This is a genomic window from Robertkochia marina, assembly GCF_004799345.1.
GTDB lineage: Bacteria > Bacteroidota > Bacteroidia > Flavobacteriales > Flavobacteriaceae > Robertkochia > Robertkochia marina.
Genome location: NZ_SSMC01000001.1, coordinates 864,885 through 922,555, shown reverse-complemented (window position 1 = coordinate 922,555; position 57,671 = coordinate 864,885). Strand labels below are relative to the sequence as shown.

54 protein-coding genes (2 of these 54 cut by a window edge) are annotated in these 57,671 nt (G+C 43.8%); 30 read left to right on the top strand and 24 right to left on the bottom strand.

Annotated features, from left to right (window positions below):
- The 4 genes from E7Z59_RS03775 to E7Z59_RS03760 all read right to left on the bottom strand — a co-directional run.
- Window positions 1-69: the 5' end (the start) of a YicC/YloC family endoribonuclease gene (locus E7Z59_RS03775; protein ID WP_136334946.1), read on the bottom strand. It extends 804 nt beyond the left edge of the window; only the first 69 of its 873 coding nucleotides appear in the window; it begins with the start codon at window positions 67-69; its stop codon lies off the left edge, out of view.
- Between the two features lie 125 nt (window positions 70-194).
- Window positions 195-548 (bottom strand): toxin-antitoxin system YwqK family antitoxin, encoded by a 354-nt coding sequence (locus tag E7Z59_RS03770; RefSeq protein WP_136334945.1) that lies wholly within the window; start codon window positions 546-548, stop codon window positions 195-197.
- A gap of 258 nt (window positions 549-806) precedes the next feature.
- Complete coding sequence (locus tag E7Z59_RS03765; RefSeq protein ID WP_136334944.1) at window positions 807-2,123, bottom strand: RagB/SusD family nutrient uptake outer membrane protein; 1,317 nt, start codon at window positions 2,121-2,123, stop codon at window positions 807-809.
- Between the two features lie 12 nt (window positions 2,124-2,135).
- On the bottom strand, window positions 2,136-5,063 hold the full coding sequence (locus E7Z59_RS03760; RefSeq protein ID WP_136334943.1) for a SusC/RagA family TonB-linked outer membrane protein: 2,928 nt from the start codon (window positions 5,061-5,063) through the stop codon (window positions 2,136-2,138).
- 233 nt (window positions 5,064-5,296) lie between these two features.
- Between E7Z59_RS03760 and aspS the strand changes: the two genes are divergently transcribed.
- The 4 genes from aspS (at window position 5,297) to E7Z59_RS03740 (ending at window position 9,461) form a co-directional block, all read left to right on the top strand.
- A complete protein-coding gene (gene aspS / locus E7Z59_RS03755; RefSeq protein ID WP_136334942.1) occupies window positions 5,297-7,042 on the top strand; it encodes an aspartate--tRNA ligase in 1,746 nt (581 codons plus the stop codon).
- Window positions 7,043-7,124: 82 nt separating this feature from the next.
- Window positions 7,125-8,924 carry a chloride channel protein gene (locus E7Z59_RS03750; protein WP_136335506.1) on the top strand — a complete coding sequence of 600 codons (1,800 nt, stop codon included), beginning with the start codon at window positions 7,125-7,127 and terminating at the stop codon, window positions 8,922-8,924.
- Between the two features lie 2 nt (window positions 8,925-8,926).
- On the top strand, window positions 8,927-9,181 hold the full coding sequence (locus tag E7Z59_RS03745; protein ID WP_136334941.1) for a cation diffusion facilitator family transporter: 255 nt from the start codon (window positions 8,927-8,929) through the stop codon (window positions 9,179-9,181).
- 85 nt (window positions 9,182-9,266) lie between these two features.
- Complete coding sequence (locus E7Z59_RS03740) at window positions 9,267-9,461, top strand: cold-shock protein (protein ID WP_136334940.1); 195 nt, start codon at window positions 9,267-9,269, stop codon at window positions 9,459-9,461.
- Window positions 9,462-9,514: 53 nt separating this feature from the next.
- Here E7Z59_RS03740 and E7Z59_RS03735 read toward each other — a convergent pair whose 3' ends face one another.
- Complete coding sequence (locus tag E7Z59_RS03735) at window positions 9,515-9,964, bottom strand: nucleoside deaminase (protein WP_136334939.1); 450 nt, start codon at window positions 9,962-9,964, stop codon at window positions 9,515-9,517.
- A gap of 89 nt (window positions 9,965-10,053) precedes the next feature.
- On the opposite strand from E7Z59_RS03735, the gene E7Z59_RS03730 reads away from it, so the two are divergent.
- The gene (locus E7Z59_RS03730) at window positions 10,054-11,841 is read left to right on the top strand and encodes a 1-deoxy-D-xylulose-5-phosphate synthase (protein ID WP_136334938.1); all 1,788 of its coding nucleotides are present in this window, start codon (window positions 10,054-10,056) and stop codon (window positions 11,839-11,841) included.
- A gap of 130 nt (window positions 11,842-11,971) precedes the next feature.
- Window positions 11,972-12,895: a DUF3078 domain-containing protein gene (locus E7Z59_RS03725; protein WP_242015579.1), complete on the top strand. Its 924-nt coding sequence runs from the start codon at window positions 11,972-11,974 to the stop codon at window positions 12,893-12,895.
- On the opposite strand, the gene dgt is transcribed toward E7Z59_RS03725, so the two are convergent.
- A complete protein-coding gene (dgt, locus tag E7Z59_RS03720) occupies window positions 12,892-14,235 on the bottom strand; it encodes a dGTP triphosphohydrolase (RefSeq protein ID WP_136334936.1) in 1,344 nt (447 codons plus the stop codon). The genes E7Z59_RS03725 and dgt overlap by 4 nt on opposite strands.
- 353 nt (window positions 14,236-14,588) lie before the next feature.
- Between dgt and E7Z59_RS03715 the strand changes: the two genes are divergently transcribed.
- From E7Z59_RS03715 to E7Z59_RS03705, 3 genes are all read left to right on the top strand, one after another.
- Window positions 14,589-15,791, top strand: a complete 1,203-nt coding sequence (locus tag E7Z59_RS03715) for a porin (protein WP_168731234.1) — start codon at window positions 14,589-14,591, stop codon at window positions 15,789-15,791.
- 42 nt (window positions 15,792-15,833) lie between these two features.
- Window positions 15,834-18,104 (top strand): inorganic phosphate transporter, encoded by a 2,271-nt coding sequence (locus tag E7Z59_RS03710; protein WP_136334935.1) that lies wholly within the window; start codon window positions 15,834-15,836, stop codon window positions 18,102-18,104.
- A gap of 68 nt (window positions 18,105-18,172) precedes the next feature.
- Window positions 18,173-18,883 (top strand): DUF6503 family protein, encoded by a 711-nt coding sequence (locus tag E7Z59_RS03705; RefSeq protein ID WP_136334934.1) that lies wholly within the window; start codon window positions 18,173-18,175, stop codon window positions 18,881-18,883.
- 57 nt (window positions 18,884-18,940) lie between these two features.
- Here E7Z59_RS03705 and E7Z59_RS03700 read toward each other — a convergent pair whose 3' ends face one another.
- Window positions 18,941-21,370: a ribonucleoside-diphosphate reductase subunit alpha gene (locus E7Z59_RS03700; protein ID WP_136334933.1), complete on the bottom strand. Its 2,430-nt coding sequence runs from the start codon at window positions 21,368-21,370 to the stop codon at window positions 18,941-18,943.
- A gap of 81 nt (window positions 21,371-21,451) precedes the next feature.
- Window positions 21,452-22,432: a ribonucleotide-diphosphate reductase subunit beta gene (locus E7Z59_RS03695; protein WP_136334932.1), complete on the bottom strand. Its 981-nt coding sequence runs from the start codon at window positions 22,430-22,432 to the stop codon at window positions 21,452-21,454.
- A 554-nt stretch (window positions 22,433-22,986) separates the two neighbouring features.
- Between E7Z59_RS03695 and E7Z59_RS03690 the strand changes: the two genes are divergently transcribed.
- Window positions 22,987-23,232 (top strand): hypothetical protein, encoded by a 246-nt coding sequence (locus E7Z59_RS03690; protein WP_136334931.1) that lies wholly within the window; start codon window positions 22,987-22,989, stop codon window positions 23,230-23,232.
- Between the two features lie 119 nt (window positions 23,233-23,351).
- On the opposite strand, the gene E7Z59_RS03685 is transcribed toward E7Z59_RS03690, so the two are convergent.
- A complete protein-coding gene (locus E7Z59_RS03685) occupies window positions 23,352-23,927 on the bottom strand; it encodes a DUF3109 family protein (protein WP_136334930.1) in 576 nt (191 codons plus the stop codon).
- A gap of 131 nt (window positions 23,928-24,058) precedes the next feature.
- Between E7Z59_RS03685 and E7Z59_RS03680 the strand changes: the two genes are divergently transcribed.
- From E7Z59_RS03680 to E7Z59_RS03670, 3 genes are read left to right on the top strand one after another with little or no spacing between them, the layout of a single operon-like run.
- On the top strand, window positions 24,059-24,631 hold the full coding sequence (locus E7Z59_RS03680; protein WP_136334929.1) for a MarC family protein: 573 nt from the start codon (window positions 24,059-24,061) through the stop codon (window positions 24,629-24,631).
- A gap of 9 nt (window positions 24,632-24,640) precedes the next feature.
- Window positions 24,641-24,844 carry a hypothetical protein gene (locus E7Z59_RS03675; RefSeq protein ID WP_136334928.1) on the top strand — a complete coding sequence of 68 codons (204 nt, stop codon included), beginning with the start codon at window positions 24,641-24,643 and terminating at the stop codon, window positions 24,842-24,844.
- The gene (locus E7Z59_RS03670) at window positions 24,841-25,452 is read left to right on the top strand and encodes an FAD-dependent oxidoreductase (protein ID WP_136334927.1); all 612 of its coding nucleotides are present in this window, start codon (window positions 24,841-24,843) and stop codon (window positions 25,450-25,452) included. Before E7Z59_RS03675 ends, E7Z59_RS03670 begins: the two co-directional genes overlap by 4 nt.
- A 10-nt stretch (window positions 25,453-25,462) precedes the next feature.
- Here the strand turns inward: E7Z59_RS03670 and E7Z59_RS03665 are convergent, their stop codons facing one another.
- From E7Z59_RS03665 to E7Z59_RS03650, 4 genes are all read right to left on the bottom strand, one after another.
- The gene (locus E7Z59_RS03665) at window positions 25,463-27,055 is read right to left on the bottom strand and encodes a S41 family peptidase (protein ID WP_136334926.1); all 1,593 of its coding nucleotides are present in this window, start codon (window positions 27,053-27,055) and stop codon (window positions 25,463-25,465) included.
- Window positions 27,056-27,490 carry a deoxycytidylate deaminase gene (locus E7Z59_RS03660; protein WP_136334925.1) on the bottom strand — a complete coding sequence of 145 codons (435 nt, stop codon included), beginning with the start codon at window positions 27,488-27,490 and terminating at the stop codon, window positions 27,056-27,058.
- A 117-nt stretch (window positions 27,491-27,607) separates the two neighbouring features.
- On the bottom strand, window positions 27,608-28,195 hold the full coding sequence (locus E7Z59_RS03655; RefSeq protein WP_136334924.1) for a HupE/UreJ family protein: 588 nt from the start codon (window positions 28,193-28,195) through the stop codon (window positions 27,608-27,610).
- Window positions 28,196-28,372: 177 nt separating this feature from the next.
- Window positions 28,373-29,104: a TerB family tellurite resistance protein gene (locus E7Z59_RS03650; protein ID WP_136334923.1), complete on the bottom strand. Its 732-nt coding sequence runs from the start codon at window positions 29,102-29,104 to the stop codon at window positions 28,373-28,375.
- A gap of 237 nt (window positions 29,105-29,341) precedes the next feature.
- Between E7Z59_RS03650 and E7Z59_RS03645 the strand changes: the two genes are divergently transcribed.
- The 4 genes from E7Z59_RS03645 (at window position 29,342) to E7Z59_RS03630 (ending at window position 31,678) form a co-directional block, all read left to right on the top strand.
- A complete protein-coding gene (locus E7Z59_RS03645) occupies window positions 29,342-29,752 on the top strand; it encodes a BrxA/BrxB family bacilliredoxin (RefSeq protein ID WP_136334922.1) in 411 nt (136 codons plus the stop codon).
- A gap of 76 nt (window positions 29,753-29,828) precedes the next feature.
- The gene (locus tag E7Z59_RS03640) at window positions 29,829-30,284 is read left to right on the top strand and encodes an arsenate-mycothiol transferase ArsC (protein ID WP_136334921.1); all 456 of its coding nucleotides are present in this window, start codon (window positions 29,829-29,831) and stop codon (window positions 30,282-30,284) included.
- A gap of 4 nt (window positions 30,285-30,288) precedes the next feature.
- Complete coding sequence (locus tag E7Z59_RS03635) at window positions 30,289-31,029, top strand: lysophospholipid acyltransferase family protein (RefSeq protein WP_136334920.1); 741 nt, start codon at window positions 30,289-30,291, stop codon at window positions 31,027-31,029.
- Window positions 31,022-31,678, top strand: a complete 657-nt coding sequence (locus E7Z59_RS03630) for an HD domain-containing protein (protein ID WP_136334919.1) — start codon at window positions 31,022-31,024, stop codon at window positions 31,676-31,678. Before E7Z59_RS03635 ends, E7Z59_RS03630 begins: the two co-directional genes overlap by 8 nt.
- On the opposite strand, the gene E7Z59_RS03625 is transcribed toward E7Z59_RS03630, so the two are convergent.
- From E7Z59_RS03625 to E7Z59_RS03585, 9 genes are all read right to left on the bottom strand, one after another.
- Window positions 31,675-32,214, bottom strand: coding sequence for a DUF4269 domain-containing protein (locus tag E7Z59_RS03625; protein WP_168731233.1), 540 nt, complete (start codon window positions 32,212-32,214; stop codon window positions 31,675-31,677). The genes E7Z59_RS03630 and E7Z59_RS03625 overlap by 4 nt on opposite strands.
- 4 nt (window positions 32,215-32,218) lie before the next feature.
- The gene (locus E7Z59_RS03620) at window positions 32,219-32,995 is read right to left on the bottom strand and encodes an enoyl-CoA hydratase/isomerase family protein (protein WP_136334917.1); all 777 of its coding nucleotides are present in this window, start codon (window positions 32,993-32,995) and stop codon (window positions 32,219-32,221) included.
- 58 nt (window positions 32,996-33,053) lie between these two features.
- Window positions 33,054-34,481 carry a sensor histidine kinase gene (locus E7Z59_RS03615; RefSeq protein WP_136335504.1) on the bottom strand — a complete coding sequence of 476 codons (1,428 nt, stop codon included), beginning with the start codon at window positions 34,479-34,481 and terminating at the stop codon, window positions 33,054-33,056.
- 82 nt (window positions 34,482-34,563) lie between these two features.
- On the bottom strand, window positions 34,564-35,115 hold the full coding sequence (locus E7Z59_RS03610) for a CopD family protein (RefSeq protein WP_136334916.1): 552 nt from the start codon (window positions 35,113-35,115) through the stop codon (window positions 34,564-34,566).
- A 3-nt stretch (window positions 35,116-35,118) separates the two neighbouring features.
- The gene (locus E7Z59_RS03605; RefSeq protein ID WP_136334915.1) at window positions 35,119-38,232 is read right to left on the bottom strand and encodes a VPS10 domain-containing protein; all 3,114 of its coding nucleotides are present in this window, start codon (window positions 38,230-38,232) and stop codon (window positions 35,119-35,121) included.
- 41 nt (window positions 38,233-38,273) lie between these two features.
- Complete coding sequence (locus E7Z59_RS03600) at window positions 38,274-39,632, bottom strand: MATE family efflux transporter (protein ID WP_136334914.1); 1,359 nt, start codon at window positions 39,630-39,632, stop codon at window positions 38,274-38,276.
- Window positions 39,633-39,643: 11 nt separating this feature from the next.
- Window positions 39,644-40,678 carry a ferrochelatase gene (hemH, locus tag E7Z59_RS03595; protein WP_136334913.1) on the bottom strand — a complete coding sequence of 345 codons (1,035 nt, stop codon included), beginning with the start codon at window positions 40,676-40,678 and terminating at the stop codon, window positions 39,644-39,646.
- 96 nt (window positions 40,679-40,774) lie between these two features.
- Window positions 40,775-41,527 (bottom strand): ThuA domain-containing protein, encoded by a 753-nt coding sequence (locus tag E7Z59_RS03590; RefSeq protein WP_136334912.1) that lies wholly within the window; start codon window positions 41,525-41,527, stop codon window positions 40,775-40,777.
- 3 nt (window positions 41,528-41,530) lie between these two features.
- The gene (locus E7Z59_RS03585; protein ID WP_136334911.1) at window positions 41,531-42,424 is read right to left on the bottom strand and encodes an AraC family transcriptional regulator; all 894 of its coding nucleotides are present in this window, start codon (window positions 42,422-42,424) and stop codon (window positions 41,531-41,533) included.
- Window positions 42,425-42,628: 204 nt separating this feature from the next.
- Between E7Z59_RS03585 and hemA the strand changes: the two genes are divergently transcribed.
- The 10 genes from hemA to E7Z59_RS03535 are packed head-to-tail and all read left to right on the top strand — an operon-like array spanning window position 42,629 to window position 51,077.
- Window positions 42,629-43,882 carry a glutamyl-tRNA reductase gene (hemA, locus tag E7Z59_RS03580; RefSeq protein WP_136334910.1) on the top strand — a complete coding sequence of 418 codons (1,254 nt, stop codon included), beginning with the start codon at window positions 42,629-42,631 and terminating at the stop codon, window positions 43,880-43,882.
- On the top strand, window positions 43,879-44,799 hold the full coding sequence (gene hemC / locus E7Z59_RS03575) for a hydroxymethylbilane synthase (protein WP_136334909.1): 921 nt from the start codon (window positions 43,879-43,881) through the stop codon (window positions 44,797-44,799). The genes hemA and hemC overlap by 4 nt, the downstream gene beginning before the upstream one ends.
- 20 nt (window positions 44,800-44,819) lie before the next feature.
- Window positions 44,820-45,506, top strand: a complete 687-nt coding sequence (locus E7Z59_RS03570) for a uroporphyrinogen-III synthase (protein WP_136334908.1) — start codon at window positions 44,820-44,822, stop codon at window positions 45,504-45,506.
- Window positions 45,503-46,528, top strand: a complete 1,026-nt coding sequence (hemE, locus tag E7Z59_RS03565; RefSeq protein ID WP_136334907.1) for a uroporphyrinogen decarboxylase — start codon at window positions 45,503-45,505, stop codon at window positions 46,526-46,528. Before E7Z59_RS03570 ends, hemE begins: the two co-directional genes overlap by 4 nt.
- Window positions 46,528-47,031: a DUF6973 domain-containing protein gene (locus E7Z59_RS03560; RefSeq protein WP_136334906.1), complete on the top strand. Its 504-nt coding sequence runs from the start codon at window positions 46,528-46,530 to the stop codon at window positions 47,029-47,031. The genes hemE and E7Z59_RS03560 overlap by 1 nt, the downstream gene beginning before the upstream one ends.
- A gap of 5 nt (window positions 47,032-47,036) precedes the next feature.
- Complete coding sequence (hemF, locus tag E7Z59_RS03555) at window positions 47,037-47,942, top strand: oxygen-dependent coproporphyrinogen oxidase (protein ID WP_136334905.1); 906 nt, start codon at window positions 47,037-47,039, stop codon at window positions 47,940-47,942.
- A gap of 18 nt (window positions 47,943-47,960) precedes the next feature.
- Window positions 47,961-48,932, top strand: a complete 972-nt coding sequence (gene hemB, locus E7Z59_RS03550; RefSeq protein WP_136334904.1) for a porphobilinogen synthase — start codon at window positions 47,961-47,963, stop codon at window positions 48,930-48,932.
- A gap of 10 nt (window positions 48,933-48,942) precedes the next feature.
- Window positions 48,943-49,464 (top strand): DinB family protein, encoded by a 522-nt coding sequence (locus E7Z59_RS03545; protein WP_136334903.1) that lies wholly within the window; start codon window positions 48,943-48,945, stop codon window positions 49,462-49,464.
- 52 nt (window positions 49,465-49,516) lie between these two features.
- The gene (locus tag E7Z59_RS03540; RefSeq protein WP_136334902.1) at window positions 49,517-50,626 is read left to right on the top strand and encodes a CNNM domain-containing protein; all 1,110 of its coding nucleotides are present in this window, start codon (window positions 49,517-49,519) and stop codon (window positions 50,624-50,626) included.
- Window positions 50,607-51,077, top strand: a complete 471-nt coding sequence (locus E7Z59_RS03535; RefSeq protein ID WP_136334901.1) for a methylated-DNA--[protein]-cysteine S-methyltransferase — start codon at window positions 50,607-50,609, stop codon at window positions 51,075-51,077. The genes E7Z59_RS03540 and E7Z59_RS03535 overlap by 20 nt, the downstream gene beginning before the upstream one ends.
- A 61-nt stretch (window positions 51,078-51,138) precedes the next feature.
- Here the strand turns inward: E7Z59_RS03535 and E7Z59_RS03530 are convergent, their stop codons facing one another.
- On the bottom strand, window positions 51,139-52,617 hold the full coding sequence (locus E7Z59_RS03530) for a thrombospondin type 3 repeat-containing protein (protein WP_136334900.1): 1,479 nt from the start codon (window positions 52,615-52,617) through the stop codon (window positions 51,139-51,141).
- Between the two features lie 167 nt (window positions 52,618-52,784).
- On the opposite strand from E7Z59_RS03530, the gene E7Z59_RS03525 reads away from it, so the two are divergent.
- Together E7Z59_RS03525 and E7Z59_RS03520 are read left to right on the top strand one after the other, a co-directional pair.
- On the top strand, window positions 52,785-53,945 hold the full coding sequence (locus E7Z59_RS03525; protein ID WP_136334899.1) for a serine hydrolase domain-containing protein: 1,161 nt from the start codon (window positions 52,785-52,787) through the stop codon (window positions 53,943-53,945).
- The gene (locus E7Z59_RS03520) at window positions 53,935-54,648 is read left to right on the top strand and encodes a 3'-5' exonuclease (protein WP_136334898.1); all 714 of its coding nucleotides are present in this window, start codon (window positions 53,935-53,937) and stop codon (window positions 54,646-54,648) included. Before E7Z59_RS03525 ends, E7Z59_RS03520 begins: the two co-directional genes overlap by 11 nt.
- 4 nt (window positions 54,649-54,652) lie before the next feature.
- On the opposite strand, the gene E7Z59_RS03515 is transcribed toward E7Z59_RS03520, so the two are convergent.
- The gene (locus tag E7Z59_RS03515; RefSeq protein ID WP_168731232.1) at window positions 54,653-56,974 is read right to left on the bottom strand and encodes a S8 family serine peptidase; all 2,322 of its coding nucleotides are present in this window, start codon (window positions 56,972-56,974) and stop codon (window positions 54,653-54,655) included.
- A gap of 490 nt (window positions 56,975-57,464) precedes the next feature.
- Here E7Z59_RS03515 and hflX point away from each other — a divergent pair, with 490 nt between their 5' ends.
- A protein-coding gene (hflX, locus tag E7Z59_RS03510; protein WP_136334896.1) for a GTPase HflX crosses the window boundary here: on the top strand, window positions 57,465-57,671 show its start. The gene runs 1,011 nt beyond the window's last position; the window shows 207 of its 1,218 coding nt (coding positions 1-207); it begins with the start codon at window positions 57,465-57,467; the stop codon falls past the right edge of the window.

Sequence of the window (57,671 nt, the reverse complement as noted above, 5' to 3'; positions counted from 1 at the left end):
TTCAATGGTGATCTTTTTGGCGGGAAGCTGACGAACGCTCTTCCCGAAACCGGTCATAGAATGGATCATGCTGATGTTTTAATTAGGGCAAAAGTACGAAATTGTCGACTACCTTTAATGATAATTGGAAAGAGCCAAAAAACAAAAGGCCCGGAAAACTCCGGGCCTTTTATACAATTAGCATTTTTGGTTTGTTAATTACTTATCACGATAGAATTGGAATTGTTCCATTTGGTAACACTGGCCAAACGACTATCCTCGTAATTAGCCTCGTGCAGTGTATTCTCACTCCAGAAGAACCATTTACCGGTTTTCTCTCCCTGGTTATAGGTACCCATAGCTATTTTTTTACCCTCCTGGTTATAAGCCTTCCATTCGCCGTGTAATTTACCATCAAGATAATACCCTGTCTGGGCAACCTTACCATTATCGTGGTAGTAGGTAGCCTTTACCATGTTTCCTTCTATCTCATATTTTGGCTTGATCTCCTCCTGAGCTAACAGAGTCATTGAGAAAAGCATCGCAAACGTTAACATTATATTTCTCATGGTATTCGGCTTTAGTTTCATTAACACTATGATTACAAATGTATTAAATATTTCATACTAATGAAACGTTTACGTAACATTAAATTAACATTAGAGTGCTTTTGCATTGATTTACAACTCAATACGTGAAAATACCCCTGTTAACGTAAAGCTCATCACTCATGGTAAATACCTGATAATATGCCCAATAGGTCAGGCCGCTATAAAAAGAAAAGCCCCTCGATCGAGGGGCTTTTAATACAATACTATTTAAAGGAACTATTCGTTCTCAGTAAGCGGTACAGGAAGTACATTAAAGATCTGATCTCCTGCTCTGTCTATAGGCAGATCATCTCCTCTGCCATACCTGCGAAGATCAAACATCCTGTGGTTTTCACACCATAAGGAATACCTTCTTTGATTCAGAAGCTCGTCAATCAGTCCGGGCTCCGCTGATGCCGAAGTATTAGGTAATCCCCACTCATTTCTTATCACATTTAAGGCAGTTGCGGCTTCCCCGGTATTTCCGGTAAGAATATTAGCCTCTGCGTATAAAAGGATCAACTCTTCATTTCGCAAAATGTCAACTGGAGATTCGTTGGTCTCATAAAGTGCAGTCTGATACGCTCCGTTCAACCCATCCTGAGAGGTAGGGTTGGCACGAATAACCGTTTTCAGGTCTACCCGCTCATCACCGGCTTCTGCCTCGTTGATCCAGCTATCGTGCACAATGATCTGGTCTCCATTGTTATTCACGATCTTGAACAGAGGGTTGGTGAGGTCACCCCCAGCCTGAGAAAAGACATGTTTTGGACCCATGTTAAAATCTCCGTTAAGATCAAAATACGAATTAGATAATGCGGTCAGGGCTGCTTGTCCGTCACCGTCATAGACAGCGGCAAGAGCGGCTACTGCTCTGTTAAATTCTGCAAATCCGGCCGGTGTATCGTAGCCATCAAAACCTGCAAGCTCGAAGGTAAAAGCATCGCCTGCAGCGTTAATATCGCTTAAAGCCTCATCCAGCATTAACCGAACGTTATCCATAGCTTCCCCGAATTCCAGGATAGGCCCCAGGTTTTCCGGATCTGCCACATCAATTCTTGCACGGTTATAGGATTTCAGGATCTGTATCAGTTCATACGCCTTAATGGTCTTTGCAAAACCGATATAACCTGAAGCCTCTTCGGCACTAATTGACTCCGTATTTAAAGCCGCTTCAATAAGAATGTTAGCATTCTTTATAGAGCGATACCTCGCTGCCCATGGGGCGGTAGAGTAGAAAGAGTTATTATCGAGACTCGTCCCGTTCTTTCCTAAAAGGTCTTCCGTATTACGAGGGTCAGCATCAAAAAGATATAACTCTCTGGCCATGGTACCGGATCCAGTTGTCTGTATACCCATGCTGTTTCTCATTCGTGCCTCTACGCCCACCACCATTTCGTTTAACTGTCGTGATGTTGCGTTGGTCAATACACCCTGCAAACTGGGTCCATTGGGATCAATTTGTTCATCGAAGGTACAGGAGGTAGCAACAAGAGCTGCACCTGCCAATACGATCCTTTGAAGTTTTATTCTAATATGTTTTGTGATTTTCATTCCTTGTTCGGTTTAGAAATTAACTCTTAGATGGAAATAATATTGCTTAGAGCTCGGGAATGGAGTTACCTCGATTCCTGTTGACAATCCGGCACTACCGTTAACTGAGGTTTCCGGATCATAACTACTGTAGTCTGTTATGGTAAACAGGTTACGGGCACTGGCACCAATTCGGATACCTGAAATGGTTTCTCCTAACATACCTCCCAACTGCTCAGAATTAAAAGTATAGTAAAGTGCTAATTCCCGCATTCTTAAATAATCAGCAGGCTCCACAAATCTCACTGCTGTTGTACCTAAGGCAACACGATCCTGCCCGGACTGATCATCAAGGTCGGGTGTGAGCTGCCCAAGGTCAGTAAGGAACTTCGACAGGTTCAGGTTATCTCCCCCGGCTTTCCAATGCAGCAGGAAAGAAAGATCCCAGTGGTTGAAAAAGTTAAACTGGTTATTAAAGGTCATCTGGAAATCTGGCTCCGTATTCCCCACCTGGGTGGGTGTTCCGTCAATGTTTCCTACCAATTGTGTAACCGGCTGTCCTTCCTGAATATAAAAAGTACCAAGTCCTAATCCAAATCCGGCTCCCGGCTGTGGGAATGGCGGCACATCAAGTCGGGTTACCTCAGAAACATTCTTCCAGAATTGCACCCCTGTATTCCAAAACAGGTTGTCACTGTTCAATACTGTTGCTTTTAATGCAAGTTCAACCCCGGTATTTCTAAGGTCAGCCAGGTTGGTGGTTTCTGAACCAAATCCACTGGAAGTTTCCAGTACTCGCTGAAGTAACAGGTCTCGAACCGTACGGTTATAATAGGTAAACTCCATGGTTACAGCATTGCCGAAGGTGGCATCCAGCCCAACCTCGAACTCTGCAGAGGTTTCCGGATCGATCGCACTGTCTCCCTTAGCAGGATCGATAGTAGTACCACCATTTCCACCTATAATAACAGGATTTAAACTGGTAAATACATTTCCGAAAGTTGCTGAAGAACCGGTTTCCCCGTAGGCAGCTCTGAATTTCAATTGGTTTACGGCATCAACATCCCAGAAACCAAAATTATGAAGGTTTACTGCTGCAGAGGCCTTTGGGAATCCGTAAAATTTATTAGGATCTCCGTTAAGGGTCGACTTATCTAAACGATATCCTATCGTACCGATAAATATATCGCGGTAATTAGCTTCTGTTTGCCAGAAATAACCAAATTCCTTTACGTTCTGAATTTTTTGATCAATATCAAAGGCACTACCCTGAGACAGGTTAGTCTGAGCAGAGTTTAGCTGGGTGGTTTGATTAAAGATCAGGTCTGATTGCTGCTCGAGATAAGCAACACCTCCCTGGGTGGTTAAACTTAAATTACCATCCATTAAAAAGGTATCCCAAACAGCAATACCCTGGAAGTTATAGAAGTCAAAGTTATTTCTACCCGCCCCGATAAATCCGTTCTGGGCTCCTGCTTGTGCCTGGTGATCTTCGGGTACATACACAAAGGTTTCATTAGCAAGGAAGTCAGCACCTCCGTTCAGGATCAATCGCACCTTATTGGTATCTCCGTTGAGGATATTGGTAGTGAATTTAAGTCCCTGGATAAAACGATTGTTCGTTTCTTCGTTCTTGGCGCGGTCTCTTACAAACAATGGGTTCCCCGCAAAGTTAGGGTTATTAGGATACACCCCCAGTTCATTGGGGTACAGATTAACCCAAGGCCTTGTAAAAGCCAGGTTGTACCCATAACTTAAACCTCCTTCGTTCTCATTACCGGTAAAACTCCTGCTGGAACTACTTTTTACGAAGTTGGTTGAGGCCGAAATACTAAAGGTTTTAGAAATCTTATGATCGAGGTTAGCTCTTAGAGAGAAACGCTCGAAACCGGTATTCTTAATAATACCTTCCTCATCTCTAAGGCCTGCAGAAAGGAAGAATCTTGTTTTCTCACTTCCTCCACTAGCACTGATACGGGTATCGGTAATTAAACCCTGCTCTCCATATATTTCGTCTTCATAATCGTAAAGACCACCGTTTTCAGCGATCGCCTGGTCATAGATCAAAGCCTCATCTTCTCCAAAAACATCTACTACCCGCTCTCTGGTCCAGTCGCGCATTCCCAGCTTTTTAATGATGGTGTTAAATCCAACATCCTGGCTGTAGCGAATATCAGTTTTCCCTTCGCGACCACGCTTGGTGGTTATGATCACAACCCCCGCATTTGCACGGGTACCATAAATAGCTGCCGCAGAAGCTCCTTTTAACACCTCGATATTTTCGATATCGTTCGGGTCAAGGTCGGCAATACGGTTAGAAGAGTTCTCCTCGTTACCCTGGTTTGCACCCGAGGCAAAACGGAGTCCTGAAGGAATCTCTGCGTTGTTTACATAAACCCCATCTATAATATAAAGTGGCTGGTTATTACCATTGATCGAAGAAATACCCCTCAAACGCATGGCGATACCCCCACCGGGAGCACCGGAAGCCGATACAATGTTAACCCCTGTTAACTTCCCGTAAAGGGCTCCGTCAAGGGTTGGCTGTGCAGTGGTTCCTACCAGTTCTTCAGAAGATACCGTCGAAACTGCGTTGGCCAGGTTGGCCCGCTTTACAGACGATCCTAAACCGGTTACTACCACCTCTTCAAGTCCGGTAGCCTCAATGTTCAAGGCAACGTCCATAGAAATGGGCCCTGCTACTCTTCTCTCTATGGTCTCAAAACCAATATAAGAAAAGATCAGGGTGGCGGGAAATTCGCTGACGGTAATCGAATAATTTCCGTCAAAATCGGAAGAAACTCCCTGGGTAGTCCCCTTAATAATTACACTTACTCCCGGCAACGGGGTTCCGTTTTCAGCATCGGTAACCGTTCCGGTCACTTGCCCCTGAGAAAACCCGAATAATGGAAGCATTAAGAGACCCATGAAAATGATACTCTTCAATGTTTTTTGTTTCATAATTCGTTTGTTTGATTAGACTATTTGTGCGTAAAATAACATATTTTAATTCATATATCGATAAAATCTGTTGATTTGCCGTGTTTAATAGTGTTAATTCTTACTAAAAGATGTCTTTTCTTACAGAAATTATCCTTGTACTTTAACGAAAGTACCTTCAGCAGCTATTCGCCTCCGGGGTGCGTTTTATTTCTGTAACTTCTTACCTTTGCAGCCTAAATGCATTAACATCTATGTACAGAAATCATACCTGCGGTGAATTGAGAGCTGCAGACATCAACAAAGAGGTTACCCTGGCCGGATGGGTACAGAAAGTAAGAGATAAAGGCTTTATGGTATGGGTCGACCTCAGAGATCGCTATGGGATCACCCAATTGATCTTTGATGAAGAACGCACTCCAAAAGAGGTTTTTGAAAAAGCGGGAAGTCTGGGCCGGGAATATGTGATCCGGGTTACAGGAGAGGTCATAGAAAGAGAATCTAAGAACAAGAACATCCCAACCGGGGAGATCGAGATCCTTGTAAAGGAATTGACGATATTAAATGAAGCTGCCACACCGCCTTTTACCATAGAAGACGACACCGATGGGGGTGAAGACCTGAGAATGAAATACCGCTATCTGGATATTCGCCGAAACCCGGTGAAGAACAAACTGATCTTCAGAAGCCAGGTAGCCATGCAGGTTCGAAATTACCTTGCAAACGAAGGGTTTATCGAGGTGGAAACTCCTTACCTTATCAAGTCTACTCCTGAGGGCGCCAGAGATTTCGTGGTGCCATCAAGAATGAATGAAGGGCAGTTCTACGCCCTCCCCCAATCACCTCAAACCTTTAAGCAGCTGCTTATGGTTGGCGGGATGGATAAGTATTTCCAGATCGTGAAATGTTTCCGCGATGAAGACCTGCGAGCCGACCGTCAGCCGGAGTTTACACAAATAGACTGCGAAATGGCCTTTGTTGATCAGGAAGACATTTTAAACACCTTTGAAGGCCTGACCCGACATCTGATCAAGACCCTAAAAGGAATCGACACCGGCGAGTTTCCACGAATGACCTATGACGAGGCCATGAGACGTTATGGTAATGATAAACCAGACATCAGGTTCGGCATGGAGTTCGGAGAGTTAAATGCAGTTGCCCAGCACAAAGAATTTAAAGTGTTCAACGAAGCCGAATTGGTTATCGGTATCGCTGTTCCCGGTGCTGCCTCCTATACCAGAAAAGAAATCGATAAGCTCATTGACTGGGTAAAACGTCCTCAGGTAGGAGCCTTGGGAATGGTATACGTAAAATGTAACGAAGACGGTACCTTTAAATCTTCGGTTGATAAATTCTACGATGAGGAAGATCTGGCTAAATGGGCAGAAGCTACCGGTGCCAAGCCCGGTGACCTGATCTGTATACTATCAGGAGACGCCGGCAAGGTACGCCCTCAACTCAGTGCATTACGTATGGAGATGGCAGAGCGTTTAGGATTAAGAGATCCAAAGGTATTCGCTCCTTTATGGGTGGTTGATTTTCCACTTCTGGAGTGGGATGAGGAAACAGAGCGATATCATGCTATGCACCACCCTTTTACCTCTCCGAAAACTGAAGACATCGCAAAACTGGAAACAGATCCGGGAGCGGTTCGCGCCAATGCCTATGACCTGGTATTGAACGGTAACGAGATCGGTGGTGGTTCGATACGTATATTCGATAAGGCCCTGCAAAGCCTGATGTTTAAACACCTCGGATTTTCTGAAGAAGAAGCCCGGGAGCAGTTCGGATTCCTCATGGACGCCTTTCAGTACGGTGCCCCTCCTCACGGAGGAATTGCCTTCGGGTTTGACCGACTGACCGCCATTTTAGGCGGACAGGAATCCATCAGAGATTACATTGCTTTTCCCAAGAACAATGCAGGAAGAGATGTAATGATCGATGCTCCGGCATCATTAGACGATCAGCAGCTGGAAGAACTACATATTTCTTTACGATAATCCAATGAAAATCAAAAGGCTGCCGGAATATTTGGCCGGCAGCCTTTTTATTTTGCTTAGATTTGGATATAGAAAATCAGAAATGGCGCGTACCAAGTCAAAAAAGAATCTGATCACCCGCTTCCTCATCTGGAAGTACAAGCATATATCCGATAAAAACTTCATCTACATTCTCAGTGTAATAGCAGGGCTCTTATCCGGTCTGGTGGCTGTTGCCTTAAAAAATCTCACCCATTTCATTGACCTGATGCTGCAAAGGGTGTTGGTGCGGGATCTGAACCTGGAGTTTTATTTCATCTTTCCCATCATCGGCTTCTCCATCACCCTGCTGATCATAAAGTACGGGATTCGCAATAAGGTGAGTCACGGTATTCCCTCTACCCTTTTTGCTATTTCCAAACGTAAAGGTCTTATGAGAAGGTACCAGATGTTCGGAAGCTTACTCACTGCTCCTATCACAGTGGGATTTGGTGGATCGGTCGGATTAGAGGGTCCAACAGTTGCCACCGGTGCGGCTATCAGTTCCAATATTTCCAGACTTTTGCACACCAACCAGGCATCGCGCATGCTTCTTATCGGATGTGCCGCTGCAGGGGCCATGTCATCGATCTTTAAAGCTCCGATCGCTGCTATTATTTTTGCGGTGGAGGTTTTTAGTCTCGATCTTACCCTGGCATCTCTTTTGCCATTGTTGCTGGCTTCTCTCTCGGGAGTGATCACTTCTTATTTTTTCTTTGGAAACGATATTATATTGCCCTTCAAGGTTACTGACACTTATGACATTTACGACCTCCCTTACTATATTATACTGGGGGTAGTAGCAGCCATGGTATCTGTATATTTTTCAAATATTTACGAGCGATCGGCTAATTATTTTGAGAAGATCGAACATCCGTTGCGCCGTTTACTGCTGGGAGGACTGGCTCTCGGATTACTATTATTTCTTATTCCGCCCTTATACGGGGAAGGTTTCGAGGTGATCAATAACCTCATCCAGGGCCAACCTGAAAAAACCTTAAGCAACAGCATTCTCACCCTCGACCTCAGCAATGCATGGATCGTTATTGCCCTGCTTGCCGGACTGGTGATCTTCAAGATCTTTGCAGTGACCTTCACTTTTGGGGCAGGAGGTGTTGGAGGTATTTTTGCGCCTACACTTTTCATGGGGAGCATCATGGGATATTGCCTGGCATTATTTATCAATACGCTCAATATCTTACCAAGAATGATCTCCACCAGTAATTTTACTCTGGTAGGTATGGCAGGCTTACTTGCCGGCGTACTTCACGCCCCCCTCACGGCGATATTCCTTATTGCAGAATTAACCGGAGGGTACGGTCTTTTCGTACCCTTAATGATCACTGCCGCCATCTCCTACAGTATTACCCGCTATTTCGTACCGCATTCGGTGTACGCCATGGAGCTGGGTCGTAAAGGAGAACTCATAACACACAATAAGGATCATGCTGTACTTACCTTAATGGATATTGAATCTGTGGTAGAAACCAATTTCATTCCTGTATACCCAGACATGAGCCTGGGTGAGATCGTCAGGGAGGCCATCGTGAAATCAAAAAGAAATATTTTCCCTGTATTGAACCGTGAGACGAATTACCTGGAAGGAATTATATTAATGGATGACCTGCGCCCCATCATGTTCGAACACAAGATGTATGATGAGATCTTTGCACAGGACCTGATGAACAACCCTCCTACCGTGATCAAGATCAAACAGGATAAAATGACCAAGGTGATGAAAAAATTCCAGGACAGTGGAGCCTGGAACCTTCCTGTGATCAAAGACGGTAAGTACTACGGCTTTGTCTCCAAGTCGAAACTATTGACCGCTTACCGAAGAAAATTAATTCATTTAACCAGATAATCATGAAACGTTTGCTTCAGGCTCTTTTCTTTTTAATACTCGCAGCTATTGGGGTGGGGTATTATTTTAAATGGCAGAACGATCATCTTACCGGCGACCGTATTGTGGGCATTGCCGTGCTAACGGCAGCCTTTGTATTAATGCCTTTATTCATCTTCCATCGCTCTAAAGGTAAAAAGCTGAAAGATTATACGTTAACCCCGGAAAACCTTGAGAAGATGAAGGATGAAAAGCACAAAAAAACCAACAATCAATAATTTTTCATATAAATAGCTATTTATTAACAGTTTCCAACAAATATAAACCTACCTTTACGGCATTAATTTTTTATTTTTTATTACAATGACTGGTACAGTTAAATTTTTCAATGAATCTAAAGGATACGGATTCATCACCAATGATCAATCAGGTAAAGACATCTTTGTTCACGTTTCAAATCTGAACGGAGTTGAACTTCGTGATGGTGACAAAGTAGAATATTCAGAAACAGAAGGCAGAAAGGGAATGACCGCTACAGATGTAGAGGTTATTGGCTAAGGATATTTATTTTATTTTGTTTGAAAATGCACCCAAAAGGGTGCATTTTTTCATTAATTGAGATTGCGTTTTTGAATGAAGAAACGTTTCATAAGATCTGCAGCTTCTTCCTGAAGTACCCCACCTTGCATTTTTGTTTTTGGGTGCAGTTTAGTTCCCATCACCCCACAGCCCCTGTGTTCATCTTTAGCCCCATAAACAATTCTGTCTATCTGACTCCAGTAAAGTGCTCCGGCACACATCTGGCATGGCTCCAGGGTAACATAGAGCGTACACCCTTTTAGGTATTTACCTCCTAAAAAATTGGCCGCCGCAGTAATGGCCTGCATCTCCGCGTGGGCTGTAACATCGTTCAGCGTTTCGGTGAGATTATGGGCCCGTGCTATAATACGATTATCTATCACGACAACGGCTCCGACAGGGATCTCGTTTCGTTCAAAGGCCTCTTCTGCTTCCTGCAGGGCCTTACGCATAAAATAGGTGTCGTCAAATACGTCTATCATAACAGCAAAAATACAATTTCACCGTTTTTCTTGAAGCAAATTGAATAATTAGGTAGGTAAAAACCCAATCTCCCCGTAAATTTGCTGTTATGAGCAACTCCCTGTTGAACACGATCAATGATCCTTCTGACCTTCGCAGCTTACCACCTGATCAACTTGAAGATCTGGCCGCAGAATTACGCCGGTTTATCATTGACATCGTTGCCACCAAAGAGGGGCACCTCGGAGCAAGCCTGGGCGTTGTTGAGCTCACCATAGCCCTGCATTACATTTTTAACACCCCCGATGACAAACTGGTGTGGGATGTAGGTCACCAGGCCTACGGACATAAGATCCTTACCGGAAGAAGAGATATTTTTGACACCAACAGACAGCTTGATGGCATTAGCGGATTTCCCAAACGGTCAGAAAGTATTTACGATACCTTTGGCACCGGGCATAGTTCCACCTCTATTTCGGCAGCCCTTGGTATGGCCATGGCATCTAAAATGCAGGGAATAAGTGATCGCAGGCATATTGCAGTGATAGGAGATGCTTCGATTGCTGCCGGAATGGCTTTTGAAGCTTTGAATCATACAGGAGTCAGTGATGCCAACCTCCTGATCATCTTAAATGACAACGCTATTGGCATTGACCCCAGTGTTGGGGCATTAAAAAATTACCTCACCAGAATCAAGGAATACCCCAACCACAGAGCCCCGAATATCATCAAGGCTCTCAATATAGATTACACAGGCCCTATTGACGGTCATGATCTGCCGCTCTTGCTCAAGGAATTAGAGCGTATAAAAAAATTAGAAGGGCCTCATTTTCTTCATCTGATCACCACTAAAGGCAAAGGGCTAAAAAAAGCTGAAGAAGACCAGGTGCGCTATCACGCTCCGGGCAGGTTTGATGCCAGAACAGGAAAATTGATCCCGGAAAACACAGAAGGGCTTCCGCCACGATTCCAGGATGTTTTCGGAAAAACGGTTACCGAACTGGCCGGTTATAATGATAAGATCACTGCCATTACCCCTGCCATGCCAACGGGCAGTTCTTTGAATATCATGATGAAAACCTATCCGGACCGCGCTTTCGACGTGGGTATTGCCGAGCAGCATGCGGTAACCCTTGCCGCGGGTATGGCCGAAAGCGGCATGATCCCGTTTTGTAATATTTATTCCACTTTTTTACAAAGGGCTTATGACCAGGTCATTCATGATGTGGCCCTTCAGGATCTGCCGGTGATCTTTTGTTTAGACCGGGCAGGCCTGGTTGGACATGATGGGGCTACCCATCATGGAATTTTTGATCTTGCATTTCTGAGATGTATCCCAAATCTCATTATTTTTGCACCAAGGAACGTTGTGGAACTGAGAAACATACTCTACACAGCTTCCAAAGGATTGGCCCACCCGATCGCGATTCGCTACCCCCGGGGACGAGGACGGATCACTGAGTGGGAGAAACCCTTTAACACCATTGCTATCGGCAAGGGTGATATCTTAAGAAAAGGCAATAAGATCGCACTGGTTACCATAGGTAATATGGCCTATAATGTACAGGACGCTCTAAGCCAATTAACCAAGGAAGAGCTGCAGGCTGTTTCTCATTATGATCTGCGCTTTCTGAAACCATTAGATACCAAGATGCTTCATGAAGTATTTTTGGAACACCGGGCCGTCATTACCGTGGAAGACGGCGTAGTGCATGGCGGAATGGGAAGTGCCTTACTGGAATTCGCGGCAGAACACGGGTATAAAACCCCGGTTTTTCTTAAGGGAATTCCTGACACTTTTATTGAACACGGCAATGTAAAAGAATTATTTAGGATCGCTGAGATCGATGAAATGAGTTTGGCACAAGAGTTGAAGCAGCTTTTGGCCAAGATGTAGAACCCGAACTAACCTAAACTGACCCATGCGCTACCGGATCTTACTCCTGTTCGTCATATTATGCAATTATTATCAAATTTCCGCACAAAATGACTCCTATGTCCTTGAAGGAAAACCTTTTCAAGACACTTTGTTGATCATAAAAAATGATACTCTTCAAATTGAACAACTCCTGTCGAGTTACCAGCCCACGCCTCCAAAATGGTCGAAAGTAAACAGACTGGGGTTTGATCTAAGCGAGATCGCATTCCTGAACTGGAATGCCGGGGGTAACAATGCCATCACCACCCTTTTAAGAGCTGAGTTTAACCGAAAATATAAGGATAGGAACATACAATGGACCAATGAGATGTTGTTTCGTTTCGGTTTAAACCTCCAGGAAGGACAGAAACTCCGCAAATCAGATGATGTCATTCAAATGAACTCGACCTTCGGTGCTCGTCACGATGCTTTGTCTGATTGGTATATGTCGGCTAAATTTAACTTTCAGACCCAATTTGCCAGCGGATATAAATACCCTGACCGCGAACAACCCATTTCTAAATTTATGGCGCCGGGTTATTTACTATTGGGGGTCGGAGCAGAATACTCCCCCGACAATAAAGACATGTCGCTTTATATCTCACCTCTGACGCAAAAAACCACCTTTGTTCTTGACCAAAGTCTGGCCGATTCAGGTGCCTTCGGGGTGCGTCCGGCAGCATTTGACACCCTGGGGGTAAAGATCCGGGACGGACAAAAAGTATTGACAGAGATCGGTATTCTCATCACTCACCAGATTCAGAGAAAAATTTACGAAAACATGTTCCTCGCCAGCCGAATAGCACTGTATACCGATTACCTGAACAGCTTCGGAAACATTGATATTAACTGGATCCTTGACCTGGAACTTCGGGTGAATGAATACGTAAAAGCCACCCTTGGAACACACATCATCTACGATAACGACGTTAAGTTTAGTGAGACCGATGCTGTAACCGGAGAAAACGTTCCCGTCGGGCCGCGATTACAGCTCAAACAATTGCTGGGGATAGGACTGATCTACAACTTTTAAGTGAGTGACTGGCCGTTGATCTTATTAAAGATCAATAAGGCGTTACCGTCTGTGAGTCCGGCTACAAATTGAGAGACTGCGAGCAGCTTGCCATAGGCACTCTCTGACTCCTGGAATTTACCGGGAAGCATCCCTAAAATAAGTTTGTCATAATTGGTAGACCTGCCGTTAAAATCTCTCATGACCGCTCCGCAAAAAATGTCGAGAAGGGTGTTTAGAATGCGGTACCCGGCAATTTCTTTCTGTACCACTTCCTGGCTTTGGTAAATATGAGATACACTGATCTTTATAATATCATCTATTTGCGCTTTAAACCTGGACCGTTCCAGCAGGGAAACATGAAATTCTCCATTCAGGATCTTTTCTTCATTCTCTAAAAACACACGTACTGCATCGTTGATCAGGGTACTGATAGAAAGGGCACGCAGATAGGCCAGCCGATCTTCCTTACTGGTAAGAGCATTGTATTTACCCGTATTAATAGAATCTCTCACCAGATTGATAAGGTACTCCAGGGCATATTCTTCGGCAATAAGTCCTAAGTTGATCCCATCTTCAAAGTCTATAATTGTATAACAAATATCATCAGCGGCTTCCACCAGAAACGTCAGGGGGTGCCTGCAATAAGAAATGTCACCACCCTTCCCTGTAGCAATAAGCCCCAGTTCAGCAGCAACATTCTGAAAGATTATTTTCTCATGTTGGAAAAACCCGTATTTCTTATCGGCTATTTTATTACTGGGCCGTTTAGGCAAAGATTCCTTAGGATATTTCATAAAGGCCCCCAAGGTTGCATAGCTGAGACGCAAACCGCCCTCGATACCTTTCCGATTTTCGGTCAGAATGCTAAAACCGTTGGCATTACCTTCAAAATCCACCAGATCCTGGTACTCCTTTTCGGTAAGCAATTCTTTAAATTGAAGTCCATTGCCTATCGAGAAAAATTCACCTATGGCTTTTTCTCCGCTATGACCAAAAGGAGGGTTCCCAATATCGTGGGCAAGTGCAGCTGCCGCTACAATGGCACCAAAGTCATTAAACCGGTACCCGTGAATTTCAGCCAGGTAGGGGTGTTTTTCCAGAACTGCTTTTCCTACGGCCCTTCCCAAACTTCTTCCCACTACAGAAACTTCAAGACTGTGGGTGAGCCGGGTGTGCACAAAATCGGTTTTCGACAGTGGTATCACCTGTGTCTTGTCCTGCAGACTCCTAAAAGCCGAAGAGAATATGATGCGATCATAATCTACTTCAAATCCAAGGCGGGTCTCATCCTGTTCCTTTCGTAATCTTTTAAAGGTATCTCCGGAGCGTTTTAGCGATAATAGGTCTTCCCAGTTCATAAGCTGATTTTGTCAATCGCAATATACTATGGTATGTTTTAAAAATGACGCTTTAGTGTCTTTGAATTTTTTCCTGAAAAAATTGAATTAATATTAAGATAACATTTCCGAAACTTTTATTTCAGCAACATACTTCATTTTTGTCCTGTCTTAAGACAAAACCATATTTCATTATTCTAATATAGTTTTTGTCAACTTTAATGAAGTATTAAGGGTTACCACCAACCGGTAACCCTTTTCTTTTTCAGGTAGTTCACCGATAAAAAACATCCTTTAATAACAGTCAGTTTACATTCAGTTAACATAAGAGCATGTTCTTTGCACCCGACAAAAACTAATACTAGTAAACTATAATGAAGTATTTAGCAACGGCAATTATGCTGTTACTAATGAGTACTGCCGCTGTAAAAGCGCAGGAAGTAACAGCCCCAAAATTCGGAAAAGGACTTTTAAACATTGTTGGACAGGACAGCACCTGGAGCATGAATTTCTCTGCTCGTGTTCAGCTTCTTTCAGGATCTACCTGGTTTATAGAAGACGATAATTTTGAATACGACCGTACCAACACCCTGATCAGACGATCAAGACTAAAATTTAAAGGTCATCTTTTTAACCCTAAAGTAACCTATAAGATGGAGTTCGGCCTATCTAACAGAGATATGGGTGGTGCTTCAGCTTTTACCAATAACGCCCCGCGTTTTATCATGGACGCTGTGTTAAAATGGAATTTTTACGAGAATTTTGAGTTATGGGCAGGACAAACCAAACTACCCGGTAACATTGAGCGTGTAATTTCTTCAGGAGACCTGCAATTAGTAGATCGTTCTGTGGTAAATTCACGTTTTAATATTGACCGTGACATGGGCGTGCAGTTAAGGCACCATATAACTCTTGGAAATTCTTTCCTGATCAGAGAAAAGATTGCTCTTTCTCAGGGAGAAGGAAGAAACGTAACCACCGGTAACCTAGGAGGTCACCAGTACACCGGACGACTTGAGGTGTTGCCTTTCGGTAAATTCGCCAACAAGGGTGATTACCGAGGAGCGGCTTTAGACAGACAGGAAACCCCTAAATTAATGGTTGCCGCTACCTACGACATGAACAAAGACGCTGTTCGTACTCGTAGTAATATGGGTAGTTATATGGAAACAGATTACGGATTTCACCAGACAGACATCAACACCTTCTTTGCAGATATGATGTTCAAATACAAAGGATTTTCCTTTATGGGAGAATACGCAAAGAGAACTGCTGACGATCCTGTTGCCACGAATCTTGACGGCACCGCTACCGGTGATGTAGTTTGGGTGGGTGACGGCCTCAACCTGATGTCTGGTTATTTATTCAAGAATAACTACGAGGTAACAGGAAGATACTCTAATGTTACTCTTGACGAATCAATAACCGGAATTGGTGAAGAGAATCAATATACCTTAGGTTTGTCAAAATATTTTGTAGGACATAAACTAAAACTGCAAACAGACGTAACTTTACTGGATTTCGACGCAAGTCCTGACCGTTTACAATGGAGACTGCAGTTAGATTTCCACTTTTAAAAAATTAAATCTTTGCTGTAAAGCACTTTTAAATTAATTACCATGGAAAATATCTATTTATTAATGATCGTTGCACTGGCCGTTCTGGCTATCGCCGACCTGGTAGTCGGGGTAAGTAACGATGCAGTTAACTTCCTGAACTCGGCGATCGGATCGAAGGCTATATCCTTCAGAACCATCATGATCATTGCAAGTTTGGGAATATTTTTCGGAGCTGTGTTCTCCAGCGGAATGATGGAGGTAGCCCGAAAGGGGATCTTTGTACCCGATCAGTTTGCCTTTAGTGAGATCATGATCATTTTTATGGCCGTGATGATCACAGACATCCTGTTACTGGATTTCTTTAACACCCTGGGAATGCCTACATCTACAACCGTTTCCATTGTATTTGAGTTACTCGGAGCTGCTGTAGCCATGGCCCTTATTAAGATCGGAGCCTCCCAGACAGAGACCCTGGCCGATCTGGGGAATTACATTAATTCTGATAAAGCGCTGGTAATCATATCCGGAATCTTACTCTCGGTAGTCATTGCCTTTACCATAGGTGCCCTGGTGCAGTTCATTTCACGATTGGTTTTCTCTTTCCAATACGAGAAAAAGATCAAGCACTTCGGAGCTGTATTCGGAGGGCTGGCCTTAACCGCCATTACGTACTTCATCATTATGAAGGGACTAAAAGGTACGCCTTACTACGATGATATCAAGACCTATCTGACCGGAAACGAGCTTTACATCCTTGCAGGAAGCTTTGTAATCTGGACCCTTTTCTCACAACTTTACACCAGCATCTTTAAGAAGAATATACTGGTATTTGTGATCATCATGGGAACATTCGGTCTGGCCCTGGCCTTTGCAGGAAATGACCTGGTAAACTTTATCGGAGTACCTATGGCAGCCTACCACTCTTACGAAGCATGGGTAGCCAGCGGTGTGGCTCCGGGAGAATTCTCAATGGGTGTTTTAGCTAACAAAGTACCCACTGAACCCCTGTTATTATTCATCGCCGGAGGTGTGATGGTACTTACCCTTTGGTTCTCTAAGAAAGCGCGTTCTGTTACTGAAACTGAGCTGGGACTTGCCCGCCAGGATGAAGGTAGAGAAAAGTTTCAGCCAAACCTTTTATCACGTTCTATTGTACGCCTTACCACTCGTGTTAATGATGGATTGACAGCTGTACTACCTGCTTCAGCAAAAAGTCATATCGCAAAGCAGTTTACCAAAGTAGAAACCAAAGCCATCAGCAAAGAAGATGCTCCTGTATTCGATATGATCAGAGCCTCTGTAAACCTTATGATCGCGGGAGTTCTTATTTCCATTGCTACTTCTATGAAGCTGCCATTATCTACCACCTATGTGACCTTTATGGTGGCCATGGGTACCTCTCTGGCCGACCGTGCCTGGGGTAGAGAAAGTGCTGTTTACCGTGTAGCCGGAGTATTTAACGTGATCGGAGGATGGTTCTTTACTGCTTTCTCTGCCTTTATCGCAGCCGCTATTATGGCATCGATCATCTACCTGGGTGGACCTGCAGCCATTGCAATACTGTTGTTCTTTGCCGTAGTTCTATTGGTACGTAACTACATCAGCTACAAAAAGAGCAACTCCCTTACCAAAGAAGAAGACAGCCTGAAGCGTGCCGAAAGCAGCTCTATTCAGGGGGTTATCCAGGAAAGTGCTGATAATATCGCAGCCGTTGCCAGCAGAAGTAACAAGATACTTTCTGATTCGATCAACGGACTTGCCCTGGAAGATCTGAAACTTCTGAAGAAGAGTAAAAAGGGTACTACCAAGCTTACAACTGAGGTGGAAGAAATGAGAGATAACATCTTCTATTTCATTAAGAACCTTGATGAAGCCAGTGTGGGAGCCTCTAACTTCTACATTACTGCCCTGGGATACTTGCAGGATATGAGCCAGTCGCTTGAATTTATCAGCAAAGCAAGTTACAAACACGTGAATAATAATCACCGAAAGCTGAAGTTCAACCAAACCCGTGAGTTACTTGATCTACAGTCTGAGATGGGTACCTTATTCAACCAGATCAATGTTGCCTTTTTAAACAAAGACTTCGGAGCTATCGAATCTTTCCTTAAGAATAAAGAGCAACTGATGAACAAGGTTTCGGATAAAGTTCAAAAGCAGATCGCAAGAACGCGCACTGAAGAATCGAGCCCGAAGAATACCTCTCTTTATTTCAGTATTCTCATGGAGACCAGAGACCTTACCGTAGCGGTAATGAACCTCATGGAACTTTACGCCAACGAATACGACAGCAAGATACCGGTGGCAGAACCCGCCGGAACATCAAACTAAAAAAAATGCGCCTTTTACGGCGCATTTTTTATTTTTATCCAGCACCAATAAATTTCATATCACCAACCATGAAACATTTACTTCCCATATTGCTCTTTGTAATTACATTCACCTCCTGCAACCCAATCCCGGACGGTGAGGCCCTGCTTAATAAGTCTATAGCTTATCACGATCCCGAAGGAAACTGGCCGCAATTTAAAGGCGCATTGACCATAGAGTTAACCACGCCCGACCAACCGGTCAGAAACAGTGAACTTACCCTTAACCTTCCGGAAAACCGGTTTACCGCCAAAACTACCCGAGATACGATTGTTACCTACAGGGAGTTCTCTCATGACTCCTGCACCTTTGAGCTGAATGGCAGAACCGACCTCAGCGCTGAGGAGATAGAGGCTCACCGGGGCACCTGTGAACGCACTGAAATGATGAAAAACTATTACACCTATCTTTATGGGTTGCCCATGAAATTAAGAGACCCGGGTACCCATATTGACCCTCAGGTTACCCGTAAAACATTTCAGGGTCAAGAATATCTCGTTTTAAAGGCTACATACGACCCTGAAGTGGGTAAAGACACCTGGTACTTCTACATGAACCCGGAAACCTATGCCATGGAGGTCTATCAGTTCTTTCATGATGAAAACGAAGTCGATGGCGAATACATCATTCTCAAAGACCTGATGGAGGTTCAGGGCATGCGTATTCCGAAATCAAGAAGCTGGTACACTAACAAGGAAGATAAATTCCTGGGGACTGACCTATTAGTCAATGCAAAATAAAAAAAGGGAGGCTTTGAACTCCCTTTTTTAGCTTTACTTAAAAACGATTCAGATCGGCTAGGATCCGCACATCAAACAATCATCATCCTGACTGTCTTTTGATCTTGCGATCATTTCTTTAAGTTCCTGAGGAGTCAGGGGCTCCACAGCCACCGGTGTTTCTTTGACCTCAGCTGGTTTTGCCACAGCTTGTACTGCGGCTGCAGGCTTTGCCGCCTTACTGTTATCCAGGGTAAATTTAATAGCATCTACCGCCGATTTGGTTCGCAGGTAATACATTCCGGTTTTCAGGCCGCTTTTCCAGGCATAAAAATGCATCGAAGTTAATTTGGCAAAATTAGCCCCTTCCATGAACAGGTTAAGAGACTGTGACTGATCAATAAAATAACCTCTGTGGCGGGCCATATCAATAATATCCTTCATACTGAGCTCCCACACGGTTTTATACAACTCCTTAATGTTTTCAGGAATTCCTTCTATATGCTGTATCGAGCCATTGGCTCGCATAAGTTCCTGTTTTAATTCTTCGGTCCATAAGCCCAGCTCAACAAGATCTTCCAGCAAATGTTTGTTCACCACGATAAATTCACCCGACAATACCCTTCTGGTGTAAATATTAGAAGTATAAGGCTCAAAACATTCATTATTACCCAGGATCTGAGAGGTAGAGGCTGTTGGCATGGGCGCTACCAGAAGGGAATTGCGAACCCCGTGCTTTTTGACATTCTTTCGAAGTTTAGCCCAATCCCAATTTCCTGAAAGCTCCTCGTCCTTAATGCCCCACATATTATGCTGAAACTCTCCCTTTGACATCGGGGAACCTTCGTAAGAAGAATAAGGTCCTTCTTCTTTAGCCATTTCCATAGAGGCGGTCACGGCAGCATAATAAAGGGTTTCAAAGATATCCTGATTCAATTTCTTGGCTTCATCAGAGGTAAAGGGCAGTCGAAGCTGAATAAAAGTATCTGCCAACCCCTGAACCCCCAGACCTACAGGACGATGACGCATATTGGAGTTTTTGGCCTCTTCTACCGGATAATAATTGCGATCAATCACCTTATTAAGGTTTCGGGTAACGCGTTTGGTAACCTTAAACAGCTCCTTATGATCAAATTTACCGTCTTTCACGAACATAGGCAGGGCTATGGAAGCCAAATTGCAGACCGCAACCTCATCAGGAGCTGTGTATTCCAGTATCTCTGTACACAGGTTTGATGACTTGATAGTACCCAGATTCTTCTGATTGGATTTTCTGTTCGCCGCATCCTTATAAAGCATATAAGGGGTGCCGGTTTCGATCTGAGACTCCAGGATCTTCTCCCAGATATCTCGGGCCCTCATGGTTTTACGTCCCTTACCTTCTGCTTCATAAGTTTTATATAGGGTGTCGAAGGCTTCTCCGTAGGCTTCGGAAAGTCCGGGACATTCATTGGGACACATCAGGGTCCAGCTGCCATCCTCTTCTACTCTTTTCATGAACAGATCGGGGATCCACATGGCATAGAACAGATCTCTGGCTCGCATTTCTTCCTTACCATGATTCTTTTTAAGGTCAAGAAAATCGATAATATCTGCATGCCAGGGCTCAATATATATGGCAAAAGAACCTTTGCGCTTTCCGCCTCCCTGATCCACATATCGCGCTGTATCGTTAAAAACCTTCAGCATGGGTACGATACCATTAGAGGTACCGTTAGTGCCTCCGATATAACTTCCCGTTGCCCTGATGTCGTGAATAGATAAGCCAATGCCCCCGGCAGATTGGGAGATCTTCGCTGTTTGCTTCAAGGTGTCGTAGATGCCTTCAATACTATCCTCCTTCATGGTAAGTAAAAAGCAGGAAGACATCTGAGGCTTGGGTGTTCCTGAATTGAAGAGGGTTGGGGTGGCATGAGTGAAATACTTTTTAGACATCAGCTCATAGGTCTCCACCACGCTATCCAGATCGTTCAAATGAATACCTACGGCCACCCGCATCAACATATGCTGGGGGCGTTCGGCAATTTTTCCATTGATCTTCAGCAGGTAAGAACGCTCCAGGGTCTTAAAACCAAAATAATCATAGCCAAAATCTCTGTTGTAAATGATGGTGGAGTCCAATTTTTCTGCATGCTCCATAATGACCCGGTACACCTCATCAGATATCATCGGCGCCTTTTTACCGGTACGGGGATTTACATACTCATACAGATCGGTCATGGTTTCAGAGAACAACTTTTTGGTGTTCTTATGAAGATTAGAGACCGATATCCTGGCTGCCAGGCGGGCATAATCAGGATGGGTGGTGGTCATGGTAGCTGCGATCTCAGCCGCAAGGTTATCCAGTTCTGAGGTGGTTACCCCATCATAAAGACCTTCAATAACACGCATGGCAACCTTTACCGGGTCTACCAGGTCATTGAGTCCGTAGCATAATTTCCGTACTCGGGCAGTGATCTTGTCGAACATGACAGGCTCTCTCCTGCCATCTCTTTTTAAAACATACATAGGCTACAATTAAAAAAGTTTAGGTTGGTTAGTTTAAAATGTACTTTACACCACTACCCCCGGGAAATTCCGGAGCAGGTATTAAAAGTCAGCGTCAAAGCTGATCTTTTGGTCAGACTCGTCTTTATTCAATACTCCTGCCTTTTGATATTCAGAAACCCTTTTCTCAAAAAAGTTAGTCTTACCCTGCAGAGAGATCATATCCATAAAGTCAAATGGATTGGATGAGTTATATATTTTTTCACACTCCAGCTCCACCAAAAGCCTGTCGGTCACAAATTCAAGGTATTGAGTCATCAGGGTCGCATTCATCCCGATAAGGCTTACAGGAAGTGATTCTGTAATGAATTCACGTTCTATATCAAGAGCATTGGTGATGATCTCCCTGATCCTTTCCTTTGGCACCTTATTCACCAGGTGCTTATTGTGCAGGTGAACGGCAAAATCACAGTGCATCCCTTCGTCTCGCGAGATCAATTCATTAGAAAAAGTCAGACCGGGCATCAAACCACGCTTCTTCAACCAAAAAATAGAACAAAATGCACCCGAAAAAAATATTCCTTCTACCGCAGCAAAGGCTATGAGTCGCTCAGCAAAACTCGGCGATTCTATCCACCGCAATGCCCATTCGGCCTTCTTCTTGATGGCAGGAAAATTTTCAATAGCCTTAAAAAGTACGTTCTTTTCCTTCTCATCTTTTACATAGGTATCGATCAGAAGAGAATAAGTCTCCGAATGAATGTTTTCCATCATGATCTGAAAACCGTAGAAAAATTTGGCTTCCGAATATTGCACCTCATTAACGAAATTCTCAGCCAGATTCTCGTTCACGATCCCATCTGAAGCAGCAAAAAATGCGAGGATGTGCTTAATAAAATACTGCTCATCGGCTGTGAGCTTGTTGTTCCAGTCATTCAGATCCTGGTGAAGATCTATCTCTTCTGCCGTCCAGAAGCAAGCTTCCTGCTTTTTATACCACTCCCAGATGTCGTGGTGTTGAATTGGAAAAATAACAAAGCGATCTTTGTTCTCCTGTAAGATGGGTTCTTTTACCTCAGACATATTCTATGCTCGTTTTAAAGGGATTACGATAAATTTTGAAGACTCGGGGGACTAACAAAGATTTAAAAAGAAGGGTGATTTTGAAAGGTTGTTGAACCTATAAGATTTAAAAGTTTTTAACACAAATTGTTGAAATGTGTCACCAGGTCAATGGCTATAAGGAATAAATTCGTAAACCCTGAACACTAATACTGAATTCTTAAAAAGGAAGTGTGCAACAAAATCGACTTTGTCAGGCAGTTCATAATACCTCACTTCAATTATGCTTCAAAGTGAATACAGACGGGTGAACGCGAACGTATAAGCTACCCGAAAAAAAGGTAGTATTCTTAAGATCCTTAAGACGGGATAAAAACCTAAAGGAGGGTGTATTTTCAATTATACTGACAACCTCCCGAAATTTTTATTAAATTTATAATAGCCTGATTGTCAAGTTATTGATTATTTTTCTTCATAAAGAAAGAAAATCTAACAATCCCCTAACTTCCACTTAACACCCCAACTAAAATGCAACAGTATTATTGTAATAACTAATACCAAAAACACGAAGTAATATGAAGAAGAAGATGGTTTCTAAAGTCGGCAGATCTGTTGCGGTGATCCTGTTAGGTGGACTTACCTTTTATGCCTGTACGAGGGAGGAGATAGATCCCGATGGTTGTAATTGCAATTTTTATCCCGAGATCAACCAATATTTACCAAAGCACCTAACCGCAGATGATGTTATAGGAGAAGACACTTATTACAGCGGGAAAGAATTACGTGCCCTGAATGCAAAGTGTCTTGAAACTTGTCCTTAAGAGGAACCATAAAGAGGGATTACAGCGAATGTTTATCGTTTTAAAAAGCATCCGGAGAATTCAATAAACTTTACGGGCATTATAAATAATAACCGCTTCTGAGAGTAATTTAATTTTACTTATCTGCTTTCTTTCAGTTCCCGGGCCACACTTTCCAGTTCTTCGTACCAGGCTTCCCCGAATTTTCTTATCAAGGCATCCTTGACAAACTTATAAACGGGAACACCCAGTTCTTTGCCCAGGGAGCAGGCATCGTCGCAGATATACCATTTGTGATAATTCACAGCAGAAAATTCGGCATATTGTTTTATACGCACAGGATATAGGTGACAGGAAAGGGGTTTCTTCCAATCTATGGCTCCCTGCATGTATGCCTGTTCGATACCACAAAGTGCTGTACCTTTATCATCAAAGGTAACATAGGCACATTCTGATCCATTTACCAGCGGAGTTTCCCATTCTCCGTCCTTGCCTTTTATATAAACGCCTTGTTCTTCAACAGCCTGTACCCCCTGTTCTCTGAGATAGGGTTTTACTTTGGGGTATATCTCCTGCATGATGGATAGTTCGTCTTCCTCAAGCGGTGCTCCCGCTTCTCCTTCTACACAACATCCACCTTTGCATGCGTTCAGATTACACACAAAATCATTTTCCAGGATCTCTTCTGATACGATACTTTTTCCCAATTGAAACATGGTGCAAAGATACCTTGTTTTTACGACTCATACGGCACCTAAAAAAGACTCCAAAATTTTAACCTGGAATTAATGTTAATCTCATAGTTATCAGTACCTTTGCGGCCAATTTTTTTTTAACCTCTATGTCCATGAATTTGAGCATTTCTGAGATCACTCCTGCCACCATGATCCTTTTTGCGGTTATAGATATTATTGGCAGTGTTCCCATCATTGTTGACCTGAGAGCAAAAGCCGGTCATATTCAATCAGAGAAAGCCGCCTTGGTTGCCTCGGTGATCATGATCGCATTTTTGTTTATTGGAGAGTCTATCCTGAAGCTCATTGGTATTGATGTAAATTCATTTGCAGTTGCCGGTAGTTTTATCCTTTTTTTCCTGGCGCTTGAGATGATCCTTGGTATCACCCTTTACAAGGACGACGCCCCGGAAACCGCTTCCATTGTTCCTCTGGCCTTTCCTTTAATTGCCGGAGCAGGAACCCTTACCTCCATACTATCCCTCAGGGCCGAATATCATGTGGAAAATATTATTGTAGCCATCATTGCTAACATTATCTTTGTATACATTATTCTGAAATCGTCTAAGAAAATAGAGAAGGTAATGGGGAAATCAGGATTGGCTGTTATACGAAAGATCTTTGGTGTTATTCTGCTGGCCATTGCTGTAAAACTATTTACTACCAACATTTCAGGATTACTTTAAAAACTTGCTATGAAAGTATTCAACATCATCCTTATCGTTATAGCCTTAGGCCTTATCATTTATAACGCAACCCTTGTAGATTTCAGCAATCCGCTGGAAGGCGACAGTGCCATTGCCCTTATCGGGGTGGTTGCTGCCCTCTGTGCGGTATTACTGCTTATCATTTTAAACATCTCAAAGAAAATACAGGACAAGGTAAAGGAGAAAAAATGAAGTACGATCTGCTCATTATAGGTGGAGGTGCTGCGGGCATGCAATGTGCTCTTGTAATTGGTTCTGCAGTAAACAAACCCTATGCCCTTGATAAGGTTACCGGCATCATCATGCATCAGAAGGCGTCTCATCTTCAAAATGCCCTGTTCAATAATGTACTTGGTTTAAAACCGGGAACCCTTGGGATCGATATTTTAGAAGAAGGAAAACAACAGCTCGCTACCCTTTACCCTCATATAGATCAGATTCATAAAGAAAAAGTACTTGAGATCTCAGAGGATACAGGGGTATTTCAGGTAAGAACCAGCAAATCGGTTTATACAGCAAACAAGGTGGTCATTGCGGTAGGTTATACCGACCTCTTTAACATAAAAGGACTGGAATCCTATATAGAGCCTCATGCCTTATCTCCTGCTGATAAAAACCGTATTCAGCTGAGAAACACCAATCACCTGGTGACTCCCGGAATTTGGGTGGCCGGCACACTTGCCGGATGGCGAAGTCAATTTGCCATCGCAGCAGGAAGCGGGGCACAGGTTGCCACCGATATTCTCACCTTATGGAATGACGGGATTCATACCAAGGTACACGACAAGGTTGCAAAGTAAAAAGGGTTGATTACAGATCAGACTTTTTGCTGATATCGATCACGGCAAGAATCATGGGATCTTCTTTTCGCAGCACCTGCTGATAGGCATTTTGGCCGTAGAGCTGTTCTGCTATGGTTGCTTTGATGTATTTTTTAGCGCTATCCCGATACTCATAAAGGTCGGCATCAAAATCTGCCTTTCTCAGGTATTTCTCAAAGCCATCCACAAATTCATTTCCCACGGTGAACTCTTCCTGGAATACTTCAAAATCCATATCGACGAAGTCTTCACGATGCGCATCCAGGTACTCAAAAACGTAGAAAGACATAATACCCGATTCAAAAAATCCGTTATAATAGGTTTCTTTTCTCGTTTCCTCAAGGGGTACAAAAATATCCGGAATAATGCCTCCCCCTCCGTAAACGATCTTCCCCTTAGGTGTTTTAAACACCAGAGAATCTGCCACCCTTATACTATCTGCTGAATACAATTCGCCATTGTCATAACGCTTATAGAACTGCTCATAATAATCATCGGTGCCATTTTCATAAGACCTCTGAATAGATCGGCCCGTTGGAGTATAATATCTTGAAACAGTAAGCCGGACAGAAGAGCCGTCACCTAGTTCCATTTCACGCTGTACCAGACCCTTTCCGAATGAACGACGGCCAACGATGGTACCCCGGTCGTTGTCTTGTATGGCTCCGGCCACGATCTCACTGGCTGAAGCAGACTTCTCGTTAAGCATCACAAAGACCTCTCCATCTTCAAAATCCCCACGACGAGTGGCAAAAGATTGTTCTACAGCCCCGCTTTTATTCCGGGTAAAAAGCATCAGTTTTCGGGAAGGAAGAAATTCATCGGTTATTTGTTCGGCAATTCCCAAATAGCCTCCGGGATTATCTCTGAGATCCAGGGCAAGCTTTTTCATGCCCATTGATTTTAAGGCCTTCATGGCAACCTTAAATTCCTTAAAGGTACTCTCAGCAAAACGATTCAGACGAATATACCCCAGGTCTTCGGTAAGCATATAATAGGCGTCAAGGCTGGGCAGTGGCACCTTAGAGCGATTGATCTCTACATCGTAGACCTTGTCTTCAGATTTTCGGTAGACCTTCAGATTCACAGGCGTATTGACCATACCCCTGAGTTTTCTGACCACCATTTCGTTATTGTAATTTTTCCCGTAAAGTGTATCCTCATCGGCCACCAGGATCCTGTCGCCCGCCCTGATACCGGCCAACATACTGGGACCTCCTTCCAGGGGCCTGATCACGGCAACGGTATCCTTGAACATGTTGAAGCTTATTCCTACACCCACAAAATCACCCTTCATATTATCAGCCACCCTGGCTGCCTCCTGCCTGGGAATATATACCGAATGCGGATCGAGCTTATCGAGAATATTATTTACCGTAACATCAACGATACTATCGGTATTCACCTCATCTACATATTCATAATCAATGTAGTCGATGAGTCTGTTCAATTTATCTTTCTTGGAGTTGGTCGAGAAGAGCTTCTCGGGCGTATCGTTAAAATTTAATTTACCCCCTATGAGCAATCCAAATGCGAAAGCCATTGCGAGTACAAAGGGTAGTAAATACGATTTAAGCTTCATTTAATCATCTTCTAAGGTTGGCATATGAACCAATTCCACACCTGCCCTGGAGAGAAATTGCATACCGGAGTCATCCTTATAGGCACTGTGATAAACCACACGAGTAATTCCTGCCTGGTGCACCAATTTGCTGCACTCCTTACAGGGCGATAAGGTGATATACAGGGTAGCTCCTTTACAGGACTGTGTTGAAGAGGCCACCTTTAAGATAGCGTTAGCCTCTGCATGAAGCACATACCACTTGGTATAACCCTCATCATCTTCACAGTAATTTTCAAATCCTGTAGGGGTGCCGTTATAACCATCGGAGATGATCATTCGGTCTTTAACAATAACTGCCCCAACCTGCTTTCTTTTGCAATATGACAATTTTCCCCATTCCCGGGCCATTCGCAAGTAGGCTTTATCGTACTTCAGCTGTTTTTTCTCTGACATAGGTGAATTTGGGTCAAAAAAAGCAACTCTATCTGATCATATAGGTTGCTTCCTTCGATGTTTAACGAAGATATAAGGTTTGTTACTGATTTACAACACTATAGCTATTAAAATTTTCTATAAACTGAGATAGGTATCTCTTAAGATGGGCAGGGCCACTCCGATCACTATCGAAGAGATCACCATGACCCAATCACGTTTATTGAACCGGAATACGGCCTGTATCAGGAACCCGAGTAAAAGCACTGCCAACACCACAATGATCTGAGCAGCTTCGACCCCAAGGGCGAACTCAAGTAAGGTCAGTAATTTATTATCTCTGCCTTCTACATTCATCCTGAAAAAACCGGAGAATCCAAGACCGTGAATCAATCCGAAAAATAAGGTCACAAAGAAATTAATCCCCATTTTCTCCTTTCGCGCTCCCTTCCCGGCAGTAAATACATTAAACAGAGCCGTCAACAAAATGGTAACGGGTATTAAAAACTCAACCCAGGCGCTATTTACTGCGATCACATTATACGACCCCAGAAGTAAACTTATCGAATGTCCAATGGTAAAAACCGTTACGAGCCAAAGTACCTTTTTCCAGTCTTTAAAGGTATAAGGCACCGTAAGCGCAATAAGAAAAAGAATATGGTCGTAGGCATTAATATCTAAAACATGGGTGAGTCCCAGCTTCACATTGAACCAAAAGTCAGTCATAATTTGAGGTTAAAATTCAGGTACGGTCAAACTTACAATAATTCGTGAAAAGAATGAACTACCTACCCTACGAAAATAGACGGCCTTATAGTTATTTCCTGCCAGACTCCAGGTGACACCCCCTCCATTAACACCTCCTGAGAACCATGTAAATATTCGTCAGGCCCTGTCAAGGATCTAAAACCCTCTTTCTTTCTGGATCTGTTCGTAGGCTTTTTGTACCTGCCTGAACTTATCTTCGGCCCCTTTTTTAATGGCTTCATCCTGAGAGCGTACTTTATCGGGGTGATATTTTTTCACCATCTGACGATAGGCTTTCTTGATCTCAGCTACTGAAGCCGTAGATTCTATTTCAAGGATCTTATAGGCGTTATCGGCAGAATTGACAAACATGGCCTTAACACTTTCAAAATCCCGGTAACTTATGCGAAAGAATCCGGCTATTTCAAGGATCTTCCCGCTTTCTTTCTCACTAACGGCGCCATCTGCCGCGGCAATACCGAAAAGAAAGTGAATGAGCTGCAACCTGACCGCGTACCCCAGCTTTGTGTTTAGGTACAAACAAATACGACGGGCATTAACCTCCCGGTTTTTAACCACCTCATTAAAGGTTCGGAAAATGGCATTCGCCTTTTCTTTTCCGTAGGTAGACACAAAATACCTGCGTACATAATCGAGTTCTGTGGTGTTCACCCGGCCATCAGCCTTGATCACAATAGAGCAAAGAGATAGAAGATTTAATTCAAAATCTGCCGGACTCACCTCATTACCCCGGCTGCCAAAAATAGTTCCGGGATCTACCCGCGAAACCTTAATGCCATCAATAAAGCTCCCAATAAAAAATCCGAGTACGGCTCCCGGAAAACGATATAGAAGGAAACCAATAAATGCGCCTATCCATTTATACATAGTAGTACTTTGAGAGTTCAAATATAGTGTTTCTGAAAAGTAGTTTACAGTTTGCTGTGTGCAGTTTGCGGTATTAGATGTAAGAGCCGAAGCAAGCCTGCTCCCTATGACCTGAAAACCAATCCGGGAAAAGAAAAAATGACCCTGCAGGTGTATGTTTTTCCATATATTTGCGACATCTTATTTGAGATAAAATTTACTGAGTCCGTCTCAGATCAAACTAAACAAAGGAAATATATGTATCCAGCAGAATTAGTACAACCCATGAAGGAAGACCTGACATCGGTTGGGTTTACAGAATTATTAACTGTAGAAGATGTTGATAAGGCTATCGCAAAAGAAGGAACTACACTGATCGTGGTAAATTCAGTTTGCGGATGCGCAGCGGCAAATGCGAGACCGGGAGCTAAAATGAGCCTTCAAAACACTAAAACTCCTGATAATCTTTTCACCGTTTTTGCCGGCTTTGATCGTGAAGCCACTGATAAGGCAAGAAGTTACATGCTTCCTTTCCCTCCATCATCTCCGAGCATGGCTCTTTTCAAAGACGGCGAGCTGGTTCACATGCTTGAGCGTCATCATATTGAAGGAAGACCTGCAGAAATGATCGCAGACAACCTGATGGAAGCTTACAACGACTTTTGCTAATCAGCTCTGAAATAAATCATTACAAAAAGCCACGTTCATTACGTGGCTTTTTTATCCCCCTTGACCTGCCACCAACATGCAACAAAACATTTTATTCATTTGTACCGGCAATTACTACCGCAGTCGGTTTGCCGAAATCATGTTTAACCATCTAACCAACCATGTCGATCATGGGGTGACTTCCTTTTCAAGAGGACTTCAATTATGGAGCGGTAACAAAGGTCCTTTATCGAAACACACCATGACCTATATGGAACAAAAAGGGATCGACATTACTGAGCACCTTCGTTTACCCCTTTCATTAAGCCTTAGAGACCTTAAAGAAGCCACAAGGGTCATTGCCATGGACCGAAAGGAACACTTTGTGCTCATGCAGGAAAAATATCCGGAATGGGCAGAGCGCATTGAGTACTGGAGCTTTGAAGACGATTATATCAAAGACCCGGCCCTGGTACTTCCGGCCCTGGAGAAAGAGGTAGTGAAACTTGTTGAAGCCATCAAATTGCCCTATTTTCAACCCGCAGATAAATGATGTTATGTTGAAACTCATCTCCTATCCATTAACGGTCATTTACTACTTTGTTTTTGGGCTCCTTTTGGTGATATTCCATCCGATTCAATGGTTTTGCCTGAATGTTTTTGGATACCAGGCACACAAAAAGAGTGTTGATTACCTCAACCTTGGGCTAACCCGCTGCCTGTTGATCCTGGGTAATTGGGTAAGCTTCAGAAACACACAAGAAACTCCGGCGGATAAACCAACCATTATTGTTGCCAACCACCAAAGCATGTACGACATCCCGCCTATTATTTGGCATATGCGCAAATATCACCCGAAGTTTATCAGCAAGAAAGAACTGGGCAAAGGCATTCCCAGTGTTTCCTATAATCTTCGTCACGGAGGTTCTGTACTCATCAACCGCAGAAATAGTGATCAGGCGTTAAGGGAGATCAAAAAGATCGCAGCCTACGCTAACCAGCACAGGCGATCGGTGGTTATTTTTCCTGAAGGAACCCGAAGTAGCGAGGGCAGGATGAAAAAGTTTAAACGTTCCGGTTTGAAGACCCTGATCGAGGATATGCCGGAAGCCCGCATCATTCCGATCAGCATCAATAATTCATGGAAAACTGTGCGTTACGGAGCCTTTCCCATGGGTGTCGGCAACCACATTACCTTTGATGTTCACCCCTCGGTAGAGGTGAGCAGTACAGATACCGAAACCCTGATAGATCAGATAGAAGAAACTATAATTTCACGTATAGGCAATAATGAGTAATAGCGAGATCATAGAGAAGACCATAGCCTTTGTTAAAGAAGCGCTGACGAATGCCGAGGGCGGACACGATTGGTTTCATACCCAAAGAGTTTTTAAAAGTGCCCTTTTTATCGCCAAAGACGAAAAAAAGGCTAATCCTCTTATTGTGGGACTCGGTGCTCTTTTACACGACATAGCCGACTCTAAGTTCCACGAAGGAGATGAAACCGTAGGTCCGGAAATGGCTTCCGGTTTTCTTCACGAGCTTGGCGTTGAAGAGGAGGTTATTCAGCATGTGGTAAAGATCATAGAAAACATCTCTTTTAAAGGAGGTAACTTCGCGCAAAAGTTCAGGTCTGTTGAGTTAGACATCATACAGGATGCCGACAGGCTCGATGCCCTGGGAGCTATTGGTATTGCCAGGACGTTCAACTACGGCGGCTTTAAGAACAGACCTTTATACGACCCTGACATTCCGCCCAGGCTCAATATGAGCAAGGAAGAATATAAAAACCACAAGGCTCCCACAATTAATCACTTTTACGAAAAACTGCTCCTGCTCAAAGACCGCATGAACACTAAAACAGGAGTGAAGTTAGCTGAAGAGCGCCATAGATTCATGGAAGATTTCCTTGAACAATTCTATGCTGAATGGGAAGGAAAACGTTAAGAATACAAACCAAGCTCTTTTCCCAGGGCGATCAGACCTTCATAGGGATCTCCTTCCATTTTTAACAGAAACGCAAAGGCTTCTTCTGTAGACTTCCCTTTTTGTTTCAAAGCTTTTAGTGTTGGTTCACTTCCCTTTAGTTGATGCTGAAGAAGGTGTTTTTCAACTAACAGATGTCTGTAAGCATCCTGATGAATTACCGGAACATCCTGCCCGAAAATTTCAAAAGGCAAGTCTATATATTGAAACCTGGCAATAATCACAGCCTTCCCTTTGATCAATTTTTCTTTGATATTAAAACTCTTTTCCTGATCAAAAAAGGCTGTAACTGCTTTCTTAAAATGATCGTGATCGTCAACCTCGCATAGAATATCAAGATCACTTTCAGGCCCTGCAAGGTCCAGGGGAAAGGTTCCTGCAAGCACCGGATCAAAATGACGAAGGCGCTCGAAAACCCGCAGCTCCCGAAGCGCCTTGTATACTTTTTGCTGACTCAGACTGCCATTGAGCAGATAGCCGGGGTCAACCATATTCATTTGATTATTCTCCTTTAAATTCAGGTTTGCGCTTTTCCAGAAAGGCGGTTGTACCTTCCTTGAAATCTGCGGTGCCAAAACTGGCTCCAAATCCATCGATCTCTGCCTTGTAACCTTCCCGGTTAAATCCGGCATTGACCACGCCTATAGCCGTAGCAATAGCCTTAGGCGAGTTTTTAGCGATCCTGCCGGCGATCTTCTTGCAAAGCGGCAATAGCTCTTCCTGGGCTACCATATGATTTACCAGGCCCCAAAGATGCGCCTGTTCTATACCGATCATATCACCTGTCATGATCATTTCCATTGCCCTTCCCTTTCCAACGAGCTGGGGTAAACGCTGGGTACCTCCATAACCGGGAATGACCCCTAAGGTTACTTCAGGAAGTCCCATCCTAGCATTATCAGTAGCTATTCTGAAGTGACAAGCCATAGCGAGCTCAAGCCCCCCACCAAGGGCAAAGCCATTTATCGCAGCAATGACCGGGGTTGATAACTGCTCGATAAAATCAAACAGAACCTCCTGACCCTTTGCGGCAAGAAGCGCCCCTTCTTCTTTGGAAAAATGAGCAAATTCAGAAATATCGGCCCCTGCAACAAATGCCTTAGAACCCGATCCGGTAATAATAATTGCCCTGATATCAGTATCCTGATCAAACTCTTTGAAGGCCGTGTGTAGCTCACTAATGGTCTCACGGTTCAAAGCGTTCAGTTTAGACGGCCTGTTGATAGTAATAACTGCAATGTGTTCTTCTTTTTCAGTAAGAATATTATTGAATTCCATATCGTAATTTTTATCAGATTGATACTTTTACTATGAACGTAATGAAGTGGTGTCCGGCTCAGACTTTGGGAAAGCTCACCGTAAAAACGGATCCCTTCTGTGGTACAGACGTAAAGGTAATACTTCCTTGATAGGTTTCCACAATATTTTTAACCATTCCCAGGCCAAGCCCCATGCCACTGGTCTTGGTGGTAAATTTGGGTTCGAAGATCAATTCTTTCATATCTTCTTCAATACCCATCCCGTTATCTGCCACAGAGATCTTCACCTTGTTTTCCTGTGAAAATACGCTCACCACGACCTTAGGATCACGGTCTTCAGGGATGGCCTGAATGGCATTTTTCAAAAGATTGGTCACGATCCTGATCAATTGGGTCCTGTCCAGTTTTGCAATGATCTCTTCTTCATCGCTTACAAAGGTAATGTAGTCTTCGTGAAAAATATCCAGGGCAAGCCGTACCACCTTAACTACATTAAGAGTTTCGTTCTGTTGGGCCGGCATATCCGCAAAATTGCTGAATGCCGAAGCAATATTGCTGAGCGTGTCTATTTGTTGTATCAGGGTATCTGCAAATTGCTGAAGTTTTTCCCGGGCATCGGGGGCTTTAGGATCGAACCTCATCTGAAAACTTTGCAAACTGAGCCGCATGGGGGTCAACGGATTTTTGATCTCATGGGCTACCTGCCTGGCCATTTCTCTCCAGGCCTGTTCCCGCTCACTTTTAGCCAGGAGGGCTGCACTCTCGTCGAGTTCGTCGATCATGCTGTTATAGGCATCAACCAGGGCACCGATCTCTTCACTGGGATCTTCCAGGTATATCTTTTCATTTTTCTTACTCAGCCGTGTCTCATCAAGTTTCTTAATAATGGTTTTAAGCGACCTGGTAATATAACTTGATATCAGGTAGGCCAGAAATACTGCAAGGGCAAGAATGATCAGGATACCGCCCCCCTGTCGCATAAGGAATTCTTTCAGCTCGTAATTACTAAAGCTGTTGTCTTCAAAATACGGAATGTTTAAGATCCCTATAGGTTTGAACCGCTTATCGAGGATATAACTGTAAGAGGACTGATAGCGCCCGCCGGCTGCCGACTTTTTCTCCACATATCGTTTTCCCAGTGTAGGATGGGAACCGGAGCTTTCACGAAGATTCTTCAAAACGACCGGAGAGAGTTTTACAAAAATGGAATCATCTTCATAAACAGGTGGCCTGGAGCTCTTGATCAGATTGCCCTGAAGATCGAAGATATTGAAGTTAAGGTTTTGTATATCGGCTATGTCATAAATATCATCCTTAAAGATGAATTTTAAGTTCTCGGTCTTCACCTCATAGGTGGTTTCTTCTAACACATAGTTAATATGTGCCTGTACCTGCTCTTCCTTTCTTTCAAGACGATCTTTATGATAATCTACATTTTGTTCCCGGTATTGATAAATAGTGAGTCCCGCAAAAAATATAGATGCAATGATCACCAACAGGATCATGGTCAGGAAAATGCGAAATCTCAGAGAAAGCTTGTTATACACCAATATCAGTTTTCGGGTATTTCATCAACAATTGCGCCAATCAGGCTTCCGGATTGCGTTTACGAATATTCTTATAGAGCTTGATACCAAGCATCAGCAGAACGCCTAAACCAATAATTCCTACCACCCCGAAAACCCAGTTAATGGTACTTTTAAGGATCACCAGAAAAACCACTGCAAAAAGAATAATGGTTGCCCCCTCATTCCAGATGCGCATAAAGGCAGAAGAATATCGTACATGCCCGCTTTGAAGCTCTTTAAACATTTGATGCGTCTTCATATGGTATACGTACAGCAGTACTACGAAACCAAGTTTAACCAGCATCCAGCTCTGGGTGATCCATCCGGGAATGATGATCAATAGCCATAAGGCAAATATCGAGGCTAATACAGCAGACGGCCAGGTAATGATATACCATAAACGTTTGGCCATCAACGCCAGTTGTTTTCCAAGGATCTCCCTGTCAGGAGAGGGTTTCTTAGAAGCTTCGATCTGATAAACAAATAACCTTGGGATATAAAAAAGCCCTGCAAACCAAGTGGTCACAAAAATGAGGTGCAGGGCTTTTATATAATTATAGTATTCGGCCATTATCTATTTGATATTCAGATACTCCAGGTTCTTATTATTGAATTCCTGATTAAAGTTATCTATTTCCTCATCAACTACCGCATTGAATTTCTTTAATTCTTCGCGGATCTTTACAGACAACTCATCCTTCACGGCGATATCCTGGGCTGTTGGAGGAAAATCATCTATAGTTACCAGGCTGTTCAGGTGCGCCAGCTTATTAGTAAGCCTGATCGGGAAATTCAACGGATCCTGGTTACTTCTGTTCTGCGTCTGATAAAGTGCCTTCTCAACCTCTCCTAATTTTTCCTTCATCCCTTTAGCCTTTTCAACCAGGTCTGAAACCTCTTCCATATCACCGTAACGGTTAACAAAGGTATCTAACTGCTCATTGATCTTTCTGATCTTTTTAATGGTTTGATGAGCCTCATCAACGGTAGCATTCACCTCTTCCACAAATTCAAATTGCTCCTGCATTTGAGCTACCGTCACTTCTGAGCGTGGATCAGGAAGAATCGTGAGGGCCTGCTCCTGCTCTTTTCCGTTAACATTGAGAACCACACGGTATTCTCCGGGAACAGCTTTTGCCCCTTCCAGGCTGGCCCACCATAAGATCATCCCTTTTAATTTCTCAGCACCTTCATAACGTGTATCCCAAACAAAGGTGTTACCCCCGGCTTTCAGATCTTTCAGCTTGTTCTCTTTATGGAAAGTACTATAGGTTTTTATGGTGTCTCCTGCTTTTTCAAGGAAGGTCAGAGAAACAGAATCCTTTTTGGCATCGAAACTCTTCAGGTAAAAATGAGTGATCACCCCGTTAGGCATATTCGTACCTGCCGAATTAGATTCGCGACCGCCACGACCTCCAAGTCGATAGCTGTCACGTGGCTTGTAAAGTACAGCCTCCTTACCTTCAAGATCTTTATTCAATTGATGCAGTACCGTAAGATCATCGATCATCCAAAGGCTTCGCCCCTGGGTAGCCACGATCAGGCTGTTGTCTTTAATAGCAAGATCGGTAATTGGAACCACCGGAAGATTCAACTGGAAAGGAGTCCAGTTTTTACCATCATTAAACGAAATATACATTCCGGTTTCTGTACCGGCATACAACAATCCTTTACGGTTTGGATCTGCCCGCAGTACCCTGGTAAAATGTTCTCCGTTGATTCCATCGGTGATGGTTTCCCAGCTTTTACCATAATTTGTAGTCTTGTATAAGTATGGCTGAAAATCACCTTCCTTATAAAGTGTACCTGCCACATAGCAGACAGCCTCGTCAAAAGGAGAAGGCTCAATACTATTGATCATTAACCATTTTGGCGCTTGTTTTGGAGTAACATCTTCCCAGTTTTGACCTCCGTCACGGCTTACATGTACCAGTCCGTCATCACTTCCTACCCAAAGAAGACCTTCTTTAAGCGGACTCTCATTAGCTGCAAAAATGGTACAGTAGTACTCAACACCGGTATTATCCTGGGTGATAGGACCTCCGGAAGATTTTAATTTCTCAGGATCATTACGGGTAAGATCAGGACTGATCACCTCCCAGCTTTGACCTTCATTCTCGGTAACATGTACATGGTTTGAAAAGGTATACAGACGGTCCGGATTATGCTTACTGAACAAGATGGGGAAGTTCCATTGAAAACGGTACTTCATTCCCTCAGCACCGTAACCCATAGGGTTGTCAGGCCATACGTTAACTGCCCGGGTAGAACCCGTTTCATGGTTTACACGGGTAAGAAACCCTCCGTAGCTACCCCCATAAACAACGTCGTCGTTCTCAGGGTCTACAGCAATATGGGCAGATTCACCCCCGGCGGTAGACTCCCAATCGTCTTCGCTAATGCTGCCATCTTCGGTGCGATGTGCGATTCGAATGGTAGAGTTATCCTGTTGGGCTGCATAAATTCTGTATGGAAAATGGTTGTCTGTAGTAACCCTGTAAAATTGTGAAGTAGGTTGGTTATGATAAGTACTCCAGGTATCTCCCCCATCATAGGAAACCTGTGCTCCACCATCGTCACCGATGATCATTCGTTGTGGGTCTTCCGGTGCTATCCACAGATCGTGATGATCTCCGTGAGGAGCATTACTGCCGCTAAAGGTCTTACCGCCGTCTTTTGATTTGTGGTAAGAAACATTCATCACATATACCACATCTTCATCCTGGGTATCTGCATAGATCCTTGAATAATACCATGCACGCTGACGCAGGCTGCGACTATCATTAATGTGATCCCAGGTTTCTCCGCCATCTTCAGACCTGTACACCCCTCCGTTCTCTTTATTCTCTACGATGGCCCAAACCCGGTTTGAGTTTACCGGAGATACGGTAACCCCGATAATACCAAGGGTACCTTCAGCAAAACCTTCGTTAGTTGATATCTCTTTCCAGGTTTCTCCAGAATCGGTACTTTTCCATAGTGAAGAACCTTCCCCACCACTGCTCAGACTGTACGGAGTTCGTTGTACTCTCCAGGTAGAGGCGTATAAAATTCTCGGGTTGTTCGGATCCATGATCAGATCAACCGCTCCGGCCATATCGTTAGCAAACAGAGTCTTTTTCCAGGTTTTTCCGCCATCAGTACTTTTATATACCCCTCTATCCTGGGTAGGTTTGTAGATATTACCCAATACTGCCGCATATACCGTATTATGATCTTCCGGATGTACAACAATGCGAGGCACGTGGCGGCTTTTATCCAAACCTGCCTTACTCCATGTTTTTCCGGCATCTACACTTTTCCAGATCCCATATCCAGAAGAAACATTTCCACGTACGGTTTTCTCTCCCCCGCCGGCATAGATCACATTGTGATCGCCACGGGCTACAGTGATAGCACCGATACTGCCCCCGAAGAACCCATCAGAGATATTCTCCCAGCTTCGGCCTCCGTCTTCAGTTTTCCAGATACCGCCACCGGCAGCTCCAAAATAATACAGGTTAGGCTTTCCCGGAACCCCTGTCACGGCAGCAGAACGCCCGCCACGAAAAGGACCCACCAAACGGTAATCAAGAGAACTATAAAGGTCTTCTGTAAATTCAACTTTATTTTTTTGTGCCTGAGAAGGCATAAAGGTAAGTATACACAGGAGCATAACCAGGCCCCTCAGCATAGGTAGAGTTCGCATTTTTAAGTTTGTTAGAGTTAGGGGCTCAATTTAAAAATTAATTATGAATCGCTACTAATTCTTACCAATTTCGTGCGGACTTCCTTATGCAAATAATATCCGGTTACCAGGGTTGATAAAAGATCTGCGATAGAAAAAGAGATCCATACCCCAAATTCTCCTAAAAATTTTGGCAGGATAAGCACCAGGGGAATAAAGAAGAACCCTTGTCTCGTAAGGGTTAAAAAGAGTGCGGGACGTGCTTTCCCGACTGCCTGAAAATAGGCCGAACCTATAAGCTGGACAACCACTATGGGGGTAGCTGCAAAAACCCAGCGCATAGCATCAGGAGTTTCTCTGAGCACCTCAACATCATCGGTAAAAACCCGGGTGATCTGTTCAGGAAAGGCCATGATCAGTGCAAAAACCAGCAACCCTAAAAGAGCTGCGTATTTTATGGCCGTGCCAATAGACTCCTTTACCCTGTCGTATTGGTGGGCCCCATAGTTATAGCCGGCAATCGGCAAAAAGCCCTGGGTAATTCCAAGTACAGGGAACAGGGCAAACATGAGCATTCTCCCGATAATGGCATATACGGTAATGGAAGATTCTCCCCCCAGATCGAACAGAATATTATTTACAAAAAGATAGGTAACACTTACCACAGCCTGGCGAGCCAGGGTGACTCCTCCCAGGGAAGCTATTTCTTTTACCAGTGAGAAATCCAGGCCGAGATGCGACCAACTGATCTTTAATTCGGAATGCTTTGAAAGGAAGAACCAAAATATATAAACAAAGCACAGGAGGTAAGAACCGGTGGTTGCCCAGGCGGCTCCATACATACCAAGATCCATCACATTGATCAAAAGGTAGTCTAAGATCAGGTTCCCTACCGAGGGTATGATCATGGCGACCATGCCGAAGCGGGGTTTACCTTCAGCGCGTATCACGTTATTCCCCATCATGCATAGCGCCAGAAAAGGTACTCCGTACAGCACGATCAGGTAATAGATCCTTGCGGGTTCGAATATGGCTCCCTTTCCGCCGAATCGCGGTATGATCTGATCGGCCCAGGCAATACCTGCAAAAACCAGAATACTGGTCAGCACCAGGGTAAGCACCAGCTGGTTACCAAAGGTTTTTAGGGCTTTGTCCTTATTTTTTGCTCCTAATGCTCTGGAAATAATGCTTGCCCCCCCGATACCGATGGACATACCCAGGGCAGCAATGAAAAAAGAGACCGGCAACACTACGTTGATCGCTGCAATAGCCACAGAGCCTATCCAGTTACCAACAAAAATGGTGTCAACCAGGATATTCAGAGACATGACAAGAATCCCGATGGAAGCCGGCACAGCCTGCTTGACCAACAGACCTCCAATAGGCTCTGTACCCAGCTCTTCCGAAGAAATTTTTGCCATGAAATTACTTGTTAGTTCACCCTGACCTCAGGCTGATGAGCCCACTCATCTACCCACCTGGCGATAACCTTCACCCAGGCTTCATTGTCGTTCAGACAGGGAATGAGGTGAAACTCTTCACCCCCGCGTTCTTTAAATTCTTCATCTGCCTCTAAACCGATCTCTTCCAGGGTTTCCAAACAATCAGAAACGAAAGCAGGGGTGACGACAGCCAGTTTTTTAAGTCCTTTCTCTGCGAATCCGTTAATGGTTTTATCAGTGGCGGGTTTCAGCCATGGATCGATTCCCAGACGTGACTGGAAAGAAGTGGAATAAGTTCCCTGTTTTAATTCCAGGTATTCTGCCACCTGCCGCGTAGTTTCATAACACTGGTGCCTGTAACAGTATTGGTGGGCAGGTGAAGGAGTTTTACAACACTGACCGTCAATGCGACAATGCGACTTAGTAATATCTGATTTTTTGATATGTCTTTCCGGCACCCCGTGATAAGAAAAGAGCAGGTGCTCCCAATCTTTACCCTCCAGGCTGTCCCTGATCGATTCTGCCAACACTCTGACATAATCCGGATGGTTATAAAAGGCAGGCACATTGGTAAAGCTCATTTCAGGAAAGTGTTGCTTACGCACCTCTTCAGCCAGCACCAAAATGGTTTCGGTGGTGGCCATGGCAAATTGCGGATATAACGGCATCAAAAGAACCTCCTTGACTCCTTTATCATAAAGCTCCTGTAAACCGGCCTTTATAGATGGATTTCCGTAACGCATAGCCAATACTACAGGTACGGCAGTCATATCATCTACCTTGTCGCGAAGTCTTTCAGATAATACAATAAGAGGCGAACCTTCATCCCACCAGATCCTGGAATAGGCCTCAGCAGATTTTTTAGGCCTTGTGTTCAGTATAATTCCTTTAACGATAAGGGTTCTCAACCACTTTGGAAGATCGATAACCCTGCCATCCATAAGGAACTCATCCAGGTAGCGTTTTACATCTTCGGGATCGGTTGAATCGGGTGATCCGAGGTTTACCAATAATACTCCTTTCATACAGCAATTCTTTTGACACAAAGTTAAGACTAATTCAAAAACCTTCTTGACCCATGCCCCATTGAAATTTTATAACCGAATAGACATGACCAATACTTACTCTTCAGATCGCAAACACCACTGAATGCCCCCCAAAATATGACTCTCAACAAGGGGTTCACCAAAGGCAGCATCACTATGCCCAAAGCCTGTATAAAAACTGCGACCCCCATCAAACTCATGACACCATGCAATAGGGTGAAAAGAACCGTTTGTTCCTCCCCGATAGCTTGATTCATCCAACATCAAAAGTACATGAAGATCAGCATGAAGAGATTTAAAATTATACCATTCATCCATTCTTGACCAGGAGTCAGGCAGCATATTTGTTGAAGGATGCTCATGGTCACGAACTACAACAGTTGCTTGCTGCGGTTCCGGATGACTTTCAAAATACCCACCTACCAGGGCACCATACCATCTCCAATCGTATTCAGTATCTGCGGCAGCGTGAATACCCATAAAACTCCCTCCTTCCCGAATGTACGACTCAAAGGCGTTTTGTTGAGCCATATTCAGCACATCACCGGTTGTTGACAAAAAGATCACCAGGGCATATCTCTTTAAATTCTCTGTATTGAACTTTTCAGATCTCCCGGTATGGTCTACCAAAAACCCATTACCTTTTCCAAGCCGCCTGATCAGGGCAACTCCTTCAGAAATAGAGCCATGTCTATAGCCCTCTGTTTTTGTAAACACCAAGACTTTTTTCGGGCCCTCATCGTCTCCCGCCTGAAAGGCACTCACTTCGCCGGAAAAGAGACCTGTAAAACACAAAAAGATAAAAAGCCTGAAAGTTTGCGAGATCATAGCCTAACCATTGTTTAGGGAGGTAATATATTTTTTAGGAGTGGTGCCGTATTTCTTTTTAAATGCCGCAATGAAATGACTGGAAGTACTGTACCCTACTTTTAAACCCACCTCATTCACATTATGCTCACCACTTTCAAGCATTTTTCGCGCTACGGCCATCTTGTAATCAAACAGGAAACTGTAAACCGAATCTCCATAGATCTGCTTAAAGCCTTCTTTGAGCTTTTTAAGGTTGAGCCCTATCTCCTCAGACAATTCCTGCAATCCGGGCGGGTCGGTCATACGGGCAATGATGATATCCTTGGCTTTTTTGATACGCCTTACGTTATCTTCATCAACCAGGAACGGACATTGTTCGGTATCGGCGTCTTCAGGTTTGTTCAGGTAAAGCCCTAATAGTTCATAAACCTTTCCTTTCAGATAAAGCTTTTTAACCGAAGGATGCAGATTGCAATTAATGACCTGGCTTAATACTACCGCCATGGCGGGGTTTATAGGTGCCGTATTATAGTATTTCTTGTCCATATTCTCTTCACTCAGGAAGGTAATATAACCGGCCTCCATTGAAAAAAGAGAATGAAATTTTTTGATACTTATCAAAATTGAAACCACCCAGGTATTGGCAGACAGGTCAAGATGAATAGGAAGGTCTCGTTTTGGGTTGTATAGAAGCAGAGAGTCATCCTCTTTGAGAGGTATGGAATAATTGCCCTTGTTAAACAAAAAACCGCCTTCACCCTTTAGGCAAAAATGGAATTGAATGAACCTGCTGTTCACCTCCCTGGTATATTCTGATATGGTGTCACCATCATTACGATTAATAAGCATTACAAACCCCTCTTCAAACTGAAATTCGACCGGGGTACCTGAAGCGATATTTTTTTCCTGGCTCATAAGTAGTTTTCTAGTGTATTTTATTTAGAATTGTTCTAAACTAAAATTCACACTTCCTTTGTGAATCCTTCAAAATTAAGGGTTTTCGGATAAATTATACGTAAAAAACAGGCAAATCACTTACAGCGATATAAAAAGTACTTTCAGCGTTATTTTTTTACTGACAGTCGTCATATTTTTGCAGTTCAATTCGGAATTAACTGAATGAAGGCATATAACATCTCTAAACACAGTTCGTTTTACGTCGTAGGATTGAGTTATAAAAAAGCCGATGTGCATACACGCGGTATTTTCAGTCTCAACGAAGAATCGAGAACTAATTTATTGCGTCAGGCAAAATCATCAGGTATTGACGGTATTCTTGTTACTTCTACCTGTAACAGAACCGAATTATTCGGTTTTGCACAACACCCTTTTCAGCTTATTCAATTACTTTGCGGGAACACCCAGGGAACGGTAGAGGAGTTTCAAAAGGTAGGATACGTTTACAAAAACTATGAGGCTATCAACCATATGTTTCGGGTAGGAACAGGTCTTGACAGCCAGATCCTGGGAGATTTTGAGATCATAAGCCAGATCAAACAAGGTTTTTATGCCTCCCGGGAAGAAGATATGACTAACCATTTCCTGGAACGTTTGTGCAACTCGGTTATCCAGGCCAGCAAACGAATTAAGAATGAAACCGAATTATCTTCGGGAGCCACTTCAGTAGCCTTTGCTTCGGTTCAATATATCCTGTCTAAGGTTCCTAATATTTCAGAAAAGAACATTCTTTTATTCGGAACCGGAAAGATCGGAAGAAATACCTGTGAAAACCTGGTAAAGCATACAGACAACGATCATATTGTACTGATCAATCGTACACGGGATAAAGCAGAAAAGGTGGCCGGAAAGTTCAATCTTCTGGTAAAGGAGTACGGAGAATTGCAGGAAGAGATACGAAAAGCCGATGTTTTGGTCGTGGCTACGGGGGCACAACACCCCACGGTATCAGGCGACCTGATCCATACTTCAAAACCTTTACTGGTACTTGACCTTTCCATTCCAAGAAACGTTGATGATAATGTCGGTAACTTAGAGAATGTAACCCTGGTACACCTGGATCAATTATCCAAAATGACCGATGATACTCTGAAACGTCGGGAAAAATACATTCCAAAAGCCGAAGCGATCATTTCAGAGGTAGAGGGTGATTTCAAAAAATGGCTGGAGACCAGAAAATTTGCTCCGACCATCAAAGCTTTGAAAAAGAAGCTCAAATCAATCCAGGAAGCAGAGATTGACAATCAGCGCAAAAAGATCAAGGACTTCAACGACGAACACGCTGAGATCCTCAGTGATCGTATCATACAAAAAATCACCACACATTTTGCCAACCATCTGCGGGAAAGTCCGAACAGCTCGGATGAAAGCATTGAACTTATCAAGAAAGTGTTTCAACTAGAAACTTCTAAATGAATAAAATAATACGAATTGGTACTCGCGACAGCGAGTTAGCCATGTGGCAGGCCAGGCATGTGCAGCAGAAATTAGAGGCCCTGGGGTACCAAACATCGCTGGTGCCGGTAAAATCAACAGGAGATATTGTTCTTGACAAACCTTTATACGAGTTGGGTATTACAGGAATCTTCACAAAAACCCTTGATGTTGCCCTGCTCAAAGAAGAGATCGACATAGCCGTGCACAGCATGAAAGACGTGCCCACGGCCCTGCCTTCAGGCATCGTCAAAGCAGCTGTACTCAAGCGCGCCAATTCGAACGATATCCTGGTAGTAAAGAACGGCACTGAATTCCTGGACAGTAAAAAAGGTCATATAGCCACCGGAAGTCTCAGGAGAAAGGCCCAATGGTTAAGCAGGTACCCAAAGCATCAGGTATCTGACCTCAGGGGAAATGTGAACAGCAGGATGAGGAAACTCGAAGAAAACCCATGGGATGGCGCTATTTTTGCCTCAGCTGGTCTGGAACGCATTAACCTGAAACCGGAAAATGCCATCTCCCTGGACTGGATGGTTCCTGCTCCCGCGCAAGGGGCTATGATGATAGCAGCCCTGGAAAAAGACCAAGCCTTGCTCAAGGTATTGCATAAACTGAACGATTACGAAACAGATATCTGCACGACCATTGAACGTGATTTTCTGAGAACCCTTGAAGGAGGTTGTACCGCACCTATCGGAGCCCTTGCTACCGTAGATGTTGATTATCTTCATTTTAAAGGGGTTCTTCACTCCCTTAACGGAAAACAGAAGGCAGAAATTGAAAAGAAGGTGCTCATCGAAAATATAGAAGGCCTCGGAGCCATTTGCGCAAGGGAAATTTTAATGAATGGTGGAGACGCCATTATGAAAAAAATTAAGAAAGCCTTAGCCAACTAGGGCACATAGTTCTGTAAGCCATGAGTAAACCCATTCGCATTCTCAGCACGAAGGTTTTGACGCCCCCGCAGAAGGAGCGCCTTTTGCATGCGGGATTTGCAGTGGTGGAACATTCATTTATCAAGACCAACCCCGTTAATTTTACTGCACCGGCCTTTGTAGAAAAGGGCATTATAACCAGTATGAATGCTATTGACCCTTTGGTGGAGAGGGGAATAAAGATCGGGAAGTGTTTTTGTGTTGGTCAAAAAACAGCTGCAGCCCTCAGGGAAGCAGGTTATAGCCCGGAGGTTTGCGCAGAATCAGGAGCGGCACTTGCCCGGATATTGATCGAGAAGTACCGGGGCGAAAACTTTCATTTCTTTGGCACGGACTCAAGAAGAAACGAACTTCCCGAAATGCTAAGCAACAATGACACACCCTTGACGGAGATACATGTGTATGAAACCGTTTTAAACCCGGCTAAGGCACCCGGTAAATTTGACGGAATACTGTTCTTCAGCCCAAGTGCTGTGGCATCCTATCTGCAAGAAAACACCCTGAACGATTCGATCGCCTTTTGTATTGGGCCCACCACAGCAAAAAGCCTCGATAAGCATCATGCAGAAACAGTAATAGCAAACACCCCCACCGCAGAACGCCTTATTCTTGAGGTAATCAAGTATTTTAAGAAACAAAAAGACCACAATTTAGACCCACGAATATGATAAAGAACGATCTGTTTTTAAAAGCCCTGAAAGGAGAAGAGGTTTCCAGACCACCGGTATGGATGATGCGACAGGCCGGGAGATACCTGCCCGAGTTTATGGCTTTAAAAGAAAAATACGACTTTTTTACCCGATGCCGTACTCCGGAGCTCGCAGCCGAGATCACTGTACAACCCATCCGGATCGTTAAACCCGATGCCGCTATCCTCTTCTCAGACATCCTGGTAATTCCCCAGGCGATGAACATCGAGGTAGAAATGAAAGCAGGAGTAGGCCCTTGGCTGCCTTCGCCAATTCGTTCTGCAAAAGATGTTGATCAGGTTATTGTTCCGGATATCGATGAAACCCTCGGTTATGTGATGGACGCCATAAAGCTTACCAAGGAAATGCTTAATGATGAAGTTCCACTGATCGGATTTGCCGGTTCTCCCTGGACCATTCTTTGTTATGCCGTAGAAGGTAAGGGTTCAAAAAGTTTTGATACTGCAAAAAGCTTTTGTTTCTCGCAACCCGAGGCAGCCCACCAACTCCTCCAAAAGATCACTGATACCACTATTGCCTACCTGAAGAAAAAGGTAGCCACGGGGGTGAATGCCGTTCAGGTTTTTGATTCCTGGGGAGGAATGCTATCACCGGAAGACTACCAGGAATTTTCCTGGCCTTATATCAACCAGATCGTCGAAGCCTTATCTCCTTTAACGGAAGTTATTGTATTTGGAAAAGGCTGCTGGTTCGCCATGGACACCATGGCAAAAAGCAAGGCCAGCGCCCTTGGAGTAGATTGGACCTGCTCTCCTGAGACGGCAAGAAAACTTACCGGAGGCAACATCACCCTACAGGGAAATTTTGATCCTTCCAGGTTGTTTACACCCATTCCTCAGCTTAAAAAGATGGTTCACGAAATGATCGATCGCTTCGGAAAAGATAAATACGTGGTGAACCTGGGGCACGGTATTTTACCCACGGTACCGGTAGACCATGCAAAAGCCTTTATAGAGGCAGTTAAAGAATACAACTCCTGATGAACGCCCCCTTAAAACTTTTAAGGATCATTCAATGGAGACAACTTAAAGGGGTGGCCGGATTTTTTTTCCGACACCCCATTCTTTTTTTAAGCGCTCTTCCGGCTACCTGGCAATGTGTTTCCATTTGTGACCGCAAGTTTGGAAACACCCATCATAAAGACAATAAGGCCAATGCTTTCAGACACGCCTTATGGAATATGCTTTTGGTACGCAATGCCTTACTATGTTGCAGCAATTCCATGACTTCTGAGGCATGGGCAAAAGAACTTACCGACTGGCATGAAGATTTTTCTCCCAATCGCGATCTTGCCAGGGCAATGGACCTGCACAATAACCAAACAGGAAGGCTCTTATACCGTGAAAAATTCGGGAAGAAACCAGTAAAAAATCAACAAATCACTCAAGCCTTATTACCTTTGTTGAAGGATGCAAAAAAATTGAAGGACTCTCAAATGACCATGAATCATGCCCCTCTTCAATTGTTGTATCTTAACACATAGCAAAAATGAAAGATCAGTTTTACGCATATATTCAAAAGCTGCAGGATGAGATCACTCAATCGCTGGAGCAAATAGACGGAAAAGCAAAATTTCAACAAGATCTATGGAATCGAGAGGGCGGCGGTGGCGGTCGCACCCGTGTTATTGAAAATGGCAATGTTTTCGAAAAAGGAGGTGTAAATATATCTGCCGTGCACGGCCCGCTACCTCCGGCAATGCAGCAATATTTTAAGGTGGGAGATGTTGATTTCTTCGCCTGTGGATTGAGCCTTGTGATCCACCCGAAAAATCCCTTTGTACCTACCGTACATGCCAACTGGAGATATTTTGAAATGTACGACAAAGACGGGAAGGTGATCGATAGTTGGTTTGGAGGCGGACAGGACCTTACTCCTTATTACCTCTTTGAAGAAGATGCCGAGCATTTTCATACCGTCTGCAAAACGGCCTGTGATCAGCATCACCCTGATTTCTATAAAGACTTTAAGGAAAAGTGCGACAACTACTTCTTTAATAGTCACCGTAATGAAGCAAGAGGAATTGGCGGGTTGTTTTTCGATTACTGCAGGGCCAATGAGAACATGTCTATCTCAGACTGGTACAGCTTTGTTACCGAAGTTGGAGACAGTTTTTTAAAGGCTTATGTTCCTATTGTAGAAAAAAGGAAAGACCTTCCTTTTACACCCAAGAACAGAACCTGGCAGGAGATACGAAGAGGGAGGTATGTTGAATTTAACCTCGTCCACGACAAGGGTACCTTATTTGGACTTAAAACCAACGGACGAATTGAAAGTATCCTCATGAGCTTACCTCCTCACGTACAATGGGTCTATGACCACCATCCTGAACCGGGTTCAGAAGAAGAAAAACTCATTAAAGTACTTGAAAACCCTGTAACCTGGGTTTCCTGAATTTAAAAACATCAACTCATGTATCCTTTACGCAGAAACCGAAGACTAAGAACCACTGAAGCCATCCGCTCCATGGTAAGAGAAACGACCCTCTCTCCTGCCAATCTTATGGTACCTCTTTTTATCACAGAGGGCAAGCAGGTAAAAGAAGAAATTGCTTCCATGCCTGGATATTACAGGTATAGCCTGGATCTGTTAAAAAAAGAAATACAGGATTTATACCAAAGAGGCCTGCGCTCAGTACTCCTGTTCGTGAAGGTACCTGACAACCTTAAAGACAACAAGGGAACTGAAGCCCTCAACCCTGATGGTTTAATGCAGCGTGCTATTAAGATGGTCAAGGAAACTGTTCCTGAAATGCATGTATATACCGATGTAGCCCTTGACCCCTACTCCAGTTACGGACATGACGGCATCGTAGAGAACGGAAAGATCTTAAATGACCCCACTGTGGAAGTACTGTCACAAATGGCCGTAAGTCATGCCCGGGCAGGTGCCGACTTTGTTGCACCCAGTGATATGATGGACGGACGAATCTATGGGATCAGACAGGCATTAGAGACTGAGGGCTTTTATGATACCGGCATCATGAGCTACAGTGCTAAATACGCCTCCGCATTCTACGGCCCCTTCCGTGATGCCTTGGATTCGGCACCGGGATTTGGAGACAAAAAAACATATCAGATGGATCCGGCCAACAGGATGGAAGCCCTGCGGGAAACCTTTATGGACATTGAAGAGGGAGCCGATATCGTCATGGTCAAACCAGGGTTGTGTTATTTAGATATTGTTCGTGATATCAGGGAACAGGTTACAGTACCCGTGGCAGTGTACCAGGTAAGTGGAGAATACGCTATGATCAAGGCGGCAGCAGAAAAAGGCTGGCTGGATCACGATGCTGTCATGATGGAGCAAGCCACCGCCATAAAACGTGCAGGAGCTGATATCATTGCAACTTATTTTGCTAAAAACATCGCCGAATTATTATAAACCACCATTGATGTCTAAATTTAGCCTGCTAACCCTCATCATAATTCTCAGCATGAATATTTCAGGATACTCTCAGAAGGCCGAGGTAAAAGCTGCCTTTCTTGAAAAGTGGAATAACTCATCTGCATATCTCATTGAGATGGCAGAACAAATTCCTGATTCTTCCATGGAGTATCGACCAACGTCAAGACAGATGACCATCAGAGAGCAATTACTCCATATCCGTTCTAATATGCTTTGGCTGGGTGATACTTATTTCAATACAAACGATGTAAAATCTCCCAATAAGGAGAACCCCTCAAGCAAGCAAGAGCTCGTACTTGCACTCAAGGAAAGTTTTAAGAGGGTTGCCACTCTTGTAGAGGCTTCAGATCCTGCAAGGCTTCAGGAAGAGGTGGAGTTTTTTGCAGGCCCTAAAACACGGCTGCAAATTCTAAACTTACTGCAAGACCATGTAACCCATCACCGGGGCCAATTAATTGTTTATATGAACCTGTTAAACATAGAGCCGCCCAGATATAGCGGTTGGTAACAGGCATTCTCTATTTTATTAGTAAATTAGCTATAAAGCAACTACCACTCAAATGACCTTACTCATTTTATTTGCCCTGCTTTCTATTTTTTTCTCATTCCTGTGTTCCATCCTGGAAGCTGTGTTCTTAAGCATCACACCCACGTACATTAATGTATTGAAACAGGAAGGAAAGGGGTATGCCTTTACACTTGAGGAGTTAAAAAAAGATATTGATCAACCCTTGATTGCCATACTTACCCTTAATACCATTGCCCATACTGTGGGAGCTATCCTGGTGGGAGTTCAGGCTGAAAAGCTGCCTTATTCCATCGATTTTTTCGGTGTTAACATGGTGGGTGTAGTTTCGGCCATCATGACATTTCTGATCCTTGTGGTTTCTGAGATCATACCAAAAACCCTTGGGGCCACCTATTGGAAACAGCTGGCCAATTTTACGGCAAAGACCCTAAAACTTCTAATCATTCCCTTAAAATACACCGGTCTCCTTTGGTTTATGCAGCTTACCACTAAACTTATTGGAGGAAAAGGTGCCCATGCCTCTGTTTTTCAGCGGGAAGATTTTACAGCCATGGCAGATATCGCACATGAAGAAGGAGTTTTTGAGGAATCAGAATCTAAGGTGATCAAAAACCTGGTTCAGTTTAACCAGATACAAGCAAAAGATATCATGACTCCGAGAACGGTCATGAAAACTGCCTCGGAAGATCAACCCATTGAAAAGTTCTTTGAAGAAAATCCGCAATTGCGATTTTCCCGAATACCTATCTATCAAGACAAACCCGACAATATCACAGGTTTTGTTTTAAAAGACCAGGTACTGGAAGAAATGATCAACGGGAACGGAAAAGAAAAGCTCAGCGCTCTCAAAAGAGACATTTTGGTAGCCAAACGAAATATCCCTATTCCTAAATTGTTTGAGAAGTTTATTGAAAACAAGGATCATATTGCCCTCGTAGTAGATGAATATGGCTCTATTGGAGGTCTGGTGACCATGGAAGATATCATTGAAACACTGTTAGGGCTGGAGATCGTTGATGAGAGCGATAATGTAGAAGACTTGCAATTACTGGCTCGTCGTAACTGGCAAATTCGGGCCGAGCGAATGGGAATACTTGAAAACCCGGAAGAAACGGAAGACAATGTACCGGGCATCGATTAACACCCCTATAGGAACTGCTATTCTGGAGGGTACCGAACAAGGATTAAGCCGCTTTACACTTTCAGAAGAAGAGGCTACTCATACAAACATCCCGCCCTGTCTTGAGGAACCCATCCGTCAGATCACTGAATATTTTAACGGGCAACGCACCACCTTTTCGCTTCAGCTGGTTCCAAAGGGCACCCCCTTTCAAAGGTCTGTTTGGACGGCTCTTGAAAAAATTCCCTATGGTTCTACGGTCTCGTATGCCGAACTTTCAAAAAAACTCGGAGATATTAAAGCGATCAGGGCCGTGGCTGCCGCCAATGGAAAGAACCCGTTATGGATCATTATTCCGTGCCACAGGGTGATTGGCAGCGATGGCTCACTTACCGGATATGCAGGCGGCCTCTGGAGAAAGAAATGGTTGCTATCTCATGAACAAGGGTTTTCACAAACCACGCTATTTTAACCTGGATATTAGCCGATAAAATTGACTATCCCTTTAACCCCTCAATTGAGTTTGAGAGGCATCAGTTACAATTTATTTCACTGAAATCGAAGACCTCATTTCTCACCTTACTTATAGAAACTGAATTATTGAATAATGCAAACTTATCAATTCCATGCCCTGTAGATCTTGCGGAAACTTCCATGGTGTAAACGCCCGGAGCATCAAAAACAACAAAGACATCATGGGGATCGTTATCACTGGTTTTTGCCTGCCATTTAAATCCAAGGTCACCACCTCCCCGATACACCTTTAACCAGCCATCGCCAGATGCACCCTCGGGGTTAGGCTCCTTTCCGGTACCTAAAGGATATACCCTTAGGCCGTCTTTTTCTCCATAAAAGTCGGCTGCATCGGCAAAACGCAGCCAGGTATCATTATGCTCAGAACCCTTGTCACCAATTGTAACGGCCGACTTCCAAATAAAGCGATAAGTGCCCGGTGCTGAGATGTTAATTCTATACGAAGTGCTACCATTACCGGGTTGATTGAAATATTGACGATTTTCCCAAACCATATATCCTGATCCGGAAATACCTGGTAAATCATTTTTAAGTACCCACCCTTCAGGAAAAACAGCAGCCTCGAATTCAACGAGTACCAGTCCATCAGACTCCTGGAAAATATATGAAGATGGATCATTACAATCTGGATTCAAAAGACATCCCTGTGAATTTACCGAAGCACCTTCAGGAGTATTAGGGCATTGATCAGAATCATTGCTGATACCATCGTTATCATCATCCAACTGACTTGCTGCACATCCCTCAGCATTCACATTAGCTCCCTCAGGGGTTTCAGGACATTGATCTACATCGTCGCTGATACCATCATTATCATCATCCAACTGACTTGCTGCACATCCTTGAGCATTCACATCAATACCCTCAGGCGTTTCAGGGCATTGATCTAAATCGTTGCTGACACCATCATTGTCATCATCCAATTGACTTTCCGCACAACCTTGTTCATTCACATTAGCTCCCTCAGGAGTTTCAGGACATTGATCCAAATCGTTGCTGATGCCATCATTATCATCATCTAATTGACTTTCGGCACAACCCTGCCCATTCACACTGGATCCCTCGGGGGTTTCAGGACATTGATCCAAATCGTTGCTGATGCCATCATTGTCGTCATCCAACTGACTTTCCGCACAGCCTTGCTCATTCACACTGGCTCCCTCGGGCGATTCCGGGCACTGATCAAGGTCATTGGCAATACCGTCCTTATCGTCATCATTGCCTGCAGAACCATCACCACCGCCGGAGCCACTACTCCCGTCTCCTCCATTACCACCATCAGAACCTCCTGAATCGCCACCACCCGAAGCATCGTCCCCGGAACCTTTATCATCATCAGGTGGAATAGGAGTTTCTGTTTGTTCTGGGTTTTCGTTATCCGGAATAACATCATCCTTGCCGCAGGAAAGGGTGATGCTCATTACTGTAAATAGTGCAAAAACGATCGTCTTAAATGCAGGAAAAAGTTTAAGTTTCATGCTGCAAAGTTTAACAAAATAAAATGAAAACCGCTCTGTAAATTCCTGATTTTGTGGGTTTTATACGATTAACTACAGTTTTAAACCTACGTCTGAAAGAGAAAAAGAATCAACCTGAAAAATTTTTGTGATTAATAGGTATATTTAATCCAACCTAAATTTAACTGATGAAACTGCTTAAAAACCTATTTAAATTCATAACCGCCCTACTACTCCTTTTGGTGATCTCACTTTATGCTTTTAACTACGATTACCTGCTCACTGCCGCCAGGGTTATTTATATGGAAGGACATAAAACCGCCTACCTTGACGACTATAAACATTTTGACAACCGGGTGGTAGAAGCACCCGATACCCCGCAACCCTGGCCTGAACATAAACATTATAATCTTGGCGAACCCAATGATCGTCTCATGGAAACTCATAGCGAATTCGGTACGGTGGCATTTCTCATCTTCCAAAATGACAGCCTGAGATATGAGAATTATTTTGATGGCTATAACGAGAACAGTAAAAGCAACTCCTTCTCTATGGCCAAATCATTTGTCTCGGCCATGTTAGGGCATGCCCTTATGGAGGGCAGTATTAAAAGCCTGGACCAACCTGTAGGTGATTTTTTCCCCGAATTCAAAGAAGGTCTCGCCGGAGAAATGACGGTAGGAGATCTGTCAAGCATGTCGAGTGGACTTAATTGGGATGAGTCATATTATTCTCCATTCTCGGTGACCACCAGAGCTTATTTTGACGAATCGCTTGCCCCTATCATTAAAGATCTTAAAGTGGTTGAACAACCCGGAAAAAAGTTTAAATATCTCAGTGGAAACACCCAGTTGTTAGCCATGGTCCTTCAAAAGGCTACAGGATCGACCCTTTCTGAATATATCTCAGAGCATTTCTGGAAACCTATGGGAGCCGAACATGACGCCTTATGGCAATTAGACAGCGAAGACTCCGGGATGGAAAAAGCCTATTGTTGTGTAGCTGCATCTGCCAGGGATTTTGCAAGGTTCGGGAAGCTTTACAAAGATGGAGGGCTGTGGAATGACAAACGTATTTTACCGGAAGATTTCGCCAAACGCTCTATTGTGCCAAGATTTCCCGAGGATACCGAGTACGGGTATGGACTCTGGCTGTTGAACCATATGGGAAAAGACTTTTTTATGCTACGCGGGCATCTAGGTCAATACGTTATTGTACAGCCTGAAGACAATATCATGATCGTAAGGCTGGGCCATCAGGCTGCCCCTAAAAAAGAAAACGATCCTTTCAGAGCAGATACCTACATATATATTGAGGAAGCCTATAAAATTCTGAACAATGCTTCATAAACTCCCCTTAGATCATATTTTATTCCTGGACATAGAAACGGTACCTGAAACCGAAAAATACGATGATCTGGACCCTGTTAAACAGGATCTTTGGGCACATAAATCGCGATATCAACGCAAGGAAGATCAAAGTCCTGAAGAGTTTTATGAAAGGGCCGGCATCTGGGCTGAATTCGGGAAAATTGTATGTATCTCCGTAGGCTTCTTCACGGTGAAAAACGGAGAACGGCAGTTTCGAACCACTTCATTCTTCGGGGAAGAAAAAGAACTTTTAATGGAGTTTAAAAATCTTCTGGAAACCCATTATTACGGCCCGCAAAAGATCCTTTGCGGACACAATGCCAAGGAATTCGATTTTCCTTATATAGCAAGACGTATGCTCATACTAGGTATTTCTTTACCGGAGAAACTTAACCTGTTTGGCAAGAAACCTTGGGAGATTCCCCACTTGGATACTATGGACCTCTGGAAATTCGGAGACTTCAAGCATTATACATCACTAAAACTTCTCACTAATGTTTTGGGTATCCCATCGCCAAAAGACGATATTGATGGAAGCATGGTTAGCCAGGTATATTACCGGGAGAATGACCTGGATCGAATCGTGACCTATTGCGAAAAAGATGTGGTGGCCACAGCGCAGGTGCTTTTACGCCTGAGGGGTGAGGATCTCCTGACACCCCAGGCCATAAAGCATGTATAGCTAACTATTTGATGAACTTTTTAAATGCCCTTTCTGTACCCACCTCATAAACGAGGATATACATGCCGGAACTTAAAGATGCGATCGATATGGGGTTTGAAGCATCCTGTCCTTCTGCTATAACCCTCCCAACCGCATCGGTCATAAAATAAGCTCCTAAGCCATTAGTATTTCCGGAAAGAGAAATGGTTTGCGATTCGTTACTCTTTATAATAATTATATCTTCTTCAGGAACAGCTTCAGGGTCATTTATGACTCCATAGTAATCATCATCATCACCCCAGCCAACCTCAGATGGATCCTCTTCACGAACTACTTCTCCCAAGGGTTCATCAGGGTTTGGAGCATCTCCGATCTCTGGTACCTCAGGTGCCACTTCTCCGGGATTGTCTGCCGGCCCATCTATAGGGACTTCAAACGGATTATCCACAGGGTCGCTCACTGGATCATCGCCGGGAGTATCTCCCGGATTGTCTACAGGATTATCCACAGGGGTATCTCCAGGGTTGTCAACAGGGTCATCTGTATTATTTTCTGAGGGCTTGGTAGTAAAGACCACTGCCTTGGCATATTCTGATCCCATCAAAGCAGAACAAACCGTGCGCACTTCCAGCATATATTCGGTGTTTTCTTCCAGGGAGGAAAGTGATATACGGTTCTCATCAACCATCTTTGATAACCAGTTATCGTCTGAAGATTTTTTATAACGAACTTCATAATAAGCGTCTTTCTCCAGGTCCCAGCTTACTACTGCCTCATTGATCAACACCTCTTCTACTATAGTGTTCGAGGGTACAACCGTTGAGCAGCCGGATTCAGCCACCCCTGTAACGATCAATGAAAAGTCCTGAGATATATTCACCAACTCACCTTTGTGCGAAACAACGATCTTATATTCTCCGGATGCATTTTCTATTTCGATCTTCTCAAAGGGGTCTACCCTATTATCTCCTTTCTTTGCTCCTCCCCTGATATCACTTAAACTCAACCTCCATGGATAAAACACCTCATCTCCCTTTATAACACGAACATCAAGGTCGTTCATCAGTACCCTGGTAGAATCGTTAACCCGGCCATGCATTTTTCCTGAATAGGCCGGATCTGTCCAACTCAAAGAAACCGAAAAGGTTTCCCCTTCACGGGCGGTAACGTTCATAGCAAATTCTTCCCCATTGCCCAACTGATTTTCATCGATACGTGTATTTACACCCACAGCATCTATAGTTTCTGCAGCGCGTTTACTGTTAATGATACCCCATCCGAATCTTGCATCCGGTCCGGGAAAATCTCCGGCTTCGTCGGCTGTGTGCAGCACCAGACCTTTTAAAGTAGCAGCCTTCATATAATCTCCAAAAGCAATATGGTAGTACTGTTGTAACAGCAACAGGGAAGCCGCTACACCCGGGGAGGCCATGGAGGTACCTGAGAGGGTTTTATAACTGTCTTCCCCCTCGTCGTATGCAGAATAAACATTGACCCCTGCTCCGGTAATATCCGGCTTGATACGGCCATCATCGGCCGGGCCGAAATTACTGAAGTAGGCTATATCAGCACTGAGCAATTCTCCATTTGCATTAACCTCAAGCTGATCTGCCGCCGCCACGGTCAAACCGTTCTTCGAAAGAGCAAATCCGAGCAGAAGATCATAACCATCCGCGGCCGTTCCCGTCAAGGGCTCATCATTATATTCAAGATGTTGTGAATTCCCTGCTGCGGTAACCATCAGGTAGTAGGGTGCAGCATGCATGATTTCATCCCAGTCCTGAGCCTGATTTACATAAGAACCAAAATACCAATCGGGTAAATTCCTCCCGCTTAATCCGTACGAATGATTGGATATCAATAATCCATTGGCAGCAGCCTCTGCCGCCTCTCCTTCATCCTGATTCCAGTCAAAAGACTGCCCATTGGCATTAAAGGCCACTCCCTTTGCCTGAGGATCTACCCCGGCGGCTATGGCCGTTCCTAAAACATGGGTGGCATGACCACTTACTCTTCTGGCATTGTCACCCACACTAAACCGATCATCAAATTCCTGATGGTCAGGCAGGGCTTTACCGCCATCCCATATTCCTATGGTCATCCCTGTACCGTCAACTCCAAAATGATCGGAAAAGTCTCTTGATAAAAAGTTTGTTCTGTTTCCTTTTACCACTACTTCATTAAAGGACTCCTTATAAATGGGGGTTCCTCCCGGCCCCACTTTCTGTAATTCGCGATAACCACCGCCGGGAAGCTCTTCGGTAACTTTCCATCCGTGAGCACGGGCTTTTTTTACTGCTTCAGATTTATTGGCTATGGCACGCTTTTTAAATTTAGCAGCCATCGCACGCAGATCTTGATTTGGGGTATGCGATCTCTCAGAATACGTCGATGTATTTTGAGAAAATAGCGCGTGCGATCCCAGAAAAGACCATAAACACAGAGCCGAAATTACCAAGAGCTTTGTCCGGTGGTTATTCATAAATTAAAATTTGGGGTAACTCTAATGTAGAACTTTACTTACAAATACAGATAAAAAGCAATATTTTTTCGATGAAATGCACTATTAATGTAGTTTTTTTCTTTCATGGGTAAGTATTGGCAATTGATAGAAAGCCTGTATGTTCCTGAGAAAATGAAGGATTTAATACTGTTTTTGATCTGTATAGTCGTTTCTGCAGCAAGGAAGGTTTCAATCTTAACCCCTTCACCATTTAACAACCCATTCGTTTTCAACATGTCTTCTTTCCGGTACAACCTACCCTAAATATTCTTTGTCCTCAGTCAAAATGAATAATCTTTCATTTCTGTACCTTTGCAGCAGAAACAGAACTATGCTAGAAAAGAAGACATTAGATTATGAGAAAGTAGTGCTCATTGGGGTGGTCAACCAGGAGCAGGACGAAGAAAAATCTAAAGAGTACCTGGATGAATTGGAATTTTTAGCTTTTACCGCCGGAGGGCAGGTAGAAGGCCGATTTACTCAAAAGATCGATATTCCCAACCCGAAAACATTTATTGGGACAGGTAAAATGGAAGAA

Coding starts and splice junctions, on each gene's coding strand:
- E7Z59_RS03770 (WP_136334945.1), bottom strand. CDS start 548: ATGAGAAATATAATGTTAACGTTTGCGATGCTTTTCTCAATGACTCTG.
- E7Z59_RS03765 (WP_136334944.1), bottom strand. CDS start 2,123: ATGAAAATCACAAAACATATTAGAATAAAACTTCAAAGGATCGTATTG.
- E7Z59_RS03760 (WP_136334943.1), bottom strand. CDS start 5,063: ATGAAACAAAAAACATTGAAGAGTATCATTTTCATGGGTCTCTTAATG.
- aspS (WP_136334942.1), top strand. CDS start 5,297: ATGTACAGAAATCATACCTGCGGTGAATTGAGAGCTGCAGACATCAAC.
- E7Z59_RS03750 (WP_136335506.1), top strand. CDS start 7,125: ATGGCGCGTACCAAGTCAAAAAAGAATCTGATCACCCGCTTCCTCATC.
- E7Z59_RS03745 (WP_136334941.1), top strand. CDS start 8,927: ATGAAACGTTTGCTTCAGGCTCTTTTCTTTTTAATACTCGCAGCTATT.
- E7Z59_RS03740 (WP_136334940.1), top strand. CDS start 9,267: ATGACTGGTACAGTTAAATTTTTCAATGAATCTAAAGGATACGGATTC.
- E7Z59_RS03735 (WP_136334939.1), bottom strand. CDS start 9,964: ATGATAGACGTATTTGACGACACCTATTTTATGCGTAAGGCCCTGCAG.
- E7Z59_RS03730 (WP_136334938.1), top strand. CDS start 10,054: ATGAGCAACTCCCTGTTGAACACGATCAATGATCCTTCTGACCTTCGC.
- dgt (WP_136334936.1), bottom strand. CDS start 14,235: ATGAACTGGGAAGACCTATTATCGCTAAAACGCTCCGGAGATACCTTT.
- E7Z59_RS03715 (WP_168731234.1), top strand. CDS start 14,589: ATGAAGTATTTAGCAACGGCAATTATGCTGTTACTAATGAGTACTGCC.
- E7Z59_RS03710 (WP_136334935.1), top strand. CDS start 15,834: ATGGAAAATATCTATTTATTAATGATCGTTGCACTGGCCGTTCTGGCT.
- E7Z59_RS03705 (WP_136334934.1), top strand. CDS start 18,173: ATGAAACATTTACTTCCCATATTGCTCTTTGTAATTACATTCACCTCC.
- E7Z59_RS03700 (WP_136334933.1), bottom strand. CDS start 21,370: ATGTATGTTTTAAAAAGAGATGGCAGGAGAGAGCCTGTCATGTTCGAC.
- E7Z59_RS03695 (WP_136334932.1), bottom strand. CDS start 22,432: ATGTCTGAGGTAAAAGAACCCATCTTACAGGAGAACAAAGATCGCTTT.
- E7Z59_RS03690 (WP_136334931.1), top strand. CDS start 22,987: ATGAAGAAGAAGATGGTTTCTAAAGTCGGCAGATCTGTTGCGGTGATC.
- E7Z59_RS03685 (WP_136334930.1), bottom strand. CDS start 23,927: ATGTTTCAATTGGGAAAAAGTATCGTATCAGAAGAGATCCTGGAAAAT.
- E7Z59_RS03680 (WP_136334929.1), top strand. CDS start 24,059: ATGAATTTGAGCATTTCTGAGATCACTCCTGCCACCATGATCCTTTTT.
- E7Z59_RS03675 (WP_136334928.1), top strand. CDS start 24,641: ATGAAAGTATTCAACATCATCCTTATCGTTATAGCCTTAGGCCTTATC.
- E7Z59_RS03670 (WP_136334927.1), top strand. CDS start 24,841: ATGAAGTACGATCTGCTCATTATAGGTGGAGGTGCTGCGGGCATGCAA.
- E7Z59_RS03665 (WP_136334926.1), bottom strand. CDS start 27,055: ATGAAGCTTAAATCGTATTTACTACCCTTTGTACTCGCAATGGCTTTC.
- E7Z59_RS03660 (WP_136334925.1), bottom strand. CDS start 27,490: ATGTCAGAGAAAAAACAGCTGAAGTACGATAAAGCCTACTTGCGAATG.
- E7Z59_RS03655 (WP_136334924.1), bottom strand. CDS start 28,195: ATGACTGACTTTTGGTTCAATGTGAAGCTGGGACTCACCCATGTTTTA.
- E7Z59_RS03650 (WP_136334923.1), bottom strand. CDS start 29,104: ATGTATAAATGGATAGGCGCATTTATTGGTTTCCTTCTATATCGTTTT.
- E7Z59_RS03645 (WP_136334922.1), top strand. CDS start 29,342: ATGTATCCAGCAGAATTAGTACAACCCATGAAGGAAGACCTGACATCG.
- E7Z59_RS03640 (WP_136334921.1), top strand. CDS start 29,829: ATGCAACAAAACATTTTATTCATTTGTACCGGCAATTACTACCGCAGT.
- E7Z59_RS03635 (WP_136334920.1), top strand. CDS start 30,289: ATGTTGAAACTCATCTCCTATCCATTAACGGTCATTTACTACTTTGTT.
- E7Z59_RS03630 (WP_136334919.1), top strand. CDS start 31,022: ATGAGTAATAGCGAGATCATAGAGAAGACCATAGCCTTTGTTAAAGAA.
- E7Z59_RS03625 (WP_168731233.1), bottom strand. CDS start 32,214: ATGAATATGGTTGACCCCGGCTATCTGCTCAATGGCAGTCTGAGTCAG.
- E7Z59_RS03620 (WP_136334917.1), bottom strand. CDS start 32,995: ATGGAATTCAATAATATTCTTACTGAAAAAGAAGAACACATTGCAGTT.
- E7Z59_RS03615 (WP_136335504.1), bottom strand. CDS start 34,481: ATGATCCTGTTGGTGATCATTGCATCTATATTTTTTGCGGGACTCACT.
- E7Z59_RS03610 (WP_136334916.1), bottom strand. CDS start 35,115: ATGGCCGAATACTATAATTATATAAAAGCCCTGCACCTCATTTTTGTG.
- E7Z59_RS03605 (WP_136334915.1), bottom strand. CDS start 38,232: ATGCGAACTCTACCTATGCTGAGGGGCCTGGTTATGCTCCTGTGTATA.
- E7Z59_RS03600 (WP_136334914.1), bottom strand. CDS start 39,632: ATGGCAAAAATTTCTTCGGAAGAGCTGGGTACAGAGCCTATTGGAGGT.
- hemH (WP_136334913.1), bottom strand. CDS start 40,678: ATGAAAGGAGTATTATTGGTAAACCTCGGATCACCCGATTCAACCGAT.
- E7Z59_RS03590 (WP_136334912.1), bottom strand. CDS start 41,527: ATGATCTCGCAAACTTTCAGGCTTTTTATCTTTTTGTGTTTTACAGGT.
- E7Z59_RS03585 (WP_136334911.1), bottom strand. CDS start 42,424: ATGAGCCAGGAAAAAAATATCGCTTCAGGTACCCCGGTCGAATTTCAG.
- hemA (WP_136334910.1), top strand. CDS start 42,629: ATGAAGGCATATAACATCTCTAAACACAGTTCGTTTTACGTCGTAGGA.
- hemC (WP_136334909.1), top strand. CDS start 43,879: ATGAATAAAATAATACGAATTGGTACTCGCGACAGCGAGTTAGCCATG.
- E7Z59_RS03570 (WP_136334908.1), top strand. CDS start 44,820: ATGAGTAAACCCATTCGCATTCTCAGCACGAAGGTTTTGACGCCCCCG.
- hemE (WP_136334907.1), top strand. CDS start 45,503: ATGATAAAGAACGATCTGTTTTTAAAAGCCCTGAAAGGAGAAGAGGTT.
- E7Z59_RS03560 (WP_136334906.1), top strand. CDS start 46,528: ATGAACGCCCCCTTAAAACTTTTAAGGATCATTCAATGGAGACAACTT.
- hemF (WP_136334905.1), top strand. CDS start 47,037: ATGAAAGATCAGTTTTACGCATATATTCAAAAGCTGCAGGATGAGATC.
- hemB (WP_136334904.1), top strand. CDS start 47,961: ATGTATCCTTTACGCAGAAACCGAAGACTAAGAACCACTGAAGCCATC.
- E7Z59_RS03545 (WP_136334903.1), top strand. CDS start 48,943: ATGTCTAAATTTAGCCTGCTAACCCTCATCATAATTCTCAGCATGAAT.
- E7Z59_RS03540 (WP_136334902.1), top strand. CDS start 49,517: ATGACCTTACTCATTTTATTTGCCCTGCTTTCTATTTTTTTCTCATTC.
- E7Z59_RS03535 (WP_136334901.1), top strand. CDS start 50,607: ATGTACCGGGCATCGATTAACACCCCTATAGGAACTGCTATTCTGGAG.
- E7Z59_RS03530 (WP_136334900.1), bottom strand. CDS start 52,617: ATGAAACTTAAACTTTTTCCTGCATTTAAGACGATCGTTTTTGCACTA.
- E7Z59_RS03525 (WP_136334899.1), top strand. CDS start 52,785: ATGAAACTGCTTAAAAACCTATTTAAATTCATAACCGCCCTACTACTC.
- E7Z59_RS03520 (WP_136334898.1), top strand. CDS start 53,935: ATGCTTCATAAACTCCCCTTAGATCATATTTTATTCCTGGACATAGAA.
- E7Z59_RS03515 (WP_168731232.1), bottom strand. CDS start 56,974: ATGGCTGCTAAATTTAAAAAGCGTGCCATAGCCAATAAATCTGAAGCA.